This is a genomic window from Roseburia porci (genome assembly GCF_009695765.1).
Taxonomy (GTDB): domain Bacteria; phylum Bacillota; class Clostridia; order Lachnospirales; family Lachnospiraceae; genus Roseburia; species Roseburia porci.
The window spans coordinates 1-57,671 of sequence record NZ_VUNI01000014.1 but is presented as its reverse complement, the minus strand read 5'-3'; the positions used below and the strand labels follow the sequence as shown (position 1 = coordinate 57,671).

60 protein-coding genes and 2 pseudogenes (1 of these 62 running past the window's edge) are annotated in these 57,671 nt (G+C 42.3%); 53 read left to right on the top strand and 9 right to left on the bottom strand.

Annotation, left to right across the window (positions count from 1 at the left end):
* Positions 1–703 carry the 3' portion of a DUF6240 domain-containing protein gene (locus FYJ75_RS09085; RefSeq protein ID WP_154430139.1) on the top strand. The gene continues 2,468 nt to the left of window position 1, outside the view, so the window shows 703 of its 3,171 coding nt (coding positions 2,469–3,171); the start codon falls outside the window, past its left edge; it ends in the stop codon at positions 701–703.
* Here the strand turns inward: FYJ75_RS09085 and FYJ75_RS09080 are convergent.
* The 5 genes from FYJ75_RS09080 to FYJ75_RS09060 all read right to left on the bottom strand — a co-directional run bounded on the left by FYJ75_RS09080 (position 700) and on the right by FYJ75_RS09060 (position 5,620).
* Positions 700–1,461, bottom strand: a complete 762-nt coding sequence (locus tag FYJ75_RS09080) for an N-acetylmuramoyl-L-alanine amidase (protein ID WP_154430138.1) — start codon at positions 1,459–1,461, stop codon at positions 700–702. The genes FYJ75_RS09085 and FYJ75_RS09080 overlap by 4 nt on opposite strands.
* Before the next feature lie 66 nt (positions 1,462–1,527).
* On the bottom strand, positions 1,528–3,270 hold the full coding sequence (locus FYJ75_RS09075; protein WP_154430137.1) for a glycosyl hydrolase family 18 protein: 1,743 nt from the start codon (positions 3,268–3,270) through the stop codon (positions 1,528–1,530).
* Between the two features lie 195 nt (positions 3,271–3,465).
* Positions 3,466–3,672 (bottom strand): hypothetical protein, encoded by a 207-nt coding sequence (locus FYJ75_RS09070; protein WP_154430136.1) that lies wholly within the window; start codon positions 3,670–3,672, stop codon positions 3,466–3,468.
* A 41-nt stretch (positions 3,673–3,713) separates the two neighbouring features.
* Positions 3,714–4,166 carry a hypothetical protein gene (locus FYJ75_RS09065; protein ID WP_154430135.1) on the bottom strand — a complete coding sequence of 151 codons (453 nt, stop codon included), beginning with the start codon at positions 4,164–4,166 and terminating at the stop codon, positions 3,714–3,716.
* A gap of 95 nt (positions 4,167–4,261) precedes the next feature.
* Positions 4,262–5,620, bottom strand: coding sequence for a serine/threonine protein kinase (locus tag FYJ75_RS09060; protein ID WP_154430134.1), 1,359 nt, complete (start codon positions 5,618–5,620; stop codon positions 4,262–4,264).
* Positions 5,621–5,823: 203 nt separating this feature from the next.
* On the opposite strand from FYJ75_RS09060, the gene FYJ75_RS09055 reads away from it, so the two are divergent.
* Positions 5,824–6,615 carry an adaptor protein MecA gene (locus tag FYJ75_RS09055; RefSeq protein ID WP_154430133.1) on the top strand — a complete coding sequence of 264 codons (792 nt, stop codon included), beginning with the start codon at positions 5,824–5,826 and terminating at the stop codon, positions 6,613–6,615.
* Between the two features lie 75 nt (positions 6,616–6,690).
* Here FYJ75_RS09055 and FYJ75_RS09050 read toward each other — a convergent pair whose 3' ends face one another.
* Positions 6,691–6,900 (bottom strand): DUF1858 domain-containing protein, encoded by a 210-nt coding sequence (locus FYJ75_RS09050; RefSeq protein ID WP_154430132.1) that lies wholly within the window; start codon positions 6,898–6,900, stop codon positions 6,691–6,693.
* 245 nt (positions 6,901–7,145) lie between these two features.
* On the opposite strand from FYJ75_RS09050, the gene FYJ75_RS09045 reads away from it, so the two are divergent.
* Complete coding sequence (locus FYJ75_RS09045) at positions 7,146–8,225, top strand: flagellin N-terminal helical domain-containing protein (RefSeq protein WP_154430131.1); 1,080 nt, start codon at positions 7,146–7,148, stop codon at positions 8,223–8,225.
* A gap of 13 nt (positions 8,226–8,238) precedes the next feature.
* Positions 8,239–8,715 (top strand): flagellar export chaperone FliS, encoded by a 477-nt coding sequence (locus FYJ75_RS09040; protein ID WP_154430130.1) that lies wholly within the window; start codon positions 8,239–8,241, stop codon positions 8,713–8,715.
* Here the strand turns inward: FYJ75_RS09040 and FYJ75_RS09035 are convergent.
* Complete coding sequence (locus FYJ75_RS09035) at positions 8,694–8,936, bottom strand: DUF2508 family protein (RefSeq protein ID WP_328596902.1); 243 nt, start codon at positions 8,934–8,936, stop codon at positions 8,694–8,696. The two genes, FYJ75_RS09040 and FYJ75_RS09035, sit on opposite strands and share 22 nt — an antisense overlap.
* 103 nt (positions 8,937–9,039) lie before the next feature.
* Between FYJ75_RS09035 and FYJ75_RS09030 the strand changes: the two genes are divergently transcribed.
* The 14 genes from FYJ75_RS09030 to FYJ75_RS08965 all read left to right on the top strand — a co-directional run bounded on the left by FYJ75_RS09030 (position 9,040) and on the right by FYJ75_RS08965 (position 20,817).
* Positions 9,040–9,243, top strand: a complete 204-nt coding sequence (locus FYJ75_RS09030) for a pro-sigmaK processing inhibitor BofA family protein (protein WP_154430128.1) — start codon at positions 9,040–9,042, stop codon at positions 9,241–9,243.
* 35 nt (positions 9,244–9,278) lie between these two features.
* A complete protein-coding gene (locus tag FYJ75_RS09025; RefSeq protein WP_154430127.1) occupies positions 9,279–9,890 on the top strand; it encodes an A24 family peptidase in 612 nt (203 codons plus the stop codon).
* The gene (locus FYJ75_RS09020) at positions 9,883–10,962 is read left to right on the top strand and encodes a hypothetical protein (protein ID WP_154430126.1); all 1,080 of its coding nucleotides are present in this window, start codon (positions 9,883–9,885) and stop codon (positions 10,960–10,962) included. Before FYJ75_RS09025 ends, FYJ75_RS09020 begins: the two co-directional genes overlap by 8 nt.
* Before the next feature lie 34 nt (positions 10,963–10,996).
* Positions 10,997–12,139, top strand: a complete 1,143-nt coding sequence (locus FYJ75_RS09015) for a CpaF family protein (protein ID WP_154430154.1) — start codon at positions 10,997–10,999, stop codon at positions 12,137–12,139.
* Complete coding sequence (locus FYJ75_RS09010) at positions 12,136–12,927, top strand: type II secretion system F family protein (RefSeq protein WP_154430125.1); 792 nt, start codon at positions 12,136–12,138, stop codon at positions 12,925–12,927. Before FYJ75_RS09015 ends, FYJ75_RS09010 begins: the two co-directional genes overlap by 4 nt.
* A gap of 38 nt (positions 12,928–12,965) precedes the next feature.
* Positions 12,966–14,189, top strand: coding sequence for a type II secretion system F family protein (locus FYJ75_RS09005; protein ID WP_154430124.1), 1,224 nt, complete (start codon positions 12,966–12,968; stop codon positions 14,187–14,189).
* A gap of 12 nt (positions 14,190–14,201) precedes the next feature.
* A complete protein-coding gene (locus FYJ75_RS09000) occupies positions 14,202–14,369 on the top strand; it encodes a Flp1 family type IVb pilin (protein ID WP_154430123.1) in 168 nt (55 codons plus the stop codon).
* On the top strand, positions 14,366–15,877 hold the full coding sequence (locus FYJ75_RS14475) for a DUF5702 domain-containing protein (protein ID WP_154430122.1): 1,512 nt from the start codon (positions 14,366–14,368) through the stop codon (positions 15,875–15,877). The genes FYJ75_RS09000 and FYJ75_RS14475 overlap by 4 nt, the downstream gene beginning before the upstream one ends.
* A gap of 154 nt (positions 15,878–16,031) precedes the next feature.
* Positions 16,032–16,793 carry a TadE/TadG family type IV pilus assembly protein gene (locus FYJ75_RS08990; protein ID WP_154430121.1) on the top strand — a complete coding sequence of 254 codons (762 nt, stop codon included), beginning with the start codon at positions 16,032–16,034 and terminating at the stop codon, positions 16,791–16,793.
* Positions 16,794–16,824: 31 nt separating this feature from the next.
* Positions 16,825–17,256, top strand: coding sequence for a prepilin peptidase (locus FYJ75_RS08985; protein ID WP_195838984.1), 432 nt, complete (start codon positions 16,825–16,827; stop codon positions 17,254–17,256).
* Positions 17,247–17,447 (top strand): hypothetical protein, encoded by a 201-nt coding sequence (locus FYJ75_RS08980; RefSeq protein ID WP_154430119.1) that lies wholly within the window; start codon positions 17,247–17,249, stop codon positions 17,445–17,447. Before FYJ75_RS08985 ends, FYJ75_RS08980 begins: the two co-directional genes overlap by 10 nt.
* The gene (locus tag FYJ75_RS08975; protein ID WP_154430118.1) at positions 17,440–18,693 is read left to right on the top strand and encodes a DUF6382 domain-containing protein; all 1,254 of its coding nucleotides are present in this window, start codon (positions 17,440–17,442) and stop codon (positions 18,691–18,693) included. Before FYJ75_RS08980 ends, FYJ75_RS08975 begins: the two co-directional genes overlap by 8 nt.
* A 54-nt stretch (positions 18,694–18,747) precedes the next feature.
* Positions 18,748–19,767 carry a rhomboid family intramembrane serine protease gene (locus tag FYJ75_RS08970; protein WP_235907052.1) on the top strand — a complete coding sequence of 340 codons (1,020 nt, stop codon included), beginning with the start codon at positions 18,748–18,750 and terminating at the stop codon, positions 19,765–19,767.
* A gap of 57 nt (positions 19,768–19,824) precedes the next feature.
* Complete coding sequence (locus FYJ75_RS08965; protein WP_154430117.1) at positions 19,825–20,817, top strand: SCP2 sterol-binding domain-containing protein; 993 nt, start codon at positions 19,825–19,827, stop codon at positions 20,815–20,817.
* On the opposite strand, the gene FYJ75_RS08960 is transcribed toward FYJ75_RS08965, so the two are convergent.
* A complete protein-coding gene (locus FYJ75_RS08960; RefSeq protein WP_195838983.1) occupies positions 20,814–21,473 on the bottom strand; it encodes a sensor histidine kinase in 660 nt (219 codons plus the stop codon). The two genes, FYJ75_RS08965 and FYJ75_RS08960, sit on opposite strands and share 4 nt — an antisense overlap.
* 103 nt (positions 21,474–21,576) lie before the next feature.
* Here FYJ75_RS08960 and FYJ75_RS08955 point away from each other — a divergent pair, with 103 nt between their 5' ends.
* On the top strand, positions 21,577–21,993 hold the full coding sequence (locus FYJ75_RS08955; RefSeq protein ID WP_154430115.1) for an HIT family protein: 417 nt from the start codon (positions 21,577–21,579) through the stop codon (positions 21,991–21,993).
* A gap of 149 nt (positions 21,994–22,142) precedes the next feature.
* Here the strand turns inward: FYJ75_RS08955 and FYJ75_RS08950 are convergent, their stop codons facing one another.
* Positions 22,143–23,210, bottom strand: a complete 1,068-nt coding sequence (locus FYJ75_RS08950; RefSeq protein ID WP_154430114.1) for an undecaprenyldiphospho-muramoylpentapeptide beta-N-acetylglucosaminyltransferase — start codon at positions 23,208–23,210, stop codon at positions 22,143–22,145.
* A 196-nt stretch (positions 23,211–23,406) separates the two neighbouring features.
* Here FYJ75_RS08950 and FYJ75_RS08945 point away from each other — a divergent pair, with 196 nt between their 5' ends.
* From FYJ75_RS08945 to FYJ75_RS08785, 34 genes and pseudogenes are all read left to right on the top strand, one after another.
* Positions 23,407–24,681, top strand: a complete 1,275-nt coding sequence (locus FYJ75_RS08945; RefSeq protein WP_154430113.1) for a hypothetical protein — start codon at positions 23,407–23,409, stop codon at positions 24,679–24,681.
* 125 nt (positions 24,682–24,806) lie between these two features.
* Positions 24,807–25,100 carry a hypothetical protein gene (locus FYJ75_RS08940; protein ID WP_154430112.1) on the top strand — a complete coding sequence of 98 codons (294 nt, stop codon included), beginning with the start codon at positions 24,807–24,809 and terminating at the stop codon, positions 25,098–25,100.
* Between the two features lie 154 nt (positions 25,101–25,254).
* Complete coding sequence (locus tag FYJ75_RS08935) at positions 25,255–26,535, top strand: cell wall hydrolase (protein WP_154430111.1); 1,281 nt, start codon at positions 25,255–25,257, stop codon at positions 26,533–26,535.
* Between the two features lie 122 nt (positions 26,536–26,657).
* Positions 26,658–27,650: an ornithine carbamoyltransferase gene (argF, locus tag FYJ75_RS08930; RefSeq protein WP_154430110.1), complete on the top strand. Its 993-nt coding sequence runs from the start codon at positions 26,658–26,660 to the stop codon at positions 27,648–27,650.
* Between the two features lie 8 nt (positions 27,651–27,658).
* Positions 27,659–28,636: a biotin--[acetyl-CoA-carboxylase] ligase gene (locus tag FYJ75_RS08925; protein ID WP_154430109.1), complete on the top strand. Its 978-nt coding sequence runs from the start codon at positions 27,659–27,661 to the stop codon at positions 28,634–28,636.
* Positions 28,629–28,970 carry a DUF6145 family protein gene (locus FYJ75_RS08920; protein ID WP_154430152.1) on the top strand — a complete coding sequence of 114 codons (342 nt, stop codon included), beginning with the start codon at positions 28,629–28,631 and terminating at the stop codon, positions 28,968–28,970. Before FYJ75_RS08925 ends, FYJ75_RS08920 begins: the two co-directional genes overlap by 8 nt.
* A gap of 3 nt (positions 28,971–28,973) precedes the next feature.
* Positions 28,974–29,759 carry a type III pantothenate kinase gene (locus FYJ75_RS08915; RefSeq protein ID WP_154430108.1) on the top strand — a complete coding sequence of 262 codons (786 nt, stop codon included), beginning with the start codon at positions 28,974–28,976 and terminating at the stop codon, positions 29,757–29,759.
* Between the two features lie 27 nt (positions 29,760–29,786).
* Complete coding sequence (gene dusB, locus FYJ75_RS08910; protein ID WP_154430107.1) at positions 29,787–30,758, top strand: tRNA dihydrouridine synthase DusB; 972 nt, start codon at positions 29,787–29,789, stop codon at positions 30,756–30,758.
* 136 nt (positions 30,759–30,894) lie between these two features.
* Positions 30,895–31,380 (top strand): transcription elongation factor GreA, encoded by a 486-nt coding sequence (gene greA / locus FYJ75_RS08905; RefSeq protein ID WP_154430106.1) that lies wholly within the window; start codon positions 30,895–30,897, stop codon positions 31,378–31,380.
* 46 nt (positions 31,381–31,426) lie between these two features.
* Positions 31,427–32,923 (top strand): annotated as a pseudogene (gene lysS / locus FYJ75_RS08900) (lysine--tRNA ligase); the annotation flags it as partial.
* A 241-nt stretch (positions 32,924–33,164) separates the two neighbouring features.
* A complete protein-coding gene (locus FYJ75_RS08895; protein WP_154430104.1) occupies positions 33,165–33,389 on the top strand; it encodes a DUF6462 family protein in 225 nt (74 codons plus the stop codon).
* Positions 33,390–33,478: 89 nt separating this feature from the next.
* On the top strand, positions 33,479–33,859 hold the full coding sequence (locus FYJ75_RS08890; RefSeq protein ID WP_235907051.1) for a DUF6462 family protein: 381 nt from the start codon (positions 33,479–33,481) through the stop codon (positions 33,857–33,859).
* 1 nt (position 33,860) lies between these two features.
* A complete protein-coding gene (locus FYJ75_RS08885) occupies positions 33,861–34,145 on the top strand; it encodes a DUF6462 family protein (RefSeq protein ID WP_195838982.1) in 285 nt (94 codons plus the stop codon).
* Positions 34,146–34,707: 562 nt separating this feature from the next.
* Positions 34,708–34,857: a hypothetical protein gene (locus FYJ75_RS14335; RefSeq protein ID WP_195838981.1), complete on the top strand. Its 150-nt coding sequence runs from the start codon at positions 34,708–34,710 to the stop codon at positions 34,855–34,857.
* A gap of 291 nt (positions 34,858–35,148) precedes the next feature.
* Complete coding sequence (locus FYJ75_RS08875) at positions 35,149–36,069, top strand: ParM/StbA family protein (RefSeq protein WP_154430102.1); 921 nt, start codon at positions 35,149–35,151, stop codon at positions 36,067–36,069.
* A 10-nt stretch (positions 36,070–36,079) separates the two neighbouring features.
* The gene (locus FYJ75_RS08870) at positions 36,080–36,523 is read left to right on the top strand and encodes an ATP-binding protein (protein ID WP_154430101.1); all 444 of its coding nucleotides are present in this window, start codon (positions 36,080–36,082) and stop codon (positions 36,521–36,523) included.
* Positions 36,524–36,527: 4 nt separating this feature from the next.
* Positions 36,528–36,701 (top strand): hypothetical protein, encoded by a 174-nt coding sequence (locus tag FYJ75_RS14330; RefSeq protein ID WP_195838980.1) that lies wholly within the window; start codon positions 36,528–36,530, stop codon positions 36,699–36,701.
* Positions 36,702–36,975: 274 nt separating this feature from the next.
* On the top strand, positions 36,976–37,812 hold the full coding sequence (locus FYJ75_RS08865; protein ID WP_154430100.1) for a midas domain-containing protein: 837 nt from the start codon (positions 36,976–36,978) through the stop codon (positions 37,810–37,812).
* A gap of 92 nt (positions 37,813–37,904) precedes the next feature.
* Positions 37,905–43,286 (top strand): SpaA isopeptide-forming pilin-related protein, encoded by a 5,382-nt coding sequence (locus FYJ75_RS08860; RefSeq protein WP_154430099.1) that lies wholly within the window; start codon positions 37,905–37,907, stop codon positions 43,284–43,286.
* 80 nt (positions 43,287–43,366) lie between these two features.
* Positions 43,367–43,546 carry a hypothetical protein gene (locus FYJ75_RS08855; protein ID WP_154430098.1) on the top strand — a complete coding sequence of 60 codons (180 nt, stop codon included), beginning with the start codon at positions 43,367–43,369 and terminating at the stop codon, positions 43,544–43,546.
* A 15-nt stretch (positions 43,547–43,561) separates the two neighbouring features.
* The gene (locus tag FYJ75_RS08850) at positions 43,562–44,557 is read left to right on the top strand and encodes a DUF5688 family protein (protein ID WP_154430097.1); all 996 of its coding nucleotides are present in this window, start codon (positions 43,562–43,564) and stop codon (positions 44,555–44,557) included.
* Between the two features lie 108 nt (positions 44,558–44,665).
* Positions 44,666–45,205 carry a JAB domain-containing protein gene (locus FYJ75_RS08845; RefSeq protein ID WP_154430096.1) on the top strand — a complete coding sequence of 180 codons (540 nt, stop codon included), beginning with the start codon at positions 44,666–44,668 and terminating at the stop codon, positions 45,203–45,205.
* 5 nt (positions 45,206–45,210) lie between these two features.
* Entirely contained in the window at positions 45,211–46,188 is a 978-nt protein-coding gene (locus FYJ75_RS08840) for a DUF3991 and TOPRIM domain-containing protein (protein ID WP_154430095.1), read from the top strand.
* Between the two features lie 394 nt (positions 46,189–46,582).
* Positions 46,583–47,107 carry a multidrug transporter gene (locus FYJ75_RS08835; RefSeq protein ID WP_154430094.1) on the top strand — a complete coding sequence of 175 codons (525 nt, stop codon included), beginning with the start codon at positions 46,583–46,585 and terminating at the stop codon, positions 47,105–47,107.
* Positions 47,108–47,111: 4 nt separating this feature from the next.
* Complete coding sequence (gene mobC / locus FYJ75_RS08830; RefSeq protein WP_154430093.1) at positions 47,112–47,444, top strand: plasmid mobilization relaxosome protein MobC; 333 nt, start codon at positions 47,112–47,114, stop codon at positions 47,442–47,444.
* Positions 47,445–47,454: 10 nt separating this feature from the next.
* On the top strand, positions 47,455–48,882 hold the full coding sequence (locus FYJ75_RS08825; RefSeq protein WP_154430149.1) for a relaxase/mobilization nuclease domain-containing protein: 1,428 nt from the start codon (positions 47,455–47,457) through the stop codon (positions 48,880–48,882).
* Between the two features lie 25 nt (positions 48,883–48,907).
* Positions 48,908–50,080 carry a hypothetical protein gene (locus tag FYJ75_RS08820; RefSeq protein ID WP_154430092.1) on the top strand — a complete coding sequence of 391 codons (1,173 nt, stop codon included), beginning with the start codon at positions 48,908–48,910 and terminating at the stop codon, positions 50,078–50,080.
* A gap of 12 nt (positions 50,081–50,092) precedes the next feature.
* Positions 50,093–50,497: a hypothetical protein gene (locus FYJ75_RS08815; RefSeq protein WP_154430091.1), complete on the top strand. Its 405-nt coding sequence runs from the start codon at positions 50,093–50,095 to the stop codon at positions 50,495–50,497.
* The gene (locus FYJ75_RS08810) at positions 50,498–51,613 is read left to right on the top strand and encodes a PcfB family protein (RefSeq protein ID WP_154430090.1); all 1,116 of its coding nucleotides are present in this window, start codon (positions 50,498–50,500) and stop codon (positions 51,611–51,613) included. It begins immediately after the preceding gene.
* 6 nt (positions 51,614–51,619) lie between these two features.
* On the top strand, positions 51,620–53,785 hold the full coding sequence (locus FYJ75_RS08805; RefSeq protein ID WP_154430089.1) for a VirD4-like conjugal transfer protein, CD1115 family: 2,166 nt from the start codon (positions 51,620–51,622) through the stop codon (positions 53,783–53,785).
* A 189-nt stretch (positions 53,786–53,974) separates the two neighbouring features.
* Positions 53,975–54,358: an electron transporter RnfA gene (locus FYJ75_RS08800; protein WP_154430088.1), complete on the top strand. Its 384-nt coding sequence runs from the start codon at positions 53,975–53,977 to the stop codon at positions 54,356–54,358.
* 63 nt (positions 54,359–54,421) lie between these two features.
* A complete protein-coding gene (locus FYJ75_RS08795; RefSeq protein WP_154430087.1) occupies positions 54,422–55,264 on the top strand; it encodes a hypothetical protein in 843 nt (280 codons plus the stop codon).
* Between the two features lie 16 nt (positions 55,265–55,280).
* On the top strand, positions 55,281–55,793 hold the full coding sequence (locus FYJ75_RS08790) for a PrgI family protein (RefSeq protein WP_154430086.1): 513 nt from the start codon (positions 55,281–55,283) through the stop codon (positions 55,791–55,793).
* A 99-nt stretch (positions 55,794–55,892) separates the two neighbouring features.
* A pseudogene (locus tag FYJ75_RS08785) lies at positions 55,893–57,323 on the top strand (VirB4-like conjugal transfer ATPase, CD1110 family); the annotation flags it as partial.
* Positions 57,324–57,671: the final 348 nt, after the last annotated feature.

The following is a 57,671-nucleotide window of genomic DNA, read 5'->3' as shown; positions in this document are numbered from 1 at the left end:
GATGACCATGGATCAGAATCAGATGTTCCGTGATCTGTTCCGAAGCTCCGGTGACGGAAAAGAAGAAAAAGTCGAAGACCTCAAAGAAAAGGTTCTTGAGAACTTTGCAGAGGCAGTCGAGAATCCGCAGGAACTGGCAGATGCACAGGAGACGCTTGCAGAAGTTGCGGAAAACGTTATGAAGACGATGATTATCGAAAATGATCAGGTTTCCGCACTGGATCTGAAAGAACTCCGTTTAATGAGCACACAGTTTGCACTTTGCGCAAAGCAGGCAAAGGAAGAAAATTATATGATACCGATGCAGACCGGCGATTCGATCACCGGAGTATCCTTAAAGATCGTCCGTGGAACGAAGGATCAGGGATTTGTAGACATTATGTTCCGTGGAGAGATGATGGGAAAAGTCGCAGCATCTTTCCAGGCGAAAGAAAATGGAATCTCCGGAATGATTGCTACGGATGATCCAGACACAAGAGAACTTCTGGCCGATCACATGGGACTGTTCGCAGAAGCTCTTGGTGAAGACAGCAATGAGGCTGTGGACATCTCAGTTGCCTATGTAAAAGATCTGGATCTATCTAATTATCGTCATACGACAGAGACCACGGAGACAAAATCACCGGTTCAGACACGCAGACTCTATCATATTGCAGAAAGCTTTCTGTCGACCGTAAAAGAATTAACGGATGGTGGATTCTAGCGGGTTTCTGAGGATAGAACTTCCTCAGATCCGGCATTTTCATCTGACACGGGATCTTCTTCGGATATAGAATCTGCTTCCGACAGATACGAAATCGCACCAAGATAGATGGCGCGGACCAGTTTATTCTGGTAATCCTCGTCGATCAGGCGGGCAGCTTCATCGGGATTACTTAAAAACCCACACTCTACGATAACCGTAGGTGTGGGTGTTTTTTTCAAAAGATAGTAATTATCATTGGATTTTACAGACCTTGGAGAAGCTGGCGACAGCTGCTCATTCAGACTGTCCTGAATATGGGAGGCAAGCGCCTCGCCATCCGGGGACTGACTGTAGTAGAATACCTGAGGGCCGGAAACTGAGCTGTCAGGGTAACTGTTCTGGTGAAGACTGATGGTAAAGACTGCTTTGGAATCCGCAATCAGCTTTACTCTTTTTTGCATATCGTCTATTTTTTTATTCGTGGCAGAACTGTCTGCAAGTGTCTGGTCGGAATCGCGTGTAAGAATTACCTGGATCTTCTTGTTTTCGAAAAGAGGTTTGAGCTTTAATGCAAGAGAAAGATTGACATCCTTTTCCAGGGCATCATTGACACCGATCTTCCCGGGGTCGTTGTCTCCGTGACCGGCATCAATCACAACGCAAAGCTTTGAAGTTTCCGCTTTTTTGCTCTGGACAAGAGCAGCACCTCTTCGGGCAAGGACAAAAGATGTGACAAAAAGGCAGAAAACCATAAAAAATTCGAATCTTTTTTTCATATTAGAGGTCCTTTTTCACTCTCTGTTTAACATATGAAAAAAAGATTCGATTCAGTACAGTTTTCTTTAATTGATATATTTAATTACCGTATCCCAGATATCGCTGGTCTCAAATCCAAGCTTCCAGAAAGATGCACCTGCGAGGTTGTTATCGGTCACAACGGAGAGCTTTTTCTCGATGGAAGCGGCATCTTCGAGCCAGATCTTATAAATCACACCATCGTTTGTGTATTCGACATAGTTCTGACCGCAGTCATCCAGCCACTGTTTTTCGGCACCGTTGGCGGATACAAGCTTTTCGGCTTCTTTCATGCCACAGGCGTAGGAATCGAGCTGGTAGAGAAGTTCGGTGTCCGTTGCACCATCTCCTTCAGAAACAGCATCACTGTTGGTCGGTGTTTCGCTCCATACACGTGTGTAGAATGGCATGCCGAGGATGAGCTGATCCGCAGGTACTTCTGCAAGCGTATTGGAAACGCCTTCTTTTACCCAGTCAAGGGCAGCGACAGATCCTGCTTCCTCGGAACCGGCATAATGCTGATCATACCCCATCAGTACGACATAATCTGCAAAAGCGGCCTGCTCGGAACGATTGTAAAATGCGTTAAAGGAATATGGTGAGTAGTTATCAACAGAAAGAACAATTCCGTTATTCGCACATTTTAAGGAAAGTTCACGTACAAGCTGGATAAAACCATCACCGACAGAAGCTCCGTCGAGTGCTTCGAAGTCAAGGTTGATTCCGTCCAGATTATACTGGATTGCTGCAGAAACGATCTGGTTGACCAGATTCTGACGGGCGGAAGTGTGTGTCAGCACATAAGTGCTGTCCACATCTTTCTTTTCAAGGTTACTTACCAGAGCCCAGACTTCTACATTATGCTGATGACAATAGGTGACATAAGAAGAACTTGCAAGGTCTTCCAGTCCGCCATTGTTGTCATTCAGGTAGAACCAGGTCGGAGAGATTACGTTTAAGCCTTTGGTACTGCCAAGAACATTGGCAATATCGGAATTGGCGGTGGCATTTGTTACCTGATGCCATGCCATGTTGATCTTGAAATCTTTCCGGATATGAGCATGTGCTTCTTCCGTAAAATCACTCGTTGTTGTTTCGGTAGAAGTCGCGGAAAGAGCTTTGGAACGAATGTATCCGATAATACCGTCGGAAGTCATAACTTCGGTCCATTTTGTATCCGGTGCGATCACGGTCAGTTTGTCGCCTTTTGCAATATCTGCAAGAATCGGGCTTTTGATACCGCCGAGAACACGGATCTCAGTATTCTTTCTGGCATTTGCATAAGTGACTTCCCCATACTGGTTTGTCACGACAAGACGGGAAGGCGATTCAAAATATTCATAGCTGAAATCCGAATACATTTTTACAAAGTCGATGTCAATGTATGCAGAATCTGAAGATGCCTTCACGATTGGTTTTCCATAATCGTTGGAAGATTTTGTGATAAGATAGCTGGTGCTGTCGGCCTGTGCACTGATCAGATCGGTAGCTGTGGTGTATAATAAAATATTTTCATTGGAATCCCAGTAAAAACGCTGGTTGATCATGTCGTGGACGAAATTGTAATCCAGGTAGAGGTTCCCATCGATAATCTTAGCCTGTGGTTCGACAAGTTCATTATTTAATATGATAGCGACCTGGTCATCGGCAGTTACATTGTAGTGCTCGGAAAGATCCTGACGAGTTTTGGTCGGAGTATATTTCTGAATAAGTTGCGAGAGAAACATAATTGCAATGATGATCAGAATCAGACCAAGGACTGCAATTAACGGATATACCTTTTTCTTCATGTGAATTCCTTTCTTTGTCGTTCGATTATTATGTATATTCGATTATACCATGAAAAGGAATAAAAACACAAATAGAGGTCATCTGTTCCCGAAGATGACCTCTACTGATCTTTTTTCTGATTGAATCTGCGGATTATGAAAAGACGTTGAGACTCTTTCCTTTTCCCTACAATTTATAAATTTAATAGTTGATGTTTACAAAATTCCTGCTTTTTGTGGCAGGATATATGGAATTTGAAGACCACCATCCTTTCTATTGGTATGATTGTAATCAGATACCTCCCGTATAAATAAGAAACGGTATCCCGAGGTATCGGTTGGATCATCGCGGAGCCATATCACAGCTCCCTGATGATTTACTGGCTTGTATTCCACAAGCAGCTGATCGTAGATATTGGTCATAAGCAGGTTCCTGTCTGCCGGAAAATGTTGTTCGTGGTATATTATATTTTTCCCAACAGCCTTTTAAAAATTTCCAAATCATCGAAGGTAAGCTGAAACGGATTTGTGAGATAAGGAAATGGGATCACATCGGTATGATACAGGCGTTTCATGGTTTTGGATTCTTTTTTGCTGCCCAGATTATCCAGAAAAATAATAGGTTCCTGATATATTCTCTGTTTTTCAAGTGACATAATGAAAGACCCGTATCGTCTGGTATTCCATTGACTTACCGACCCGACGATCATGCAGGCAGACGAATGCACAGATCCCGACAAAACATCCGGTGTAAAAACCCCAAAGTCAGATATCAGGTAATCATAATGCAGAAGACGGATCTGATCAAGATCGCGAAGAGTGGCATTCGGGAAAAAATCAATCCCCATGTATGTAAAAATACCTGATGTTTTCCCAGAAGTGAGCCCAAGGATCTGATCGGATGCATTTAGTTCCACATATGCGGTTCTAAGATTCTCTTTGCTGCATAAATAATTAGAGAGTGCAAGACTGATTGTAGTCGTACCAACATGATGCTGTATGCCACAGACGGCTATACATTTCGGTGCGGAAATGGATGAAATAGATCTGAAAATGGATAAGCCCTTCCTTTCTCGGACAAAAGCCGGAGTGCAAAGTCTCTTTTTTCCCGGGTTACCTGAAATGGATCGGGATCATAAAAATAGGAGTACACCGGTGCGTGAAACTGTTTTGCATAAAACCGGGAAGAAACCTGACTTCCGGGATTGCAGACAAAACGTACACGATCCTGGTAAAGCTGTAAAAGATCCGCTTTCCGGAGAGCATCATTCCAATGCCAGGGTGCATCTGCACACAGGAGCAGGATCAGATCCGCATCGGACAGAGCCTCTTTGGTATAATCTGCTCCGAAATCATAAATGTGCAGCGCCGGCCCGGTTTTTGGAATCTCGATGCCTGGACCGTAAAATGGAAATCCCATCCAGCTTTTCAAAATGTAATATCCGTCTTTTTCCTTCCAGTTCCGCTGATGGCGGAGCAGCTGGCGCACATGATCCGATGAATTACGTTCGTGATAAAATGTGCATTGTCCGAGCTCGTTTAAAGTGGAAACGAGAGATATTGCAAGATGAGTACATCCGCTGCCTTTGCAGCTTCCGACGATTGCGATAGTTTCGAAGAGATGTGGCTGACGCTTTTGCTGTAATGCTGTCTGAAGTGCCAGAATGAGATCATCCACCGTTTCATATCGATGATCCGGTTCCGGCGAAGTTGCTTTTTGGATAATATGTCGGATATTCCGGGAATTATGAAAGCTTTGAGAACCTGCCAGAAATTGTATAATTTTTCCAAGACTGTAAATATCTGAGGTAATCGAAGGAATTTCACCTGACCGAACTTCCGGTGCGGAAAATTCAGCATTCCCAAAACGTTTGAAGTTATTTCCTGAACTGCCAGTATTCCATGTGACACCAAAGTCAATTAATTTCAGCTGTGTTCCACATACTATAATATGTTCCGGTTTCAGATCCTGATAGAGAATCGGAGTTGGATGTAAAGAATGCAGATATCTGAAAATATCGCAAAGCTGTTCACAAAATGATAAAAATAAATCTGAGGAAATAAACTTGTGATGAAGCAGATAGGCTTCTAATGATTCACCCTGTATATATTCTTCCACGAGATAGTAATTGCTATCGTCTTCTTCAATATCAAATATCATGGGAATTCCTGGGTGATTCAAAGATTTCAGAAGCTGTGCTTCCGTAAGTACGGAAACGGGACTTGCTCCGGTCTTGGGGATAACCTTGATGGCGCGTTCCGCATCCAGTGATAGATGTCTGGCCAGATAAACGGTACTTGTCTGTCCGGTGCCAAGGCTCCGGATGATCTGATATCTGCCAGATAAGATAAATGTGTGATTGTTTGTCATACGCTCCTTTTAAGTCAGCAACGCATCTCTTGTTCCAAGATATAGCACAATTGTTCAAACAATGCAAGAGTTTTTTGAAATTTTTGTTGAAAATTGTTTGGTTTAGAAATATTTAATAAAACCTCATACTTTACATCAACCAGGCATTTTATTATAATAAGTGTACGATTTACAAGAAATTTTCAAGGTAAGGATGTGATTTTATGAAAATTGAAAAAGTAAACGATAATCAGATCCGCTGTACCCTGACAAAGGAAGATTTGGCAGACCGGCAGATCAAGCTGAGTGAGCTTGCGTATGGTTCTGAGAAGGCGAGAAGCCTTTTTCGTGATATGATGCAGCAGGCCAATTATGAATTTGGATTTGAAGCAAACGATATTCCGCTGATGGTAGAGGCAATTCCGCTTTCAGCAGATACGATTATATTAGTTGTTACAAAAGTGGAATACCCGGAGGAACTGGACACAAGATTCTCCAAGTTTTCGGAACCGGATGAAGAGATCCTCTATGATGCTGAGAAGAGTGGAGAGGCACCGCTGCCACAGGGCGCGGATGACATTTTAGACCTTTTCCGCAGAATCAAGGCAGACGGTGAGGCATCGAAGGAAGAGCAGCCGAAGAATGACGCCGCAGAGAAGACGGATGAAGCAGAACCTCAGACAGAGGCGGTTCAGGAGCCGAAGAAGCCGGAAACTCCGATCAATCTGACAAGACTTTTTGAATTCCGTAATATGGATCAGGTTGAGAGACTTTCCCATGTACTTTCCGGTTTTTACCATGGAGAGAACGACTTGTTCAAGAATGCACAGAAACAGCGTTTTTACCTGACTATCCGCAAGAGTGCACATACACCGGAGGAATTTAACAAGGTGTGCAATATTGCTTCGGAATACGGAGTCCAGAAAAATTATACCAATGCCGTAGGCGCATATTTTGCAGAACATAGTGAGATCATCCTCACAAAGGATGCGCTTCAGACATTAGCTCAGCTATAAATGATAAAATAAAAAGGATGTCGTACAGATTATCTTTCGTACGACATCCTTTTTTGTGTTCTATCTACTGAATGATCAGCCTAAATCCTGTGCGATGAATGTGTTGAGTTCTTCAACCAGATCGTCAGCGTCAATACCGTGTACAGCAGCAGCCTCTTCGATGGTCTCCATCTGGGATGATGGACATCCAAGACAGTGCATACCGATATTTAAAAGCATTGGAGCTACATTTGCATCGATCTGAAGAAGTTCGCCGATCATAGTATCCTTTGTTACTCTAGACATAGGTCATATCCTCCTTTGAATCATTGTTCATATAATGTGGTTATTATAATACGATTCCCTGTCAAATGCAAATTATACATGAGAACTTTCGGCGAATAACGGAAAAAAATACAATTTTCCATATCTTCCTGCGGTTAAGAAATGGGCAGATACGGTCGATATATTGAACAAATGTATGTGACACGGAATGTCAGAAAACAGTGCATGGATGCCAGAGGCCTTAAGAAGGCAGGACAGGAGAATATATGAAAATTAATCAGAATATGTCAGCAGTCAGAACGAACAATCAGCTGCTCCGTACCGAAAAGAATCTTGCTGCTTCTATGGAACGCTTATCCAGCGGATATAAGATCAATCACGCATCAGATAATCCGGCAGGAATGGCAATTTCCAACAAAATGAAGGCTCAGATCGATGCGCTGGATCAGGCGGAGAGCAACAGTACCGACGGAGTTTCCGTTCTTCAGATCGCGGACGGCGCATTGAATGAGGTCAGCAGCATGCTTCAGCGAGTGAGAGAACTTTCCGTACAGGCAGCCAACGGAACAAACTCTGAGAGTGAAAGACAGGCAATTCAGGATGAGATCAATCAGCTTACCAAGGAAGTTGACCGTATTTCAAGTGACACCGAATATAACACCAAGACACTTTTAGATGGGTCCAGTGATGTCCGCGTATATACGGAGAATGCAGATCGTGTTTATATTTCAGATGGGGTTGCAAGCGGAAAATATGAACTGAATGTTGACCTTGATGCAGCAAGTGTAACGCTTAATGTTCAGCCGGATCCGAATAAGAAAGACGGATTCAGCCAGACTGCACAGGCAACGATCGATGGAGACCGGGTAAAGATTACCGATATTGATGGATTTTCCATGGATTTTCAGGTAGGCGCAAGCGGAGACGTATCGCTTGAGGTTACGGATATCGGAGCCATGACAATCCAGCTTGGAGCAAATGAGAATCAGACAATGGATATCCGTATTCCGGAGATTTCTTCGCAGTCTCTGTATCTTGACACCGTAAATGTTGTCACAGAAGAGGGCGCAGGAGCGGCTATCACAACATTGGATGGCGCAATTTCAAGACTTTCCGAAGTCCGTTCGAGAATTGGTGCGAGCCAGAACCGTCTGGAGTACGCGACAAACAGCTTAAGTGAGACATCCGAGAATATGACAAGCGCATTTTCCAATCTGGTAGATACGGATATGGCAAAAGAGATGACCGAATATACACAGCAGAATATTCTGGACCAGGCTTCCATTTCCGTTCTTTCGCAGGCAAATGATATTCCACAGCAGATTCTTTCACTGCTTTCCAGATAGTGGGGTGAAATAGATGAACCATGAACAGATCCAGGGCTTTACCAGAAGGCTGAGCCAGTGTAATCGTGGTGAAATGATCATCATTGTGTACGATATACTTTTTACGTATCTGGCAGATGCGAGAAAAGCCCTTGAAGAAAATGATCGCGACAGTTATAAATATGCACTCCGCAAAGCTCAGGATACGTTGTCAGAGCTGATCGGGGCATTGGATTTTCACTATGATTTATCCAAAAATCTGTACAGTTTATATGTTTTTTGCAGAAATGAGCTTGCAAAAGTCATGTATGAGGGAAAAAGTGACCGGCTGGACACGACAGAAGATATTCTGAAGCATCTGTATGCGGGGTTTAAGGAAGCCGCAAAACAGGATACTTCAGAGCCGCTTATGAGCAATGCGCAGCAGGTTTACGCCGGCATGACATACGGGAAGGGACAGCTTACAGAAAATTATATGGAAATCGACACTCACAGAGGATTCTTTGCATAAGAATCCTCTATTTTTTTGACGCATTCCAGCAGAAATTTATAGCGCATCTGAACCGCTTTTGCCTGATAGATATAGTAGTCGATCAGATCCGGCTCAACAACATTCTGCAGATTGGTGTAAGCAATATTCAGTTCTGCGGTTGTCCGCGCAAGGTCATCTTTGAGCAGCGTATACCGGTCATCTGTTTCTTTTGAAGGTTTGAAAAGCTTCAAAATATCCACGTCCTTTCGAGAAATTCTTTTTAGTACAGTATAAGCATAAAAAACCAATTCTATACAAAAATTACCTGCATATATTATAAAAAAGCTGTCCGGGATATCAGACATGAAACTTATTCGAGCATTGATGAATTTTATATTGCGGGTTATTTTTGGTGTGGCGGCACTCATCTGTATTGCAGAATTTTTAAAAAACCAGGGAATCTCTACTATTGTCGGGGTAAACGAACTGAGCCTTGTAACAGTCGGAACTCTTGGTTTCAGCGGGATTTTTCTGCTTTACGGAATCGTGCTGTGGCAGAATTTGTGAGAAATTCACAAACCGGATAATTTTGCAAAAAACATATGGACATTCGGAATCGGACTGGCTATAATTCGGATTACAACACAATTCACACAGCAAATCTGTTACAGAGGGGGGATGCAGAGTTGGATGCGATTGGGGTAGCATCGAATGTAGTGATGTATGGCATCACAATGCTTGCTGTGATACAGGATCTGAGTTTTATGCGGATCAGTAACCGGCTGATTCTTGCAGGGATTATGACAGGACTTGGATTCCGGCTCTGGATGCAAGGTCCGGCAGCAATCGTTCCGTTTCTTGTGAACATATCTTTTCCGGTTATCGTACTATATCTTTTTTTCCTTATGGGCGCTATCGGCGCAGGGGATATCAAATTATTTTCCGTAATAGGCAGTTTTGTTAATTTCAGACAGTTGGTTTGGTGTATGGGTCTATCGTTTGTGATCGGGGCAGTGTTTTCCCTTTGCAGGATGTTAAAAAACAGGAATCTGCAGATCAGCATGTTTCACGCGTTTTCCTACATAGGAATGCTCCTTATGGGGGATTATAAAGCATATGACAGGACCACTTCCGGAGGACACAACCGGATCCATTTTTCACTGGCCATCTGTATTGGAATCGTTTGGGTGAAAGGAGGAGGTTTTTGTGCATAAAATACGCCTTGCGACATTGATCGAGGATGAGGAATATCAGAAGAGATTTGTTCATTGTCTGATGAATTATTACAGAGATCAGTTTGAAATTGCAATATTCAGTGGAATCGACCAATGGGTAGAGAATCAGGACATGTCATATGACGTGCTGATCCTGGCGGATCTGGATACCGATCATGAATTTATCCGGACACAGAGCAAAAGAGGGCATCCGGTCCTGTATCTGGCGGACACAGAGAACGAACAGGATAAAGAATTATTGGGGAATCAGAATCTGAACCCGGTGGAGAATGAAGATGGAGGAATCTGCTTTGTGGACAAATATCAGGATGTAAATGAGATCGTCAGTGAGATATTAAAACATGTCGGTGAGGAGATCCAGGAAGTGCAAAAAACCGGAGTTTTACCGGTCAAAACCAAAGTCACAGCCGTGTATGCACTGACGGAGAACGAATATCAGCTTCCATTTGCAATCACGCTTGCATCCATTCTGGGTGAGAAGGAGAATGTTCTGTTGCTCGATCTTCAGGAAAACAGTGGTTTTCGCCAGCTGACTGGAAACGACGCCGGAATGGGATTAGAAGAGCTTCTCGTTATGGCGGAGGCAGACAGTTTTTCCAATACAAGAATGCGAGACTGCATTGGAAAGATGGACAAAATCGATTATGTATATCCGGTAAGCAATACGGAGTGTCTTTGTGAAGCGAACGCTTCTGCATATCTCAAAATACTTCAGATGCTTCAGCAGGAGATGGAATACGGAGCCATTATTTTGAATCTTGGTTCCCGCTTTCAGGGATTTTTCGAGGTATTAAATCATTGTCAGGATGTCTATCTGATGCAGAGAAGAGGCGGACTGTGCCAGTGGCGGGAGTATGAATTTATGGAGGAACTTCACCGAAAAGGCTATGAACAGCTGGAAAGAAGGCTTCATCGTATGGAACTTCCTATTCTGACGAATGCAGTTGCCTCATGTGAACGTCTGGTGGAGCAGTGGAAATGGAATGAATTCGGTGATCTGATCCGAAGAACCATATCGGGTGCCTCCGGGGTGATGCAGGTTGGAGGATAGAATATACGAGATCCGCCAGAGAGTGCTCGAGCAGATGGATCTGACACGGGAGATGTCGGATGAAGAAATCCGTCATATCATTTCCGATGAGACAGCGAAGGAATTTTACGGGCAGACTTTTTCAATCCGGGAAAGAGTTACCACAGAAAAACAGATTTTTGACTCGCTGCGTAAGCTCGATGTGCTGCAGGAACTTGTGGATGACCCGGATGTGACAGAGATCATGGTGAATGGTCCAAACCGGATTTTTTATGAAAAAGCCGGAAAGGTATATCAATCGGACAAACAGTTCTTATCAGAGGATAAACTGATCGATCTTCTGCAGCAGATCGTGGCAGCACATAACCGTGTTGTGAACCAGGCTTCGCCGATTGTGGATACCAGACTCGCAGATGGCTCCCGCGTACATATTGTTCTGTCACCGATTGCCCTGGATGGATCGGCAATGTCCATCCGGAGGTTCCCGAAAGAGCCGATCAGCATGGAAAAACTGATACAATTGCAATCAATAAATGTCGAGGCGGCAGAATTACTAAAGTCTCTTGTTAAAGCAAGATATAACATATTTATCTCCGGAGGGACCTCTTCCGGAAAGACAACATTTCTCAATGCATTATCGCAGTATATTCCATCCGATGAGCGTGTGATTACAATTGAAGATTCCGCAGAACTGCAGATCCAGGGTGTGGATAACCTGGTGCGATTAGAGACCAGAAATGCCAATATGGAAGGTGTCACAGCAATTTCGATCCGGGATCTGATCCGGACATCTTTGAGGATGCGTCCCGACCGGATCATCGTTGGAGAATGCAGAGGCGCGGAGACGCTGGACATGCTCCAGAGTATGAATTGTGGTCATGACGGGAGTTTTTCAACAGGACATGCCAATTCCTGCCGGGATATGCTTTCCAGACTGGAAACCATGACAATGATGGCGGGGATGGAGCTTCCGCTTCTGGCAATCCGTCAGCAGATTGCATCCGGAATTGATATTCTGGTCCATCTTGCCAGAATGCCGGACAAAAGCCGCAAGGTGACAGACATTGTGGAGATGGATGGAATCGAACAAGGGGAGATCGTTCTTCATCCTTTATTTCAATACCGGGATGGAACATTAAGCGAAGTAGGCAGGATTAAGCACACATATAAGCTGAAAACGGCAGGAATCCACATATGAGTATGAATGATTTAGGAAGCAGAAATACAACAACAAATAAAGAAGTTAAAACAGACTATAAGAATTATAGCTTTACGGTGATGGAAGAATTACAAAATATCGCAATTGCAGTTGCGGTTACAGCAGGAGTTGCGTATCTGTTTTATGAGGATATCCGGGGCATGATTTTATGCCCGGTTGTCTGGAAATTTGTCCGGAAGCTGCAGAGACAAAAGAAACAGAAAGAGCGGCAGAGATTATTGGCAAAACAGTTCCAGGATGGAATGCAGTCAGTGTGCACAGCACTCCTTGCAGGGTTTTCCATGGAGAATGCATGGAAGGAGGCAGAGCGGGAACTGGAAGTACTGTATGGAAAACAGGCATGGATCACGCAGGAGTTCCAATCTATGAATCAGGCGGTTCTGTTTCATATTCCGCTGGAGCAGACTTTACAGGATTTTGCCAGGCGTTCAGGCGTAGAAGATATTCTGAGTTTTTCGGAGGTATTTCTGTTCGCAAAACGCCAGGGTGCCAATTTTGTGCAGATCATTGAAAATACGACATATCATATGAAGGATAAACAGGAGACGGAAGAAGAGATTCAGATTCTTGCGGCATCCAAAAAGCTGGAACAGAAGATCATGAATGTGATACCGGTTCTGATACTTGCCTATCTGAAACTGACATCTGGTGATTATCTCAGTACACTGTATGGAAACTGGTTTGGGATTTTGTTTATGACCGGTTGTCTGGCAGCTTATGGTGCAGCGCTGGTCTTATCAGACCGGATACTGGATATACGGGTCTGAAGGTCTGGATGACCTGAAGGACCGGAAGAGGTGACCGTATGAAGAAAAAAGGAATTTGGTTTGCCCTGCTTGTAGGAACTGCAGTTATTGTGGCTGAAATGGCATTATCCCATGCAAAAGTATTGAAACAGCTGGAGCGGGAGCAGACAGGAAGCGCTGGATATGAGGAAGAACTGTTGTTAAGCGCAGGGCAGCTGCTTGAAGATTATCCGTATTCCATAAATGTACAGCCACAGAAGCTGACAGAGAAAAAAGCGAAAGAATTTCTGAAACAGGCGGAGGCAGAGATCGATGCAACTTTCTATATGGAAGGAGAAACCGCGGATTATGTGACTTTGGATGTTCAGCCTCAAAAGAGTTATCAGAATGGAATGGTGGAAGCAGAGTGGTATTTTGATAATTATGAAGTGATCAATGAAGAAGGCGTTCTGAATGAAGATCAATTAAATGAAGATGCATTGAATAAGAAAGAAGGAGTTCTGCTTTGCGCGACCGTCATGCTTTCCTGTGAGGAATATGAGGAGGAGTATCAGTTTTATTTCCGGGCATATCCAAGACCATTAAACGAAAAAGAGGCATTCTTAAAGCAGATTGCCCTACAAATCAGAGGAGAACAGGAAAACAAGGGGAAAACATATCTGGAATTGCCACAGGAGTGCGAAGGGGTAGCACTGACATGGAAGAGACCAAAGCAATATATTGGGATAAAAATAGTCATTTTTGTCATTCTGGGTGGCGGACTGCTGATGGTGCATAAAAGAGAGAAGAAAAAAGAGGAAGCGAAGCAGCGAAAGGAACTGTTAGAACTCGACTATCCGGAAATTGTGGGAAAACTGACGGTTCTTCTTGGGGCTGGAATGTCTGTAAAACAGGCCTGGAATAAAATTTCCGCGCAATATTGCGATAAAATGCAGGAAAAACAGAAAAATTTGCATCCAGGATATGAAGAAATGGTGAAAACCAACCGGGAAATCTGTGATGGACAGAGCGAGAAGGCTGCATATCAGAAATTTGCGGAGAGAACTGGAATTCCAATGTACCGGAGATTCGTGAGATTGCTGCAGCAAAATCTGAGCAAGGGATCCGCAGGACTTTATTCGCTTTTGGAACAGGAAACAGAAAATGCATACATTCAGCGCAGAAATTTTGCAAAAAAACGTGGGGAAGAGGCCGGAACCAAGATGCTTTTCCCGATGATTCTGATGCTGGCAATCGTTATGGCGATTGTTCTTGTCCCGGCAGTTGTTAGTTTTCAAATATAAGGAGGAAGAATTATGTTAGGATTTAACAAATTTTTATTAGAAGAAGACGCCGTTGGCGTTGTGGAACTGATTTTGATTCTGGTCGTGCTGATCTCACTTGTCATGATCTTTAAAAAGCAGCTGACCAATCTTGTGAACAGCATTTTTAAAACGATCACAAGTGAGGCCGGAAAAGTGTGAGAAAAGAAAAAGGAAGTCTGACTGTTTTTGCAGCACTCAGTATGCTGCTTGTTGCTGCCGTGATTTTTACGCTTCTGGAAGGAGCAAGAAACATTGAGATCCAAAGAATCTCCTGGCTGGAAGCGGAATCGGCAGCGGAATCACTGTTTGCATCCTATGACCGGACACTCTGGCAAAGATATCATCTGCTGGGAGTGAATGGTATGGATACAGAAGGCGAATTCTCAGAAGCAAGATTAGAGGATGCAGTTGAAGATTATGCCGAAAGAGTGATGAATCCGGATCTATTTGAGGGAGAAGGAAGTGCAATGCTCTGCCTTTCTCCAACGGAAATCGAGCTTTTGCGCTATGGCCTGCTTACCGATCAGAAGGGAGAGGCATTTGAAGCAGCGACGTCTGCTTATATGAAAGAAAAGGTGCTTCTGGATGTCGTAGAAGAGACCTATCATCGCTGTCGGGCTTCGGAAGCAATGGAAGAGTCTTATCGGGAGTCGGAAGAGTCAATTGAGAATGCACAGGATGAACTGAAGAAAGCGAAAGAGGCAGCTGCATTGGAAGATGGAGAGTCCGATTCCGGGGCACATTCTGAAACGGATTCTGATTCCCACCCGGAGGTGAGTCCGGATAATCCTATGGACCAGACGGACAAGCTAAAGAAAACAGGAATTCTTGCGCTTGTACTCCGACCCGATGCGACAGTATCTGGAAATGCGATTGCGGATTCTAAGGTGCTTCTTTCGAACCGAGAGTGCCTTGTTGGAAACAGTCCTGAGGAATATAAAAATACACTATATGACCGGGTACTGATGGATAAATATCTGTCAGAAACATTCCAAAGTTACCGGAATCCACATGCAGATGGATTGCTTCAATATGAAGTCGAATATATTCTGTGCGGTAAGGATAATGATGCAGATAATCTTAAAACGACATTAAACAAACTGATTGCTGCCAGAGAAACAGCTAACTTTGCATATCTGCTTTCAGACCCGGATAAGGTGAGTAAAGCAACCGAACTGGCAACTGCGCTTGCTGGAGCGACCGCCAATCCACTCATTATTGCAACTGTGGAAGCGGGAATTCTTGGGTCATGGGCATATGCAGAAAGTATTCTGGATGTAAGGGCATTGCTGGAGGGGCGTAAGATTGCCCTTTTGAAAAATGCAGAACAGTGGAGCACAGATCTGGATGCAATTGGAAATATTGGGAGTGAATTTCTGGTAGCAAAGGAGTGTTCCAATGGACTTAGCTATGCGCAGTATCTGGAGCTGCTTCTTGCCACACAGTCCACAGAAAAAATTGCATTCCGGAGTATGGATCTGATAGAAGTCGATCTGCAAAACAGACCCGGGTGTGAAATGCTCCGACTGGATCATATGGTGATATCAGCGGAATTTGAGATTGGCGGAGAATGGGACAGCATTTTCTTAAGCCCGGTCTCTTTGGGAACAGTACATGACCAGGTATTTCAGGTGCAATGCAACAGTAAATATTCATATTATAAATGATCGGGTGTATCAGGGTGTCTCTTTGTATTTTTAATATCCTACGAACAGAAATCTCTCCCAGACCATGTGCGGAAATACAAATCATCTATATAAAATCAGACAATATCAATGAGACACCCTGATGCACCTGATCCTTATAAAAGGAGACACTTGTGTGGAGCGTCAGATAAAAATTAAATTACAAAAGGCTTCCTTCACGTTAGAGGCGGCTGTTGTGATACCGCTTGTTACCGGATTTTTTGTTGTGCTTCTTATGTTTTTCAGGATCCTTCAGATTCAGACACAGGTGCAGGAGGCACTTGTGATGGCTGGAAGAAAGACGGCTGTCATGGCAACAGATTGTGGTGGAACATGGGAGTTTGTAAATGCACAGCTGCAGTTTCGAAAGTGTATGGAGGATACGGACCTTATTTCACAATATGTGCAGGGAGGAAGCAGTGGAATCGTGCTGGAATCGATTGGAACAGAAGATGAGTTTATCACATTAAGAGCCAGTTACCGGGTGCAGATGCCGGTGAGTTTCTTCTATATAAAAGGGATTTTGATCAGACAGGCCGGAAGTATTCGGAAATGGACGGGGAGTGCGACAGGGAGCGGACTTTCAGACGGTGACTGGGTATATATTACCCCGGATGGAGAGGCTTATCATAATACAAAAAGCTGCAGATATCTCGATTTATCGATCAAATCTTTTAAAATGGCAGAAATAAAGGATTTGCGCAATAAAGATGGAGAGAAATACCGAATATGTGACGGGTGCGTGGCAGAAATTTCTGATGATTTCTGGTGTTATGTTACGGATTATGGGGAATGTTATCATGCAGATCTAAGATGTAGTGGATTGAAACGAACCGTTTACCGGATACGAAAATCCGATACCGGCGGAAGAAAAGGCTGCACTAAATGTGTAAAGTAGAGAAGACAGACGGAGAAAGACGGGAATGGATATGGAACAATTACGTTGGGGGATAGCAATTGCTGTTACCGGGATAAACAGTATAAAGGATATTCGATGCCGGAGAATCTATACATGGTTAACGATCGGAGCAGCTTTGGCAGGGCTTTTTTGTGTATGTGTGGAATGGACAGGGGCGTCAACAGAGCTGCTGACGGGAGTTCTGATCGGATTCGCAGTGCTATTTCTGGCATGGGTTACACGGGAAGCAATCGGTTATGGGGATGGCATGGTACTTCTTACGCTTGGAATCCTGCTTGGTGGAAGCAATTGCTTTGCTGTAGCAATGGCAGCGATCATAGCTTCTGGAATCTGGGCGCTTGGGCTGATCGTGTTTTTCCACAAGAACAGAAAATATGAAATTCCGTTTATTCCTTTTCTTTTTGGTGGGCTGATCTGGGTGAGGTGTATTACATGGCTTTGAAAGGAAATTATACGGTGGAGGCAGCTGTGATCGTACCACTCTATCTGTTCGTGCTTGTACTTGCAATTCGTATATCCATATATCTTTATTGTGAAATAAGGGAGGATGCAAAGGCTGCAGAGAGAGAGGAGATATGGCTTGTGGACGAATTCTATAAGTATCAGATCTGGAAAGGAGTAATCGATGATTAATCGGGAGGTAATTTATGACCGGAATCTGACTGGAAGTTATATGAAAATACCGGTCAGCATCGGGCATGAGTTTGATGAGAGGATGATGTTAAGGCGAAAGCTGCCAGGGCTTTTGCCGGTTGAACGGTGTTATATCGACGGGGTAGGACAGTATTGGTATAACATTTCCGGAAAGCAGTCGTTAGATACATATTGCAGAATACAAAAAATTGGCATTGATTTTGTGGAACGGATGATCATCAGTATCTGTAGTGAGATTGAGATATTAGAATGTAATCTTTTAGATCAGAATTGTCTTTTGCTTGATCCGGAGCAGGTGTTTGTGACCAATCAGAATCAGGAGATCATTTTTGCAATCTATCCGGGACATCATGAGCAGCTTTCTAGAGAATTCCAACAGCTTATGGAGTATCTTCTGACAAAGATCGACCATATGGATCAGGAAGCAGTCCGCATCGGATATGCAATCTATGAGAAAACATTGGACGAAGCATATAGCATTATGGATATCCGGGATGAGATCATCGCAAGAAGAAGTGAAAGAACTTCAGCAGTTGAAGATACAACACAGGAACAATGGAAGTCTCGGGAGCCCGTTCGTTCTTTTGATAATGATGTGTTAGCTGAAAAAGATGTATCCTTTGAAAATGATATGTCAGGCAGAAAGCGGTATGAGGGATTGAAAACAGATAACATCTGGAAGCAGGAAGAGGATGAGAGTCAGAATCATGTTTTAGATCAGTTATTTGGTGAGATCCGAAGAATTTATCAGGAATGGAAGCAGAATCTGGCGGAATTGCTTGGAAAAGATAAGAAACCACAAGATTCAGAAAGAAAAGAAGTAAAAAGAGCTCCAAAACAGCAGGATTCCTGGATTGCTTACCCCGATGATCCTATTCCGGAGGAAAAGATCCAGGTTCATCCAACAGTCTGTCTGGGAGAATATGCTGTTCATCCTGAAGGAATTTTAATGTATGAGGGAACGGAGCAGCTGCAGAATTTAAGAATTTCCAGCCAGGCGGTGCGGATTGGAAAAGCAGAAGATGCAGAACTTCACATTGAAAAGGACACGATCAGCAGATATCATGCCAGAATCGATGCAAAGAATAAAGAATACTATATCGAGGATCTCAATTCCACAAACGGAACCTATATTAACGATGAGCTGCTTCCCTACAAAGAAGTGCGACAGCTAAAAAGCAATGACATCATCCGGTTTGCAGATGTAAAATACAGGTTTCTCTAGAAGAAACACCGGTCATATATTATAATACCCTTATCGACGCAGGGGGTGACTGGCATGATGCAACAGATACAGGAGATCCTAAAAGAACAGGGATATCACAGGCTGCAGGGACAATATGGACCGACAGAGATCTTTTATCAATATGTGCAGGGAATATGCAGAACAATTCTCGTTCTTGATGGAACGACTGTCAGACCGATCACAGTATCGGAATTGCAAAGGCTGAAAGAGCAGATCCGGTTCATGATGAAAAAGACTGCAGCGGCTTCTCAGGGGGGATTGGTCTTAGAAGACCAGGTTTCGGTGGATATTCTGACCATATTGATCGGATATGACGAGCAGGATGTTCGTATTTTGTGTGCAAATGTGGAAAACGTCTGGGTATATAATAAGACCAGTGGAAAAGTCATGATATATGAGGATCAGCCGGCAGATTTTTATGGATTGATAACGGCTTTGGAGAAAAATAAGAAAAAGCTGCCTTTTTTGTCCTATATAGTCACTGTGATATTAATCGCGATCAATGTATTGGTATTTATTCATCTTGCGGTGAACGGCAATCCGGAAAAGGCATCCTATATGCTTTCAAAAGGTGCAATGTATCCGGTTCGGATATTTCAGAACGGAGAATATTGGAGGTTCATTACAGCGGCATTTTTACATTTTGGAATGCGGCATCTGGTCAATAATATGTTTATGCTGGGGTATATGGGATCCTGGCTGGAAAAGGCAATAGGACATGTCCGTTTTCTGATCCTGTATCTGATGTCAGGAATCGGAGGAAATCTGTTATCTTATCTCATTATGTGTAAAACCGGAGATTATGCGGTGGCGGCTGGTGCTTCCGGAGCAATCTTTGGAGTGGTAGGAGGCACGCTATGGGTTGTCATCTGTCATCGTGGGAGATATGAGTCTCTTACGACACCTGGAGTTATATTTATGATCGCTTTCAGCCTGTATTATGGAGTTGTCACAGCGGGCACGGATAACTGGGGGCATATAGGTGGACTGTTTACAGGAATTCTTATGGGAATGCTGTTGTACAGAAGAAAACGATCCGACAGTAATAGTTGATTTTCTGCCTGAAAATCAATATACTGAAAAGAGATCATGTGATGGGAGATACAGCAGATGAAAATCAATATTTACTATGGTGGAAGAGGTCTGTTAGACGATCCTACCTTATATGTATTAAATAAAATGGAAGAGGTTTTAAATGAACTTCGGGTAACGGTACAGCGCTACAATATTTATGAGCACAAGAATGAGATCGCGACACTTCCGCAGACCATTGGAGACGCAGATGGAATTATCCTTGCGACGACCATCGAATGGCTTGGAATTGGCGGATTTATGCAGCAGTTTCTGGATGCATGCTGGCTTTATGGCGATAAAGACAAGATCAGCAATACCTATATGCAGCCAATCGTAATGTCAACGACATATGGAGAGCGTGAGGGCGAGCTTACACTTGCCAATGCATGGGAGATTCTCGGTGGACGTCCGTGTGCTGGATTATGCGGTTACGTAGATGATCTTGTTGCTTTTCAGATGAACACGGATTATACGCTCATTATTGAGAAAAAGGCAGAGAATCTGTATCGAACAATATCGCAGAAGGTGAAGAGTCTGCCAAACAGCAATCAGGCAGTAAAACAGAAGGTACTGCGCACACAGCAGCTGAACCTTACACCGCAGGAGAGTGAGCAGCTTTCAAAGTATGTGTCCGATGATACGTATGTGAAGAAACAGAAGGAAGACATTGAAGAGCTTGCTTCCATGTTCAAGGATATGCTTGGAATGGCCAAAAATGAGAATGATAATCCTTATATTGCAGAGTTAAAAGCTCATTTTGTTCCAAGAGCAGATTTCGCAGCAAGTTATCTGTTTACATTTGATGGATTTAAAAAGCCGTTATTTGTATCGGTGAATAATGAGGAACTGTCGATCTATTACGGAGAGGAGACCGCAGATATTCTGGTTCGTATGACACCGGAAGTAATGCAGTCGATCCTGGATGGAAGAATGACCTTCCAGAGAGCATTTATGACAGGAGAAATGACGGCAAAAGGCGATTTTAAGACACTTCGCATGTTAGATCAGCTGTTCCCGATCGCAGGTTAAGGGGACGTCGGAAGTTCAAACGGTAAAGAAATGGTAAAAGTTGTGCCTTTTTGCGGCATGGACTGACAGGTAAGACTTCCGCCGTGTGCTTCGACAATGCTTTTGGTAATAACAAGACCGAGACCGTTTCCTTTATCTTTGGAAGTGAAAAATGGGGTATAGAGCTGAGCCAGAGTCTGTGGATCCATGCCACAGCCGGAATCTTTGATATCCAGACAAAGCGAATCAGAGGTCTCATAAGCATAGATATTGATTGTTCCTGAAGTGCCGACAGCTTCGTAGGAATTTTTGAGAAGATTGACGATGGCTTCCCTTAAGCGCATCTGATCAATGGGAACAGGTTTCAGATTGTCCTGTGCATGGAATGTGCAGAGAATGTCAGTATCTTCGAAGCAGACCTTTGTGGAATTCATGATCTGCTCCATAAATTCGGTAATATCGGTTGGAGTTTTGTTCAGATCACTGCCAAGCCTGGCAGTAGATAATTCGATGATGATGTTCCGCAGAGCGTGGACGTCAGAAATCGTATCGTTCCAGTAAGCAAAACCAGACACCTCCGGATGCTGTTTTTCGATCAGCTGAAGTGAACTGTTTATAATTGTGATCATGTTTTTGATTTCATGAAATATATGTTGATAATCCTCGTTGCGTAGCATAACCATCCCTCCCATAGGGTAGAGTTTAGCATTTTCAATATACGAATGCAACGATTTACATTCTACACAATTCGACAAATCAAGGTAAAGGAGATAGAGAAATATGAAAGACAATAACTGTATTTTCTGCAAACTGGCAAACGGAGAAATTCCTACCAACGCCATTTATGAGGATGAGGATTTTAAGGTGATCCTGGATGCAAGTCCTGCATCAAAGGGTCATGCACTGATCCTTCCGAAAGAGCATTATGCCAATATTTATGAGATTGATGATGAAGTCCTGGCAAAGGCATCCAAACTTGCCAAAAAGATCATAACTCATGAGAAAGATGTACTGAAATGTGATGGATATAATGTGGTCCAGAATAACGGAGAAGTTGCAGGACAGACCGTGTTCCACTATCATATGCATCTGATCCCGCGTTATGCATCCGATGATAACACCAATGTGATCGAATGGAAGCATAAAGAATTCACAGATGATGAGATGGCACAGATCTGCAAAGAGATGAAACTGTAAGATCTGCAAAACAGTAAGAACCACAAACGATAAGAACTACAAAATATAAGAATTACAAACGATAAGAACCAGAAAACTCCCGGAATAACTGCTTAACTCTATAAGAATCAAACCGTTATTTCCGGGAGTTTGTTATTCTGCAAACAATATTATTTTGAAACATCTTCAATCAGTTTCATAATAGTTCCAATGGAATCCATCTGTCCACTCTGGGACATCGCCTGGATGTACTGCTCACGGGAGTCATATACTTTCCGGATTGTATCTAAAAGAAGCTGGTCAGTCAGGGATTCCTCTTCTAAGACACAGGAGAAGCCCTGTTTCTCAAAGGATCTGGCATTTAAGATCTGATCGCCACGGCTTGCAGCAGCAGACAGCGGAATCAGAATGTTTGGTTTATGCAGAGCCAGGAGCTCACAGATGGAGTTGGCGCCGGCACGCGAGATCACAAGGTCGGCAAGTGCGAACATATCGGTAAGTTCCGCATTGGCATATTCAAACTGGGAATAACCAAGAACGCCCTTTAACTGCTCATCCAGATTCCCTTTTCCACATAAATGAATGACATAGAAATGCTCCAGAAGCTCTGGAAGGATCTTGCGGACCGCTTCATTGATAGCTTTGGAACCAAGACTTCCGCCAATGATCAGAAGAACCGGCTTATTATGATCCGGGAAATTGCAGTAACTGATCGCCTTGGACGGATCACCGCCAAATAATTCACGTCGGATTGGTGAACCGGTAAGAACTGCTTTATCTGCAGGTAAATATTTTAATGTCTCCGGGAAGTTGCAGCATACCTTGCGGGCGCCTGGAATCGCCAGTTTATTCGCAAGACCCGGGGTGATATCGGATTCATGGATGATGGCCGGAACATTGCAGAGCTTTGCTGCAAGAACGACAGGTACAGAAACGAATCCTCCCTTGGAGAATACAACATCTGGTTTTATTTTGCGCATGAGATGTACTGCCTGACCGTATCCTTTTATGATGCGGAATGGATCGGAGAAATTCTTCCAGGCAAAATATCTGCGGAGTTTTCCGGAAGAGATTCCGTAGTATGGGATACCACGGTCCTCAATCAGTTTTTTCTCGATCCCGTTATAAGAACCGATATAAGAGATCTCATATCCGGCCTCCTTAAGAGAAGGCATCAGCGCAATGTTTGGTGTAACATGGCCGGCAGTGCCGCCACCGGTCATAATGATCTTTTTCATGTTCATGTCCTTTCTTGATTCAGGATTATGTAACTCGGGTGAGTTATGCTTTTTATATATTATACTCTAAAAATGAAAAGTCAACAAAAACACTTGTAAAAAAAACTGGATAGATTAAAATGAAATTACATTTTTGTGTATATTTTTACACGGACAGGCATGGCACGTTATGTAGAGGGCAAGGAAGGGCAGAAGGTTGGGATCACGATATTATCGGCATCTTTTTCAGTGTCAGAAGGACGTAATCATTCAAAGTGGAAGCATTTTGAACAGCGTGGACGATCAGCGGACAACGTATGTGTATCTGACGGGATTTTATCACCGGGAATCCGCGCAGACAGACCGGTTCCAGCGGGAACAGCAATTATGGGAAGATAAATTTCCGTTGGAAGATGGGGCGGTTCTTGACCTTTGTGTTTTGGGTGTATACACGTATGCCACAATCATTGCACTTCTTCATATTCTAAAGAAATATCCGACCTGCACAGTACTTTTACCTTATATCACACCGCTTCAGCGGCTGCACCTGGCGGGCAATATACCGATCGATCATCCACATCGGCGGGAACTGATCTATTTTCTTGATTATCCATATGAAAGTCTCCGGAAAACAGGAGCAGAAAATATATATTTTTTATGTGGAAACGGGGATCCAATCCGCGGTAATCTCGATTACCTGGAGGAAGGCTATCATTTTACAATGGAAAATGATGAACTTACGAAATTGATCTGTGGAATGGAAGGACAGACGATTCCAGTGTTGAAATCGGGATATATACGGGAAAATGACTGGCTTTTTTACTTCGGGACATTTGGTACGAATGTGCTTCGTATTAAGGCATTTGCGAGACAGTATGCGGAGCAGAACAAAGACCGGCCCGGCTCTGATTACCAGAAACTTCAGGAAATGTTAAAGCTGTTTGAACGGCAATTCGGCAGCAGCCCGTATCCTTCCATTCTTCTGTATCATGGTCCGGTCTGGGATTCGCCACGCGAATACACATCCCTTATGACAGGGAGGAATTTCCCGGCGGATCGGGGATGTCTGGCAGGAATATCTCCGAATGGGGTCGACTGCGCAATAAAATGCCAGCACGACAACGATTATGAGTGCATGCAGTATCACCGGGATAAAAAACGCAATCAGTCCCGTATGGGCATCTGGCATCTTGGCAATATCAGCTTGAAGGAATATCTTCCACAGATTTTACTGTATTTTGAGGATATTATCGACAAAACAAGGGGGCTGACAGTCCCGGAATGTGGCAGCCGGGAGTTGTGGAATCCGCAGATTTTGAAACAATTTCTTGGAGAGGAAACGATTTACTGGATCACATCGGCAGAAAACTGTCAAGATCCCGGGCAGCTGATCGAGATCCTTACCAAACAGGGCTATAACAGGCTGATCAACATTAATGATGCATTCAGCTATTGTTTTTCCGGTTATCTGATATCCAATGACAGATTATAGCGAAACTTGCGATGAAAAGACGGGCGCGGGCTCTTTTTTGAAATGCAGATATCGTATACAATAGAGTCAGCCGGAGGACAGATCTCTGTCACAGAAGGTGATCAATTGAAAAAGGAGTGAAATATATGGATCAGTTCATTGTATGGATGCATGAATATGCGATGCCGGTCATGGCTGGAGGACAGGCACTGCTGTTTATCGGAATGCTTGTACTGATACATAAGATAAACGGAATGAGAAGAAAAGCAGATCGGATCATTTCCGGAGTAGAAAAATACCTTACGATCGTCATGGAAGAGGAATCCAGTCAGAGCGTCCAGGCATCAGAAAAGACACTTTCAGGAAGCACAAAAGAGCCAATGGATGAAGAAGCGCAAAACCGCCTGATATCAACGGTTTTACAGGAAATCTTCCCCTGAATAACTGGATAAAAATGGGTGAAATTTGACAAATAGCGGTCTTTCTGCTATACTATCCATCGTAACAAATTCGTAACATTTGCAATATAATGTTTAAAAACGAAACATTAGTGTAATACTTTTGCTTAAGGATTACACCATATGGAGGTTATGTATGAAGCTTAACAAAAAGGTGATTGAGAGCATTGTTGTCCTTTGTTCACTTTGCGTTATGACAATCACAGCGGTAACTGACGGAGGAATCGTTGAGGCGCAGACAACTGCGGCAGACGAAAGCACCAAAGTAGGAAACACTGGTTTTGAGCTGAAAGGCATAGCTGGCGTAACTGCAGTTTTAACAAACTATCAGTTAATGACAGCAGAGAGATTAGATGACATCGTTGATATCCAGAAGACGGATGTCGATGTGGTGACTGCGGCGAATGACGCAGAAACCGAAGCTGCAGCGGATCCGGATGTACAGACAGAAGGAACGGCAGAGCCACAACTGACTCCGGAGGAGCAGGAATGGCAGAATTATCTGATGGCGAATATCGAGGACAGCAGCCTGAATGTCCGCGAGGATGCAAATTCAGATGCACAGATCGTTGGTAAACTTTACAAGGGAGACCGAGCTACGATCGTAGAAGCGGGACCTGAGTGGACCAAGATCACATCAGGCAATCTTACCGGATATGTAAACAATGCTTACTGTGTAATGGGAACAGATGCTTTGAATTATGCAAAAGCACATTGTGAGACAGTTGCAAGAGCATTGACTGGAGGACTTAGAGTACGAAAGGATCAGAACACAGAAGCAGAGGTCGTTACGACACTGGCGGAAGGAGATCTGATCTCCGTAGATACTTCAGCAGAAGTACAGGATGGATGGGTAGCAGTTAAATATGGTTCCCTGACCTGTTATGTAAGTGCTGAATATGTTGAGACATCAATGAACGTAGGAACAGGAGTCACACTGGAGGAAGAAGAGGCTGCGAGAAAAGAAGCAGCAGAGAAGGCAGCCGCTGAAGCAGCTAAGAAAGAAGCGGAAGCAGCGCAGAAGAGCATCAGTTCTGCAAGTGCCACAGAGACACAGCAGGGATCTGCAGTTGCAGCATCGGTCGATGACGCAACACTCCTTGCAGCGATCATCCAGTGCGAAGCTGGCGGAGAATCTTATGAATGCCAGTTAGCAGTAGGAGCAGTTGTTGTAAACCGTGTGAAGAGTGGTTCATTCCCATATAGCGTATACGAAGTCGTTTATCAGAGAGGCCAGTTCACACCGGCATCTTCCGGTAGACTGGCAAGTGTACTTGCAAGCGGACCAAGTTCCACAGCAACGCAGGCTGCAAACGCAGCATTGTCCGGACAGGACAATACCGGAGGTGCACATTACTTTAAAACCACCTCATCCGGTCACGCAGGACTTGCGATTGGATCTATGGTATTCTATTAATTTTATATAACCAGTGATGAGCCGGAACCATGACATGAGGTCAGGGGCCGGCTCTTTTTCTATTGTATTCCAATTTCAAATGCGGTAAAATAACATCATTGTAGAAACAGGAGGAAAGAGCTATGACATTAAAAGGACGGAACTTTTTGAAACTTATGGATTACACTCCAGAGGAGATCATTTATCTGATTGATCTTGCCGCAGAGTTGAAGCAGAAAAAGCATCAGGGCGTGATGCATGACAGCCTGATCGGCAAAAACATCGCACTGATTTTTGAGAAAACAAGTACCCGTACCAGATGCTCTTTCGAAGTGGCTGCACATGACCTCGGTATGCATGTAACCTATCTGGATCCAAGCGGTTCACAGATCGGCAAAAAGGAAAGCATTGCGGACACTGCAAGGGTGCTTGGCCGCATGTTTGATGGAATCGAATACCGTGGTTATGGACAGGACATTGTAGAAGAACTTGCCAAATATGCAGGAGTTCCAGTATGGAACGGACTGACCAATGAATTCCATCCGACACAGATGTTAGCAGATATGCTGACCGTTCGCGAGAAATTCGGACATCTGAAAGGAATCAAGTTTGTATACATGGGTGATGCGCGTTACAACATGGGCAATTCTCTCATGGTAACCTGTGCAAAGCTTGGCATGGATTTTGTGGCATGCACCAATAAGAAATACTTCCCGGCAGAAGACCTCGTTGCATACTGCAAAAAGACGGCAGCAGAGACCGGAGCATCCATCACACTGACTGAAAACGTAGCGGAAGCAACAAAAGATGCAGATGTCATCTACACAGATGTGTGGGTATCCATGGGCGAACCAGAGGAAGTATGGGCAGAGCGAATCAAAGATCTTTTGCCATATCAGGTCAATGCAAAAGCATTTGAAAATGCCAAAGATACCGCAATTTTCATGCATTGTCTTCCAGCCTTCCACGATTTAAAGACCGGAGTTGGACGTCAGATTCATGAGAAATTCGGCCTGAGTGAGATGGAAGTAACCGATGAGGTATTTGAAGGACCTCGTTCTGTTGTATTTGACGAGGCAGAGAACCGTATGCATACGATCAAAGCCGTAATGAAAGCTACACTTTCTGACGAATAAGGAGAATTATGAAATCAGAGATTCTTGAGGCCCTGAGGGAGACCGATGGATATGTTTCCGGCCAGGACCTGTGCAATAAATTCGGAGTATCCAGAACCGCAGTCTGGAAAGCAATTAAACAGCTAAAAGAAGCCGGATATGAGATCGAGGCAGTACCGAATAAAGGGTATCACATCGTATCTGCGCCGGATCTTATGAATAAAGTAGAACTGGAAAGCATCCGCAATACAACGTGGGCAGGACAGGAGATCTATTATTATGATGTGACCGATTCCACGAACATAAGAGCCAAAGAGCTCGCAGAGGAAGGACATCCAAGCGGCACACTTGTCGTTGCGGACCATCAGGAATCAGGACGCGGACGAAGAGGCAGAAGCTGGGATTCACCGTCTGGAACGGGAATTTTTATGACACTTCTGTTGAAACCGGAGATGAACCCGAATCATGCATCCATGCTTACACTTGTCGCAGCAATGGCTGTTGCAAGAGCAATCTCCAAATGTGCCGACACAGAAGCGCTTATTAAATGGCCGAATGACATTGTCATCGGAGGTAAGAAAATCTGTGGAATACTGACAGAAATGAGTGCGCAGTTCGATTTTATCAACCATATCGTGATCGGAATCGGAATCAACGTACATAATGAGCATTTTCCGGAGGAGATTGCTGAGACCGCAAGCTCCATACTTTTACAGACCGGAAAACGAATCCGCAGAGCGGAACTGATCGAGCAGATACTGGAGCAGTTTGAACATTATTATGCAATTTTCATGGAGACCGAGGATCTGAGCGGACTGGTAAAGGAATATAACTCCATACTTGTCAACATGAACAAAAGCGTAAGAGTCTTAGACCCGAAGGAGCCCTTCGAGGGAAAAGCAATGGGAATCACAAAGAAAGGCGAACTGATCGTGGATACCTGGGAATCCCGCAAAATGGTATCCAGCGGAGAAGTATCGGTAAGAGGATTATATGGCTATGTCTAATGAGGAAATCGTGCTCTGTGGAGCCAGTGCATACAATAAAAAATATTATCTCAATGAGAATTTTACCGGTTTACCGGATACGATCAAGGATGAACTCCGCATTATGTGCGTACTTTTTACCGAAGATGTCGGAGGAATCCTGCAGCTGGTATTCAATGAGGACGGGGAACTGGAATTCCGTACCTCCTGCGATGAAAATGACCTTCTGTACGATGAGATCGGAAGCGTTTTAAAGATCAAGCAGTATCAGAACACAAAACGTGAACTTCTGGAATCCGTGGAAACATATTACCGGATCATGTTTCTTGGAGAAGGTTTTGACGAGGAGGAGTAAATTATGGTATTAACGATAGATGTAGGAAATACAAATATAACAGTAGGTGTATTTGACCAGGAAAAAGACCAGATGGCGGCAAGCTTCCGCATTACTACGAAAATGCCGAGAACATCGGATGAATATGCAATGATTCTTACAACATTGATCCAGAACAACAACATTGAACCGGGTTCGATCAATGATGCAATCATCTGCTCAGTCGTACCAAATATCATGCATTCTTTAGAAGGTGCAATGATCAAATATTTTGACATCAAACCAATCATCGTAGAATCCGGAATCAAGACCGGAATCCGTATCGTAACACAGAATCCACAGCAGATCGGTGCAGACCGAATCGTGGACGCAGTTGCTGCATATGAGATCTACGGCGGACCAGTCATCGTCATTGACTACGGTACAGCAACAACCTACGATCTCGTAGATGCAAACGGCTCATTTTTATACGGAGTTACAGCACCTGGAATCCGCATTTCCGCAAAAGCACTGTGGCAGGACGCAGCAAAACTTCCGGAGATCGAGATCAAAAAACCACAGAGCATCCTTGCAAAAGAGACGATCAGCAGTATGCAGGCAGGACTGATGTATGGACAGATCGGTCAGACCGAGTATATCATCCGCAAAATGCAGGAAGAAGCACAGCTTGGCAAGATCAAAGTCGTAGCAACCGGTGGACTTGGCCGTATCATCGCAAATGAGACAGAAAGCATCGATATCTACGATTCCAACCTGACACTGCAGGGTATTTACCGCGTGTATAAGAAACAGAACCGCAAGACAAAATAAACAACAACGGAATGCAGCCAAAACAAAATGAAACAAAATAAGATCACGCCGCTTCAGATCGGCAACGTAACCTTAGAAAATAACTTAATATTGGCTCCTATGGCAGGTGTGACGGACCTGCCATTTCGCTTACTATGCAAGGAAAAAGGCGCAGGACTTCTCTGTATGGAGATGGTATCTGCCAAAGCAATCCTGTATAAAAACAAGAATACACAGGCGCTTTTAGAGATCGATCCTCGGGAAAATCCCGTATCTTTGCAGCTGTTTGGTTCAGACCCGGATATCATCTCACAGATTGCCCATGAGATCGAGGAACGCCCGTTTGATATCTTAGACATCAACATGGGCTGCCCGGTGCCAAAGATCGTCAACAACGGAGAGGGCTCCGCGCTTATGAAAAATCCCGTTCTTGCGGGAAAAATCATAGAAAAAACCGTCAAAGCGATCCAGAAACCGGTCACAGTCAAGATCCGCAAAGGATTTGACGATGAGCATGTCAATGCAGTAGAGATGGCAAGGGTCGCACAGGAATCCGGTGCAGCAGCAGTTGCGGTACACGGAAGGACCAGAGAGCAGTATTATTCCGGAAAAGCAGACTGGGACATCATCCGTCAGGTAAAAGAAGCAGTATCCATACCGGTGATCGGAAATGGCGACCTGCTTACCGCAGAGGATGTCATCGCGATGAAAGAGCAGACCGGCTGCGACGGCTTTATGATCGGCCGTGGCGCACAGGGCAATCCATGGATTTTTGAACAGATCCTTCATTATTTCAGGACAGGCGAAAAACTCCCGAAACCATCGGCGGAGGAAGTGACAGACATGATTCTGCGCCATGCAAAAATGATGCTCGAATTCAAAGGAGAATACACTGGAATTCGCGAAATCCGCAAACATGCGGCATGGTATACGGCAGGATATCCAAATTCAGCAAAACTTCGTGTAGCGATCAATGCAGTAGAGAGCTATGAAGAACTGGAAAGATTGTTAAAAAAATAACAGATAGTATGTCTGGAAAGCACCGCAAGCCTTGACAGTTCCGGGGCTTTCAGATATAATACATTGGTTAAATTAGGCGAATTACCCCATTCTGGAGTATCGAATGCGGGAATTAATAAAAAAGAAGGGTAAAAGAATGGACAAAAAAAACATTTTGACCTACGAAGGTCTTAGAAAACTTGAAGATGAGTTGGAAGACTTAAAAGTTGTAAAACGTAAAGAGATCTCTCAGAAGATCAAAGAAGCCCGTGAGCAGGGAGACTTATCCGAGAACGCAGAGTATGATGCAGCAAAAGATGAGCAGCGCGATATCGAAGCCCGTATCGAGCAGATCGAGAAAATCTTAAAAAATGCAGAAGTCGTTGTAGAGGAAGAAGTGAACCTCGATGCGATCAGCATTGGATGTAAAGTACGTATCTTAGACTGCGAATTTGACGAAGAGTTAGAGTACAAAATCGTAGGATCTACAGAGGCAAACAGCTTAAAAGGCAAGATTTCAAATGAGTCTCCAGTAGGAAAAGCATTACTTGGCAAGAAAGTAGGAGACGTAGTAACAGTTGAGACACAGGCTGGAGAATTAGAGTACAAAGTACTTGAGATCCAGCGTTCAAATGTAGAATAATACGGCCGGCGCAAAACAGCGTCCCGCTGTAAGAACGGAGGAAACAATGGCAGAGCAGAAAAATGGACAGAACAATGCACAGCAGGATGTAAACCAGCTGTTAAAGGTTCGTCGTGAAAAATTACAGGAATTACAGGAGAATGGAAAAGACCCATTCCAGATCACAAAATATGATGTGACCGCGCACAGCGCTGATATCAAAGATAACTTTGAGGAAATGGACGGAAAAGAAGTATCAGTTGCAGGTCGTATGATGTTCAAACGTGTCATGGGTAAAGCATCCTTCTGCAATATCCAGGATTTAAAGGGCAGCATTCAGGCCTATGTTGCAAGAGACAACATCGGAGAGGATTCCTACAAGGATTTCAAAAAATACGATGTTGGTGATATCTTAGGAATCAAAGGAACCGTTTTCAAGACCAAAACAGGTGAGATTTCCATCCATGCAACAGAGGTAACTCTTTTATCCAAGAGCTTACAGATTCTTCCGGAAAAATATCATGGTCTTACAGATACAGACACCAGATATCGTCAGAGATATGTGGATCTGATCATGAACTCTGATGTAAAGGATACTTTCGTAAAACGTTCCCAGATCATCAGTGCAATCCGCCGTTACCTTGACGGACAGAACTTCATGGAAGTTGAGACACCAATGCTTGTTGCCAATGCAGGTGGTGCAGCAGCAAGACCATTTGAGACACACTTTAACGCACTTGACGAGGACGTAAAATTACGTATTTCCCTTGAGCTTTACTTAAAGAGACTGATCGTCGGCGGATTAGAGCGTGTATATGAGATCGGACGTGTATTCCGTAATGAAGGAACCGACACAAGACATAACCCGGAATTCACACTGATGGAGTTATATCAGGCATATACCGATTACTATGGAATGATGGATCTTACAGAGAACATGTTCCGTTATGTTGCCCAGGAAGTATGTGGAACAACACTGATCCCATACGCAGAAGAAATGATCGACCTCGGCAAACCATTCGAGCGAATCACCATGCTTGACGCAGTTAAAAAATATGCAGGTGTTGATTTCAATGAGATCCACTCTACAGAAGAAGCGAAAAAAGTCGCTGACGAACACCATGTAGAGTACGAAGAGAGACATGAAAAAGGCGATATCTTAAACCTGTTCTTCGAGGAATTCGTAGAAGAGAAACTGATCCAGCCTACTTTCGTAATGGATCATCCGGTAGAAATCTCTCCACTTACCAAGAGAAAACCGGAAAATCCGGATTATGTAGAGCGTTTTGAGTTATTCATCTATGGACGTGAAATGTGTAACGCATACTCAGAGTTAAATGATCCAATCGATCAGAGAACACGTTTTGCTGCTCAGGAAGCTGCATTTGCTGCAGGAGATGAGGAAGCAAACCACACCGACGAAGACTTCTTAAACGCACTTGATATCGGAATGCCGCCAACAGGTGGAATCGGATACGGAATTGACCGTCTGGTTATGTTACTGACAAACTCACCGGCAATCCGCGATGTATTACTGTTCCCGACGATGAAGTCATTAGATAAATAAAGCCTTTATTTACACGGGTTTGAGGCATCTGGATGTGTCAAAGGACGCATTAAAGGACGCATTTTGGTATAGTCATTTACAACAGTATGAAAGAGTACACAATCTGACTAGAGTTAAATTCAATCAAATATGAACTACTTAGAGGACATTTTCTAAAGAAATTTAGAAGATGTCCTCTTTTTTGCGTTATGGAGAAAATACGTCATTTTTGTTTGAAGCAAAGAGAAAGGTGGTACACATGAGTGAAGTAAACGAGAGCACTGGACGAGTTCAGGAAATGAAGAAGTTTGTCAGATATGCGGACGGAGCAAGAATGTATAGCATGGGCTTAACGAAATTTCAACAGCTAGCAAAGGACGCAAATGCCTGTTATAAGATAGGTCAGCTTGTGCTTGTGAATACAGAGATATTAGACAAGTATCTGGAAGCTTATCATATAACAGATTCAAGTTTTTATAGGTAGGTGATTGCATGGTTAGCAAGTTAAGTGGTTCAGTCAGTTCATATCGTACCGAAGATGTCAATAAGCGATATATTCACATAGAAGATGTCATGGATATGTTTGGATTGGAAAGAGAAGAAGCACTCGCTGTAGCACTTGCAGCAGGAGCAAGGTATCAGCTAGCGAGGATTACATTGGTACATAAAGAAAGGTTGATGAAAAATATGAGACATTTCACGAGAGTGCCGAGCTCTAACAAGATAGTTGAAAAGAAGTTCGTTAGGATCGGTGAAGGCTCAATGACATATAGCATTGGTCATCATAGATTTATTGAAATGGCAAGAGCAGCAGGAGCTGTATATAAGATAGGAACAGCACAAGGAAATACAATCCTTATCAATTTAGAGCTGCTTGATGAATATATGGAGCAATTTAGAGAACCACCTACTGAAATGAAGCACCCACTACCAAATAGGAAAGGAGGCGATTGATATGGGATACTCCTATAAAACCTACTCAGACACAAAAGACTTTATGAAGAAGTATGTTAATGCAGAAGAAGGGGCAATTATCTATGGTATTAGCAAGTCTCGTATCATTGTAATTGCGAGAGAGGCTGGTGCAGTTTATAAGGTAGGAAATTCGGCTTTAATAAATACAGAATTGTTTGAAGAGTATTTAGAACAGTTTAGAGAGCCAGCAAGGACATTACCTAAGCATGTGTGGAATAAATTAAAGGATAAAGAACAAACACCAAAAACTGGTGGAAATCCGTAAAAATACACCAGTGGTGTCACTTCCGCATATCAGGGGTGCATAGTAGAATATCAAGTGTCCAAAAGATATTGGACATTACAACTGAATAGTCAGTTACAGATTTGCAATAGTATTTGCACTGTGGAGAAATCCATAGGTAGTAAAATTACGGGGCATGTACCTGGAAGATGAAAGTCACAGCTATCACATTAGTAGTCTGATGGATTGAAAGATGAAGGACGAGAAGCTGGATGGAAATCCGGTAAAAGGATTCGGCATGTTGCGTAAGGATAATTAACCACAGAGGGCGAGAAAGTCGTCCTTATCCTCACAAGGCTAAGAGAGGAGATAGTGCTTCATATATTATGAAGGGCGTCGTGAAACACGTTGAGTGGCTCGTCTGTAACTCCCAGAGGTGAGTACACCTTTTTGTATACGGGGCGATATAGGGGTCTAGAAGACCGGCGTATACCTACATGCTTTATCAGTTAAGAGATTAGAAGATAAAGCATAGCCATGTAGACTATATCACATCCGAACTCTGACTTTGTCTATATGGCATGAATCAGAAGGAGGAAAAGTGATGGTAGTAATAATGATAACAGTAACACTTATAGCGTTGGTTGGTTTATATGCATTAGCTAAGACGGCAGGTGATTCCGACAGAATAATGGAAGAAATCAGAGAAATGCAACTCCTTGGAAGGGAGGATTGCTCTGGTGGGGACATTTGAAAAGAAGGATAGCCATAAGAAACGAACGCCGATGTCAGCTGAGGACAAGCTGGAACGAGACTTAAAAGATTGTATGCATTGCAAATTCTTTTGGGGACACAACAACCGATGTGCGAATGGAATATGTGTTAAGCCTACGAAAAAGAAAGAGATATCAATTCCTGACGAATGCGTTGGGTGTCCATATTATCAGGGAAACGGTTATTGCTTCCCTTGTATGAGAAAGTTGCTTGGAAAGTAGGTGATAAATTGTTCTGGCGATTATTTAAGAAGAAAGGAAGTGCAGATAACATGAATAACAAATTAGAAGTCATCGGAATTGATCATGGCTGGTCAATGATGAAAACAGTAAGTCAGGTATTTGTTACCGGTGTAAAAGAGATTACAACTACTCCGGCATTGTATGGAGATGTGCTTGAATATGAAGGCAGGTTTTACAAGATAGGAACCGCAAGGCAGGAAGTAAAGGATACAAAGGTTTTAGATGATAGCTTTTATCTTCTTACACTTGCAGCAGTTGCAAAGGAACTTAAGAGAAGAGGTCTTAATGAGGCAAAGGTATTTTTAGCAGTTGGACTTCCGCTTACAAGGTTTGGTGCTGAGAGAAATGATTTCATTAAATATCTGACAAAGAATAAGCGAGTGGATTTCAAGTACGAAAATGAATCTTATCACATCGAAATTGATGATGTGGCGGTGTTCCCGCAGTGTTACGCGGCAGTGGTTGATAAAATTCCTACAATGGCAAAGAAAACACTGATTGTAGATATCGGAAGCTGGACCATAGACATCATGCCAGTGGTTAATAAGTCTCCTGATGAATCAAAATGCGTGACGATTCCAAAAGGTCTTATTACTTGTATGCGTTCCATCAATGAGCAGTGTGTAAGACAGCTGAATGGAGAGCTTGATGAATCAGAAATACAGAATGTTATGAGATATGGCAGGTCAGATATTGATGATGAGTATTACCAGATTATCAAGGCAGAGATTGAGGACTTTGTAGAAAAGGTTTACAACTCCATTCGAGAGTTTGGATATAACCTAAAGACCACACCGATTGTATTTGTTGGAGGAGGAGCGGTGGTTATGAAGAACTTTGGCAATCTTGGAGCCAAGAACATCTCTTACAACCTTGATATCAAGTCAAATGCCAGAGGTTATGAGCAGTTGGCAACGATGGGACTTAAGAGTGCAAAGAGACTTGCATAGGAGGTGTGACATGGGAAGAAGACTCGAATATGAAGTAAAGACTTCGGTCAGATTGAACATGAACAATCCGCAACATGTCCGTATCAATAATGTGATACAGAATCTTGATCCCAAGATTTTTAAGTCCAAGAACCAGTTCATCATAGATGCATGCAAGTTTTATATTGACCATTACGGTGAAGAAGAGTTCATGGACAAAAAGGAAAAGAAGAGAGCAGCATATATTTCCATAGATGACTTAGACGAACTTAAGGCAGAGATGATTGAAGCTGCCACGACGGAAGCCAGAAATGAAGTGATTAAGCTTCTGGGTGGCGTAATATCCGGAATGAATGTTCCACAGATTCTTTTGCAGAAAAGTATTGTAGAAGAGGAAGAAGAACAAACAGAAGATGTTATGGATGATGAAGATGTTGCAGGACTTGCAATGGGATGGATGGCGAAAGGAGATTGATGTTATGGGAAGAATTATGGAAGGCATTGGAACAGTGATAATTACGATACTCAAATGGATAGGGAAAATCATTCTTGGGGCATTGCAGCTCGTTCTTTATGCAGCCAAGATAATTCTTCTTCTATTCGGTTTGGTGGCAAGATTATTCTTATCAATTGTTAAGATGGGAACTTTTTGAAAGGAGGTAGCAGGTATGGATGTTAAGGGATTATTCTTAAACTACAGAAAGAACCGCAGGTTCGCAAAATACTTTTTCGCATTTCAGTAATTGAAGAGCTCTAAGCTATTCAAAAATGAAAACGACATTTATAATTAAAGGAGATTCAGATGCACAGAATACGGGACAGACCTAATGTGTCCCGTGCATAACAATAGAAAATGTTCACTGTGAGAGTGGACAGGCACGGTACACGAAGCCTATCCCTCTTACGGAGGAAGGATAGGTGATCATTATGAAAAAGATAAGTTATATCTTATTATCCGTAGTATTTGTTCTGGTGATTGCAGGATGCAGTAATAATCAGAAGAATGCGAATATCAAGACAGAAAAACAGACGGAAAGTCAGAAGCAGACCGAAGCTGAGAAAGAATCGGTAACAAATGCAGTTAAAGAGGCGGCAACAGAAGCAACAAGTGAAGCAGTAACTGAAGCTTCAACGGAAGTCACAAATCCAAAAGAGGATAGTGATTCAGAGCATGCAGTAGAGAAGAAATCTGATAATGCACAGAAGGCAGAGACAAACGAAAATTTACCGAAAGAGAAAGAGGCTGCCAAGCAGTCAGATAAAAACGCAGAGTCACAGAATGAGGGTAAGGAGCCAGCTCCTCAGCACAACTCATCGAATGGAAATGAATCTGATGTTAATAAGCAAGATAACAGCAATAATGGTGAGGATACCAATAAAGTGGCTGATACACCACCAAGCATTGTTTCCTATGATCCAAATGCAGTTGTGTCTCTTGCAACAGCAAAATGTCAGGCAGGAGGAATGATTACTACTCAGCAGAATCTGCAAAATGCATTAAGCGAGGGAAGAATCACTCAGGAGGAATACAATGAGTATTACCCATACGATGGAATGGAAAGCTCTTATTACAGTGTGTTTGTAGAAACAGATTTGAATAAAGCAGGTACTGTATCAGGAAGGAGCCTTCCATCAGTAGAAGCCATTGCACAATATATTGCTGATATGCTCCTCTTAGAAGATGATCCATTATTCTATATCAGCTATGATGGAATAACGACTACTGGAGGAACAGATTTTTACGAGTTTAGATGTCACAGATAACAAAAAAGAATAGAAGCAGAAGGAAGAAAGATGTAAGCCAATAACTTATGTCTTTCTTTTTTTATGCGTAAATTTAAGGAGGTAAAGAGCACATGAAACAGAAACTTAAGCGTTTTATGGCAAGTTTTATGGCTATGCTCACAGTGTTTACAACACTTTTGTCAAATGGAACTACGGCATTTGCTGCAAGTCCGCAGGCAAATATGGCATTCTGGAATGCGTCAGTGTGTAACTCAGGCGAAGTAAGTGAGTTAAAGCCAGGATATAATCATGGCAAGATACTGTATTCCGTTTTGGATGGAAATGCAGCGTATTGTATGAACTTTGGACTTCGTGCAGACGGAGGACAGCTTATGAACAGCTATGACAATCCAAGCACTTCCATGTCAGCAAGCCAGGAGAAGTTGCTTAGCTATTGTCTTTATTATGGATATGGAACTCATGAAAAAGCAGCTCCAAGCAATGGACAGTGTGACGAATATATTGCAACACAGGCTATGGTTTGGATTATTGTAGCAAATATTTTTGGAACAGGAAGCGGAGACTCGGCTGCAAGAAAGCTCTGTAACACAGCACCTAATCCAGATTCATCTTATGCTTATTATGAAAGCTTAAGAAATAACATCAACAATTCATATAATGCATCATTACCAAGCTTTGCAAAGAAGAATAAGAGTGATGCACCAACTTATGAATTAAAGTGGAATGAAGCAAATCAGAGATTCGAGACAACATTACAGGATGGAAATGGTGTCTTAGGTGAGTTTAATTTTAGTATTTCTGGATACTCTGTAGACAAGAGTGGTAACAATCTTACAATCTCATCAAAGAATGTAAATACTACGGCAACTTTGGGTGAATTTGATTCCAATGCTGGTAAAGTAGAGACCACATCAAGCTGTGTATTCTGGCTTACCGGTAAAAACGGTTATCAGGAATTTATTTCAGAGAGACCATCTGCTGATCCAGTCAAAGCTTATATCAAAGTTAAGACAGAGAACATCGGTTATGGAGACATCACAAAGACTGATGAATCCAGCGGAGTAAAACTTCCTGGTGCTGTTTATGGCATTTATTCTGACAGCGGATGCAGTAATAAGGTGGATACCATGACGACAGACTCAAATGGTTATGCCAAATCAGGAGCACTTGTTGCAGGCACTTACTATGTGAAAGAGATTAAGGCACCAAAAGGCTATGTGCTTTCCGGTAAGGTTCACACATTAACAGTAAAAGCAGGTCAGACAACAGGAATCAGAGCAACTGATAAGGAACAGCTTGGAGCAATCACCATCTATAAAGAGGGTGAAGTTCTTTCAGGCTGGAACGGAAGCAATTTCACTTATGAGAAAAAGAAGCTTCCTGGAGCAGTATTTAAGGTGACAGCAGGAGCAGACATCTACAAGGCAGATGGCACAAAGGTGTATAACGCTGGCGATGTTGTTGCAGAAAATCTTACGACAGGAACAGATGGACAGGTAGTTTTAACAGACCTTCATCTTGGAACTTATGTAGTAACTGAAACAAAGAGTATTGATGGTTTTACTATCAATAATGCACCACAGACCGTAGCAATCCAGTATAAGGACCAGACAGTAACAGTCCAGTACGAATCTACTACGATCGAGAATACCAGACAGAAGGCAGAAGTATCTGTTATGAAAAAGGATTCTGATACAGAAAATCCTTTGGACGGAGGCAAATATACAATCTATGCCGGCAATGATATCAGAAACTATGCTGGTCAGGTTATTGTGACAAAGGGAACAGCACTTGAAACTGTAACAACAGGTGAAGATGGAAGTGCTCATTACAGTGTAGACCTTCCAATCTCTAACAGCTACTATATCTCAGAATCACAGGCACCATACGCTTATGTGAGAAATGAGAAGGATGTGTACAGTTTCAACTTCAATGTATTACCTGAAACACAGGCAAAAGCAACATTTAGTCATATTTTTAAGAATGACAGAACAACAGCCAAGATTCGCATTTACAAGGTGGACAAGGAAACTGGAAAGGCAGTTCCACAGGGAGATGCTAAGCTTTCCGGTGCAGTTTATGGTCTTTATGCAAGAGATATTATCTCACATCCAGACGGAGCAACAGGAGTTATCTTTAATGCAGGAGACCTGGTAGCAACACTTACTACTGATGACAATGGCGAGGCAGAGGTTAAGAATCTTTATCTTGGCAATTATTATGTGAAAGAAATCACACCATCGGAAGGATATCTTTTAGATGAGGACGAGCATGATATTGTCTGCGATTATGAGGGAGACCTTGTGGCAGAGGTATCAAGAAGCACCAAGTCCAAGGAACAGGTAATTAAGCAGCCATTCCAGCTTATCAAGGTATCAGACAATGGCGATGACACAGAAGCACCGCTTTTAAAGGGAGCAGGATTTACAGCATATTTGAAATCTGCTTTACCTGTAAAGGAAGATGGAAGTTATGACTTTGGAAATGCACAGCCAGTTGTTATCGGAGCTGATGGAGCAACATCTATCTTCTCTGATGAAAAAGGTCATGCAGTTTCCATTCCAATTCCTTATGGAACTTATGTGGTAATCGAGAGTGTAACACCTCACAACATGACTCCAATTAAGCCGTTTGAAGTAAAGATTACGGAGAACCATCCGGATAAGCCTCAGACATGGAGAGTGTTCCTTGACAGAGAGTTTTCAGCAAAGCTTCGTGTGGTAAAGAAAGACGCAGATACTAAGAAGACTGTTCTTTTACCAAATGCAGCATTTAAGATTTATAACTTAGACAAGAAGGAATATGTTGTCCAGTACACAACTTATCCGTCTAAGGTGAAACATGAGATTTTCAAGACAGACGAAGATGGAGATTTAATCCTTCCAGAGAAGCTTAAGCTTGGAAATTATCAGATTGAAGAAATCTCAGCACCATTTGGCTATGTGGTAAACAAAGAGCCAATTAAGTTTGCAGTGGATTCAGACACACCTTATGAAACTGATTCAGACACATACGATGTGATTATCACAGAGGACTGCTTTGATGCTCCTGCTGTGGGTGAGCTTACAGTAGAGAAGCGTGGCGAAGTGTTAGTTGATTATAAGGGAAGTCTTTTTGCAGATGAAGAAAAGAAAGAATTTATCTACAAAGAAGCAGGACTTGCCGGAGCTAAGTTCGAGGTTTATGCAGCGGAAGACATTTTCACAGCAGATAACCAGAAGGATGAGAACGGTAATCGTACCAAGTATTACAGCAATGGCGACCTTGTGACAACACTTACTACCGATAAAGAAGGAAAAGCAGTTGCAAAGAATCTTCCTCTTGGTAAATACAAGGTAGTAGAAGTTCAGGCTCCAGACGGATTTGTATTAAACAGCGAGGAGCAGTTTGTGACATTCACTTATGTGGATGATCAGACACCAGTTATCAAAGAAAGCCTCACATTTAAGAATGAGAGACAGAAAGTTGATTTATCAGTTGATAAGATTGATAAGGAAACAGAAAAGCCAATTGCAGGCGCTGAGTTTGGTCTTTATGCGGCTAATGATATTGTAAATGCAGATGGTAAAATCGTTGTAGAAAAAGATACCATGCTTGAAAGAGCAGTATCAGAAACAGATGGTAAGGTAGCATTTGTAAAGGATTATCCTCTTGGCTCTTACTATGCAAAAGAGTTAAAGGCACCAGCTGGATTCGTTTCAAGTGATGAAATTATCACATTTGATGCGAAGTATCAGGGACAGGATGTGAAATGCGTAACACTTTCATCAGTATTTAAGAATACCCCTACAACATTTGAGTTTACCAAGACAGATATCACAAGTGGTGCGGAACTTACAGGAGCAACACTTACTGTTCTTGATAAGGATGGAAATGTAGTAGACACATGGACATCTGATGCAAAAGAAGCTCATGTGATTAAAAGACTGATTGTTGGAGAGACTTACACACTTCGTGAGGAGTTTGCTCCATACGGATATTTAAAGGCAACAGATATTCAGTTTACAGTAGAAGACACTGAAAAAGTGCAGCATGTGGAAATGAAGGATGAAGTTCCAACAGGTTCTATTGTGATTAACAAAGACGGTGAATTTGTAACAGATATCAATCTCATGAAGGGACACTGGTATGATTTCATCTTCAATTATTTCAAGGAAAGCCTTGCAGGAGTAACCTTTGATGTATATGCAAAAGAGGATATAGTAAGTGCTGACGGACTTGGAAACATTTATCACAAAGCTGGTGAGAAAATTGCAACCATCGTAACTGATGATAAGGGTATTGCAAAGATTGAGAATCTTCCATGTGGCAAGTATTATCTTGTAGAAACAAAAACACTTGATGGATTTGTACTTGATGAGACACCGATTGATGCAGACCTTTCTTATGTGGATCAGAACACAAGAGTAGTATATGCCGGAATGGATGTTACTAACGAGAGACAGAAGGTAAAGATTACTGTAACAAAGACTGATTCAGAGACAAAGAAAGCTCTTGAGGGTGCGGTATTTGGACTTTTTGCTAAGGAAGATATCGTAAACAAGGAGGGCAAAGTCATTGTTAAGGCTGATACTCAGATTGAGCGTGCAGTCAGCGGCAAGGATGGAAAACTTACCTTTGTATCAGACCTTCCGCTTGGCAAATATTATGTCAAGGAACTTGAAGCACCAAAGGGTTATGTAAAATCAGATAAGGTATTCGATGTGGATGCCACATATCAGGGAGATAAGATAAAAGTTATTGAGCTTGAAGCTGCATTTGAGAATACACCAATTAAGGTGAAATTTTCTAAGACTGACATTACAGGAGAAAAAGAGCTTCCGGGAGCTAAGCTTTCTGTGATTGATGAAAAAGGGAATGTTGTTGAAAGCTGGACTTCTGAGGCAGGAAAGACTTATCTGATCGAGAGACTTCCAGTTGGCAAGTACACACTTCGTGAAGAATCTGCTCCATACGGCTATAAGGTAGCTAAGGATGTTACTTTTGAAGTAAAGGAAACAGCAGAAATCCAGAAAGTAGCCATGAAGGATGAGCAGGTAGTCGGTAAGATTGTAATTGAGAAAACTGACAAAGTGACAGGCAAGCCAATCGAAGGCGTTGTATTTGAAATCAGAGATAAGGACGGAAAGGTAGTTGATACGCTTACTACTGATAAGAAAGGTCATGCAGAAAGCAAGGAACTTCCAATCTGTACTTACAATGAGGATGGTTCATTCAAGGAAGATATTCATTACACAGTTGTTGAGACAAAAGCAGCCAACGGTTATATCTTAGACGAAACACCACATGATGTGGTTCTTCGATATGATGATAACGCTCCTGAAGTAGTGATAACTACTCTTGAGCTTACCAATGTTCCAACAGAACCAAACCTTCCACAGACAGGCGATAATGCTAATCCACTTCTCTATCTTGGAATCGGTGCACTTGCACTTATTACGGGACTTGGAGTAGGTCTTCGTGGAAAGAAGAAAAAGAAAGACAACCAGTAGAATAGCATATTAAAACAAACCAGACAGGGAATGTAAGCCAGTGACTTATGTTCCCTGTCATTTTTTAAGGAGGAAATGCGATGGCAGGTACAGTAAGAATTAACATTAGTGTTAGAAGTTATGGAGAGGTAGTGGTAAGTATTGAAGCACCACAGGAAACAAACCTTCATGTCAGCGATTTCGATGATTATGAGGATGACATAGAAGATGACGATTTTGACGACGAAGACGAAGGTCTTTTGTATGACAACTTAGATTAAGGAGGAACAGAAAATATGATGAATTATGAAATTTTTAAGGAAGTAGTAGCAGAGAAGATTATGTCTTATATGCCGGATAAGTATAAGGATATGGAGCCAAGAATTACACCGGTAAGCAAGGTCAATATGACACTTGATGGCTTGAATCTTTCAGGAGGAAATACAAACATTTCCCCAACAATATATATCAATGACATGTACAAGAAGTATGAGCAGAGTGGAGATTTGAATGAGACACTTCAGGCTGCATCGGAGCTTATGGTACACGCTTTTGAGCAGATTCCGGAAGTAAAACCACAGATTGATTTTAGTGATGCAAAGGATAAGATTGTGTTCCAGCTTATTAACACACAGCAGAATGAGCAGTTGCTTTCCCAGGTACCACACAGAGAATTCCAGGACCTTTCCATTATCTACAAGATGGTAATTAAGGTAGAAGCAGAGGGTGTGCAGAGCACAAAGGTTACAAATGAATTAGCAGCACACATTGGCATGGATGAAGAGCAGTTATTTAAAGCTGCGGTAGAAAATACCAAGAGAATCTTTCCACCTACTGTAAGAAGTATGAATGAGGTTATGAAAGAAATGTTCTTGAGGGACGGAATGCCTGCGGAGATGGCTGAGATGATGATTGGAGAGATTCCACCGGAACAGACCATGTGGGTTATTTCAAACAAGGAAGGAATCAACGGAGCCGTGTCTATGCTTTATGAAAATGAGCTTCATGAACTGGCTGAAAACTTAGGCTCTGACCTTTATATCTTACCATCAAGTGTGCATGAGGTGCTGGCAGTAAGTTCTGACCTTGGAGATCCGGAAGAACTTGCACAGATGGTTGTGGAAGTAAATATGCAGGAGGTTTCTTTGGATGAGAGATTGTCAAATCAGGTATATCACTATGATAAAGATTTGAGAAAACTCACACTTGCTACTGACACACCAAATAAGCGCTTGGATGGTATTGTGGCAGAGCCTAATCTTATCTACGAGAAGACAGGTCCATCCAGATAGGAGGCACTATGGAACAGGAACTTACGATGGAAGAACTGATTGCTCTTATCAATGAGCAGGAGGGTGACTTTGTTATCCGTATTGACTGCGAAAAGGAGGCGGATGACGATGCCAAAGAAAAATGATTTCAAGCTGGATGTAGTTTCTGTAAGGCTTGTAAAGGATGCTCCGATTTATTCGGAGCACCCTTTCAGCAATCCGGCAGATGTAGCTGCAGTGATGGGAGAATGTATGTGCCAGCTTGACAGGGAAGTGGTGTGTGTTGTGAATCTTCGGACAGATTTAAAACCAATCAATGTGCATTTTGCAAGTATCGGTTCTTTAAATGAAGCGATGGCACATCCAAGAGAACTCTTTAAGACAAGTATCTTAAGCAATGCTGCAAGCATGATGCTCATCCATTGTCATCCATCCGGGAACCTGCTTCCAAGTAAAGCAGATACTATGATGACAGACCGCATGAATAAGTTGTGCGAACTGATGGGGATACCACTTATCGACCATATCATAGTGGGTGGAGATAACAGGACATTCTTCAGCTTTAAGGAGAAAGGTTTGATTGATAATCCAAGAATCATGCTAAGTACAGATTATAAGACTCTGGATATCAACTCGCCGATGGTGGCAGAACAAGGAAAGGCAAGGTGATTGTTATGGATGGAAGATTCACAGAGGAAGAGCTTGCCATAGCAAAGAGCGTAGATTTATGTGCTGTAGCTGAAAGCCTTGGTTATACCGTAAAGAGAATTGGAAAATACCACACTTTAAAAGAGATGGATTCCATAAGAATCTATAACAGAAGCCATTGGTATCGCTGGTCAAGACAATATGACAAGGGCAATAATGGTGGTTCTCAGATAGATTTCCTTCGTGTCTTTTGTGGTATGAATGTAAGAGATGCGGTTTTCTGGTTACTTGATTTTGCTGGGTATCGAAGAATCGAAAGTGCGAATCCAAAGCCGTTAGTCCATCAGGTAGAAAAGCCACGAGAGGAAGAAAGAAAAGAATTTATCCTGCCACAACCGGCGGGGGATAATTCGTATCTGATATCTTATCTTAATCAGGAGAGAGGAATCAGTAAAACAGTGATTGAGTGGTTTCTTCGAACTGGTCTTATCTATGAGAGCAGGCATTATCACAATGTTGTGTTCAAGGGAAATGACAAAGATGGTGTTACAAGGTTTGCAAGTATGCGAGGCGTGTTTGATAAGCAGGGAAAACCTTTTAAATGTGATGTGGCAGGCAATGACAAGAACTATGGATTCAATGTAGTGAATGAAGATAGCACAGAACTGGTTGTATTTGAAGCTGCCATTGATCTTATGAGCTATATGGATATCTTTACTGATTTTGAATCTAATAAGTTAGCCCTTGGCATGTTAGCGGATGCACCACTAGAGACTTTCTTGGGTGAGCATCCTCAGATTACTTCCATAAGGTTTTGCCTTGATGGAGACGAGCCTGGAAGAAAAGCTGCATTAGAACTTATGGCAAAGTACTACGAACTTGGATATGAAGTAGAAGATTGTCCGCCACCGGCAGGATATAAGGATTATAATGAGTGGCTTGTAGCTACCAGACTTAATTGTATGGATAAGAAAATATCAGTTTCTGATAGAAGTCATATCTGAAAAATGATGGGAAACAAAAGTGGGGGCAAAAAGCGCCCCCAAAACAGAGAAGTGGGGGCAGAAAGCGCCTCCACAATGACAAAATGGGGGCGAAAAGCGCCCCCGCAATTTCAAATGATTTTAATTCGTTTTTCAGGATGATAAAAAGTGGGGGCAAAAAGTGCCCCCAAAACAGAGAAGTGAGGGCAGAAAGCGCCTCCACAATCGTAAAATGGGGGCAAAAAGCGCCCCCACTTATAATATAACAAGGGGTTTTAGGGGATTTGCCCCTAACTAGATGGCATCAGGACAGAGATGTCTCTGATGCGTATCTAGCCGTAAACCCCTAATGAGACAGAAGGCGTGTCGGTGGTAGAGATTTACGAAACACAGATAAGGGAGGTGTACGAAAGCAATGGATAAAGAAGTTGCACTATTTACAGAACCAGAAGAACTTATTACCTGGGCAGACCAGTTTGATATCCTACTAAACATTACAAGAGAAGAAGCAGAACTCCTACTTAACTATATGGAAGGGCATGATTATGCAATCGGGCATAATGATGAAGGAAAACTGTACCAGGTGGATATAGCAGAAGAAAATGGTGAAGTCATGGAATTAAAGATTGATGACATTATTGATACGGTTTGTAATTGGAACTATGATTTGATTCTTTGCACCAATGCAATTAAAGAAGAAACAGATAGCTTTGAAGAATTGGTTCAGGCAGATGAAAAGATAAAAGCACTAACAGCAGATGAGAGTGTCCTTGAAAAGTTATTCGACAGAACCTTTTATGGAAAGCATGAGTCAGAAGAAGCAAAAAAGATTTCAGATGGAATTGCCATTACGGTATTCAATGAGAGTCTTGCTGCTATAAAACCAGCGGTTGTTATGGATGAAAAGCCTATTTATCAGACGGGTAAGAGAGGAAGGTGATGTCATGGCAGATTGTATTCACTGCGTCAGAAAGACTCTTCGCCTTATGCCGGAAGAGGCAAAGGAACTGGCTGAAAAATCAAAGTCAGTCCATATGAATGAGGCAGAGTATATTCGTTTTCTTATTCGTCAAAAACCAAGTGATTATCCTGAAATAAGAAAGCTTATAAAGGAGCTAATCAACGAGGTAAATCGTATTGGAATCAATATCAATCAGATTGCATTTCACAATAATGCAGAGCTGTATTCAAAGAAGGATAAGGAGCAGCTAATGGCATATATGCAGAAACTCAATCATTCAGTTAATGAGGTGGTGGTTAAGATTGGCAATCAGTAAGATATTGCACATGAAGGACTGTGGTACTTCTTTTCATGCCAGACACTTAAAGAGGTCTTTAGATTATGTTATGAATCCAGAAAAGACACAGAATGGGAGGCTGGTTGGTGCAATTAACTGTCAGGTTGATAATGCCTTTGAGCAGATGATGGCAACGAAGAAACTATTTGGTAAGACGGATAAGAGACAAGGATATCACATCATTCTGTCTTTTAAGGAAGATGAAGTAAATCCTGATACGGCATTTGAAATTACCAGTAAGTTTGTAGAAGAGTATCTTGGCAAAGCATACGAGGCAGTATACGTGGTTCATGATAATACGGATCATATCCATTCTCATATCGTTTTTAATAGTGTCAGTTTCTTAGATGGTAAGAAGTATCGCTATGAAAAAGGAGACTGGGCTAAGTATATTCAGCCTATTACCAATAAACTTTGTGAAGAATATGGTCTCTCCATTATTGATGTTGACGACGGAATCAAGGAGAAGAAACACGAGAATTACAAAGACTGGAATGAATATCGGGAAGGCAGCTTTGTATGGTCAGATATGATTAAACGAGATTTAGATGCCTGCATATTACAGGCAACAGACTTTAATGATTTCAAGGAGCTTTTATCGGAGAAAGGATATGAGATGAAGCAGGGCAAATATTTGGCAGTGAAGCCGCCTGGTATGACTAGGTTTCGCCGATGCAAAACGCTTGGTCAGGATTACGAGGAAGAAAGAATCATACAAAGAATTGCTAGTGAAGACATTTCCTATTATCAGGGTAAACAAAATTCTAAAAAAGCTGTGATTGTAAAATGCAAGGTCAAGAGATATCGCAGGGCAAAAATGTCAGGACTTCAAAAGAAATATTATGCGAAGCTATATCGTGTAGGAAAACTTAAGAAACGCCCGTATAGTCAGGTGTGGAAGTATAAAGACGATATCCGTAAGATGGAGAAGCTACAGGCACAATATTTGTTCCTTGCAAGGCATGAGGTTCATTCAGCTGAAGAACTGGTGGCAGTAGTCAGTAATCTTACAGATAAGAAAAAAGAGGCTTCAAGAGAAAAGAGCAGAACCTATAAAGCGAAAGCCAGGTTTCAGCCAATATTTGAGATTGCAGATAAGATAAAAGAACTCGATGCAGCTAAGGAGTGTTACCAGAATGGAGATGATTTCTTTGAAGCAGAATATAATCAATGGAATCAGTTGTGCGAAGAGCTAAAAAATCAAGGGTATAGCATAGATGAAGTCGAGGCGTTAAGAAAAAAATATGCAGACAAATATTCTGTGGATTGTGCGATGGAAAGAGCGGCATCTAAGGAACTTAAGATTGGTCAGTCCATATGGAATGAACTGGTATCCGTTACGGAAGCAAATGTTAGAGAAGAACAAATCAAAGAGAATACTAGAAATAAAGACAGAAAAGAGCAGCCACGCAGATAGGCTGTTTTTTTAGTTAGGAGGCAAAATGGAAGAAAGTAAACAGTCATTAAATAAGATGGAGATTGAAAGACGAATCCAGCTTCTTCGTTCTAAAAATGTATCAGAAGAGGTTATCAAGCTGGTAAGAAGTGACCTGGAGGACGGACTGACAGAAGAGCAGACAGATATCTACATGAATAAGAATCTGAACATCGATCAGATGAAAGCTCTCTCGTCCTGTCTGCATAAAGGCATCCCAGATGAAATGATTGCACTTCTTAAGGAGAATAATCTGTCTGGGAATCAGATGTGTGTATCCTTGGAGTTTTATGAAAAGGGAGTGCCTATTGATGCAATCAAAGAGATTATCGTGCGTGGTGATAATACCATAGCGATGAGAAGTGCTTACAGTAAGATTCTTGAAAATATGGAACAGATGAAGAAGGAATCAGAGAAAGCACCGGAGTATGTAGAGGAGCTTGTGGAGCAGATTCGTGATATGGTAGGCAAAATCCATCACCAGGAGGAGCGTTATGATGCCCTCAATAAGAAACTTGCTCTTATAGAGACAAACAAGGGTGATGAGGAAGTCATGAACAGACTTGTTAAGGAAAATTCAGATAAGGATGCCATGATTGAGTCACAGCAGAATGAACTTAACAAGGCAAATGGTACAATCGCAAGACTGCGTGATGATATTGAGAAAAAGGATAAGGAGATGGTGCGTATGAGCAATCGAATTGAGTCATTGGAGGATAAGATAATGAGTGTGGCAACACAGACAGAAGCTGCAAAGGAGTCAAAGATAGTAGAAGAGCCAGTTAAATCAGAATCGGCAAAGACTGCGGAAGATGTAGCAGCTAATCAGAAATTAGCAGAGGATAAGAAAATAGTTCCTATCTATTATCAGATTCCAGTTGTGGATGCTTCCGGGCATATGATACAGAGAGCCTTTATTGATAGAAATGTAAGAAAAGGCGGTAACGGAGTGGCAGGTCTGTTTTCGAAGCTTTCATTTAAGAAGAAATCAAGAGCAGACATTGTAAAGCTTCTCGCCAGTGGTGAGTTGGTTCCGGCACAGCTTTGTCAGATTAAGAGTGCCATAGAAAAGGGTCTGACAGAAAGCCAGCTTATAGAGCTTATCAACAACAATGTATCAGCGGAGAAGATGAAAGAGATTATTGAGATTGCTGTGTTAGAAAACAGCATTGCTTACTAGAAGGAGGAACCTATGAATTTAGCAGCAGTAAATGAAGCAACAAAGGAAATGAATAATACTGACCATGTATTTACGGAAAATGAGAAAAACTTTGTGGTGCATTTTGCATTTGCCTGTGGAGATATGGATGAAACAGTAGCGTTAATAGGTGCATTATCCCGTGCAAAGAACGAGGATGAGACCAAGCAGCTTATGAAGGATTACGGAGATAAGCTTGAAAAGAAGCCTTCCTGGGTGGAACAGGTAGAGAACCTTTTAATTGCTCTTGAAATGTATCGAACTGAGGAAGAGCGAGCGGTCAATCGTCTTGCTGAAATCCTAAATGCTTATGGTATTGATGTATCGGAAGATGAAATCAGAACCACAGAGACAGAAGTCCTTAAAACAACGGTCAGGGAAAAAGTGGAGGTGCGATAGATGGCAGAAGAAATACAGGAAGCGGTGCAGATTATCCGTGTCGCATATGATGGGATTGAGATTGCAATGAAAGTAGGAAGTGGCGGTATCGCTGCCATGCAAAAGGCAATTGACTTCTTAAAGGGAATGCTTGATTATGAAAAATCGCTTGGTAAGACATCCATGAGAAAACTGCTCTTAAAGGGCGGAGACCTGCAGGTATTCCAGTTTAAGACAGAAGATATGAAGAAAGTTGAGAAGATGGCTAAAAAGTATGGCGTTCTTTATTCGGTATTGCCGGATTGCAATAGAAGCGATGGACTAAGCGAGATCATTTTTCATACGGAGGCAGTGCCAAGAGTAAATATGATGGCGCAGAAGTTACAGTATGGTAAGCTTGCCACCTTTGACGATTATCTTAAGAATGGAGATGAAAAACAGCTTGGCAAGCTGATGGAGTTTCTAAAAAAGCAGGGAAACGAGAAAAGCCACACGATAGAGGATGAGCGTGTCAACAGTGCCATTGATGGTCTGATTGAAAAGGTTGGACTGTTTGCTATGGAAAAGCAGGCTATCAGTGTGGATCAGGTCAAGGAAAACTTCAGTATCAATGGAGAACAGGCAGAAAATGTCATTAAGCAGCTTGAAACTATCGGTGTGCTTGGTAAAAAGGATGCCGATGGAACTCATAAGGTTATGATGGATAAGGATGCCTTTATTAACAGGGTAAGAGGATATCAGGACCTCGCAGAGAGAATGAGGGCAGTAGCATCATATAAGAACACAAACCTTTCAGATGTTACGATTAGCAGGAAGCTGATTGTGGATGAAAATGACCATGCAGTTAAGACAAGAATCCCTGGGACATGGGGAGAGAGTGCCAGATATGTATGGCTTCGTAAGGAAAATATTATGGATATCCATAATGGAAAGACCATGCTTACCTTCCTTGATTCCGGTAAAGACTACAAGCTTTATGATGACCAGAATCGTGTGGTAGAGACACAGAAAGGTGATGAACTCTACACGCATTATGACAAGGTGGAATCCTCCGTCAGAGAGCGTTACGAGAAGTCACAGAAAACAGAGAGAACCACAACCAAGACACAAACGACCACTACCAAGAAAGCGAGGTAGCAGCCTATGCAGACAACAAAGAAGAAACCTTCGGTAATATTCATTCTTCTTGGTGCAGTATTAGCAGGTTTTCTTGGTTATCTGATTGGTGGTGCCTGGCATCAAGGAATCGATATCAATGAGTTTTTACAGAACTTCAATGTTGTGTGTGCGAAGCCTTTTGCTAATTATTACAATGAGAATACGATAAAGATGATAGCCATTGCCATAGGTGTCTATGGGATGGCTATTATCATGTATTACACCAGTCAGAGAAACTATATGCCCGGTAAGGAATTTGGTACGGCGAAGTTTGAGAATCCAAAGCAGGTAAATAAAATTCTTGAAGATAAGGATGAGAATTTCAATCGAATCCTAAGTCAGAATGTAAAGATGTCACTGGACTTTCGGCGACTTAAGCTAAATGGTAATATTCTCATATGTGGCGGTTCTGGTGCAGGTAAGACATTTTATGAGGTAAAACCGAATCTTATGCAGATGCCGCATAACTGTTCTTTTATCTGCACCGATCCAAAGGGAGAAATTCTTAGAAGCTGCGGCACAATGCTAAAAAACAATGGCTACAATGTGAAAGTTATCAATCTATTGGAAATGGATAAGTCGGATTGTTATAATCCATTTTCCTATATCCGTGAAGAAACGGATGTTGTTAAGCTAATTACAAATCTTATAAGTAATACCACTCCGAAGGGTGCAACTCCTTCCGATCCGTTCTGGGAGAAGGCTGAAGGTCTGTTTTTACAGGCGATATTCTATTATGTATGGCTGGAAGTAAAGCCTGCACAGAGAAACTTTGAGACTGTGTTGAAGCTGCTTGGAGAAGCAGAAGTGACAGAGCCTGGAAAACCATCAAAGCTTGATTTTCGAATGAAATTCTTGGAGGAAAGCTCACCGCTTGGAGCAAATCATCCGGCAGTAAAGCAGTACAACAAATGTATGCGTGGTGCAGGAGATACGGTTCGTTCCATTATTATCAGTGCTAACTCAAGACTTGCATTTTTGGAAAACAAGCAAGTACTTAGATTACTTTCAAAGGATGAGTTAAATCTTGCAGAGATTGGCATCGGAGTAAATGGTGATGGAGAGACAAAGACAGCACTATTCTGTGTCATACCGGATAGTGATAAATCTTATAACTTCATTATCGGTATGCTTTACACACAGATATTCCAGGAGCTTTATTATCAGGCAGACTTTAACTGTGGTGGCAGACTCCCGATTCATGTGACCTTTATGTTAGATGAGTTTGCAAATGTGGCATTGCCGGATGACTATTGTTCTTTGTTATCGACAATGCGAAGCCGTGAGATATCAAGTATTATCATCATTCAAAACTTTGCACAGCTAAAGGCATTATTTAAAGATACCTGGGAGACAATTCCCGGCAATTGCGATACCTTTATCTATCTTGGTGGCAATGAGCAGAGTACCCATAAATATGTATCTGAGCTTCTTGGTAAGGGTACGATTGATAAAAAATCAAGTGGAGAGACGAAAGGCAGGCAGGGCAGTTCATCGAGAAATTATGATGTATTAGGTCGTGAGTTGTTTACACCAGATGAAGTAAGAAAGCTGGATAACAAGAAATGTATTATCTTTATCCGAGGATTTGATCCGATTATGGATAATAAGTATATTCCATTTGCACATCCAATGTTTAACCAGACAGCAGATGGTAAGGGTGAGCCTTATGTTCATCATAGCAGAGGCAGTAATAATCTGATTGGTCCACCATTTGAATTGTTATCTGATAAGGCAGTTAAGCATTATGAGAAGCTGAAAGAACAGGGAGAAAATGTCTTTATTGACACACTTACTTATGAGCAATTCATGCTGCTTGGAGATGCAGAGCTAAGCCGTCGATTCTCATTACAGGATGAAGCGGAGCAGAAGGACAAGCTTAATAGAGAGCAGGGAAATGAACTTGAGTATGTAGACGAATCGGAAAAAGAGGACGACAGTTCTACAGGAAATAAGCCAGTAAGAAATCAGGTAAGAGAAAAGCCTTCCTGGGAAGATACCATAATGAACCGTATGCTTCACTGGTCATATAGCAGTGAGCAAAAAGAAGAGGTCAAGATGGCACTTGCAGCAGGCGTTCCAAAAGAAACGATACTGACGTATTTCTATCCAGAGACACCAGTGGAGAAGATGAGAGAATATAGAAAGTAAATGCACTTTGCCAATTAGGTAGAGTGCTTATTTTTTGCCCCAAAGGAGGTGATCGCAGCAACACACATCGGGGAAAGCCCGATTAATCTTTACAACAGGCATTGCCTGATCATATAGAGTAACTTTTAACAGCCAGTATGAGGAAAATCATGCTGGCAATTTTTATTGCAAAGAAAAGGAGAGTTCAACATGAGAAATGAACAGATTATTTCAACAAATCAGAATGAAAAGAAGGAGGAAAGCAGAGTGAAGGGAAGATTTAAGACTTTTAAGAATAAGGTGATTCCTGCTATTTCAGGAGCAATTACAAGTGTGATGCTTATGAGTACAACATGTTTTGCTGCTCAGAATGGTGGCACATCAGCGGTAACACAGCCACTTGAGAACTTAAAGACACTGATTATCGCTGTTATTGGTGCGGTAGGTGTCATTATCCTTGCAAAGAATGTCATGGAATTTGCGCAGGCTTATCAGCAGCAGGATTCATCCACTATGAACTCAGCACTTAAGGGTATCGTTGCCGGTGTTATGATGGCTGGTATTTCTACGGTGCTCACATTCTTAGGTTTCTAAGAGATGATGGCAAGAGGACGGGGAGATAATCTCTCCAAAAGAAAGTAGAGGTGAATTACAAGTATGGATATTTTTAAGCTTGGAGACAAAATTCTGGCACTTCTTGAGATGGTCTTTGGATTTTGGAACAATCAGATATCCCTGGTATTTTCAATGCTTGGACAGTCACCGGTCAGTTTCAAGGGCGGAGGTCCGTGGGCAGTTATCGAGGGAATCGAGCCAATCTTTGTAGCGGTTGGCTCATCCCTTGTGGTTCTGTTCTTTGTGATAGGCTTCTGTTCGGAAAGTATAGATGTAAAAGAAGAAATACGATTTGAATCCATTCTTCGTATGCTCATCCGATTAGGTCTTGCAGAATGGTTTGTGGCAAATAATGTCACGATTATGAAAGCGTTCTTTACCTCAATCGGAAATCTAGTGTCGCTGATATCAGCGGGCAATACTACAACGCTTGCGATTGACAGCACCCAGGCAGACGTTATTAAGAATCTTGGATTCGGAGAAAGTCTTGTGATGTTGATTCTAACGGCATTACTGGCAATTATCATAATCATCTGCGGCTTCTTTATCATCTATACCGTGTATTTTAGATTCCTTAAGATTCTTGTTGTAGTGCCACTGGGAGCAATCGCATGTTCAACCATGGCAGGCAACAGAATGGTAAGCCACACCATGATGACGTATTGCAAATATTTCCTATCATGTGTGTTTGAGGCTGTAACTATGGCACTGGCAATCGTGGTATGTAATGCCTTTATCAACGCAGGACTTCCATCCTTTACAGGAAGTTATGCAGATTGGGCACAGACGCTAATTTATCTGTGTGAAATGACATTTACGATTGCAATGACTGTCGGAAGTGTAAAGGGTGCGCAGACACTGACAAGCAAAGCATTTGGATTATAGAAGGGAGCGATAAAACATGGTAATCGAGATTAACAAAGATATTGACCGTTATCAGGAATCCGTGGCAATGGGACTTACGGCAAAGCAGCTGATATTTTCTGTTGCAAGCGTGGCAGTTGGTGGCGGTATTGTCCTTCTTCTTTACAAATATATCGGTCTTACCGGTTCAGCTTATGTGGCAATCCCATGTGTGGCACCGATTGCTTTGGGAGGCTTTTATTCCTTTAATGGAATGAGCTTCTATGAGTATATGGGTAAAAAGCTGCACTTTATGTTTGGAAATAAGGCACTGACCTATATTTCCACGGAGGGAGAGCCGGCAATTAAGCAGCTTGAACTGGAACAGACTGAACAGGTAAAGAAAAAGGGTAAGCAAAAAGACAATGAGATTCAGACCACAGAGTCTGTGATTAAGAAGCAGGAGGAATTTGAAGCAATGAAGAAAAAGACGAGAAACTTATTGCTTGGACTTGTTGCAGCGATTGTAGCCGCAGTTGCAGGTATTGCAGCATATAAGTCCATGCATTAAAAAAGTAATCTGACCGGATGGTCGGGACTGGCCCGTTAGGGATAGTACCCGACGGGCTTTATTCAACTATTGACATTGAAGAAAGCGAGGTTAGAAACAATGGGTTTATTTACAGACGGATTTAAGCTTCTTAAGAAGGCAAGTGAGCCTTTATATAAGACGCCGAAGTCCATTCAGGAAACCATAGAAATTATGGCGGTAGCTGAAAACGGCATTTTTGAAGTAAGCAAAAACAAGTATTCCAAGTGCTACCGCTTTCAGGACATTAATTATACCACAGCGACAGAGGATGAGCAGATTGGTATTTTTGAGAGATACTGCAAATTCTTAAATTCGTTGGACTGTAATTATAAGATTACAATTAATAACAAAAATAAGAACATGGATGATCTTCGAGATAAGGTGCTGATTAGTAAGAAAGATGATGGATTCAATAACTATCGTGACATTTACAATGACATTATCGAGGAGAAGATTATCGAAGGCAGACAGGGAATTGAACAGGAGAGATACCTGACAATTACCATCGAGAGAAAGAACTTTGAGGAAGCAAAGGCACAGTTTGCAACCTTAGAAGCTACGATTCACAAGGCATTTATTGAGCTTGGTGCAGAGATTGTACCACTGAATGGCAATGAGAGATTGAAGGTTCTTTACGATTATTATCACTTAGGTGATGAAGGCAGCTTTGATTTTGATATTAAGGAAGCAAAGAAAGTAGGAGCTGATTTTAAGAATGATTTGTGCAATGGCATGGTGAAGTATTTCCCAGACCATTTCGAGGATGAGAACAAATACTGCAAGGCACTTTTTATCAAAAAGTATCCAAGCAGTTTATCTGACAGATTTATCAATGAAATCACATCCCTTCCGGTGCATTCCATCACAAGTATTGATGTGGTGCCTGTGCCAAAGGATTTGACTACGAAAGTTCTTCAGAAGAAATACCTTGGTATTGAATCAGACATTATCAAGCAGCAGAGAATCCGTAATAAGAACAATGACTTTTCTACTGAAATCTCTTATGCAAAGAGAACAGAGAAAAAGGAAATTGAGGCGATTATGGATGATGTCAGGGAAAATGACCAGTGTCTTTTCTTTGTGGCTGTGACGATTATTCTTATGGCAGAAAGTAAGAAAGAGTTAGAGAGTGTGTGCGAGACAGTGGAGACAATTGGAAAGCGTAACAGCTGTACCATTGATACGCATTATCTGAAACAGAGGGAAGCACTTAATACAGCACTTCCTATCGGAGTAAGACAGGTAGAGACCATGCGTACTCTACTTACACAGTCCCTTGCAGTGCTCATGCCATTTAATGTGCAGGAGCTTAACGACAGTACAGGTAATTATTATGGAATCAATCAGATTTCCAAAAATGTGAACATCGGTAATCGTAAGAAGTTGATTAATGGTAATGGCTTCGTATTCGGTGTTCCTGGTTCGGGTAAATCATTCTTCTGTAAGATGGAGATGGGAAGCGTATTCTTATCCGGGGAAGATGAGATAATCGTAATCGATCCCATGAATGGTGCGACACGTTGGCAACTGAAAAGGTTGTCCACTTATGCGTCGCGTTTATATAAAAACAATTAGCATAAGGAGAACTAAATATGCGAAAAGTCAAATGAGAGGGTAACGCCTCGAAGGGCTTCCTTGATACTCCGACTGGCACGGATTAGGTAAATATGAAGTGTCAGAAGCTCGGTGAAGTCGGCAGAAGCATACCGAAACATTAGGTTGTCGAAAGATTCCCAGAGGTGGGAGTTGTATGTGATATGCCGGAGGTCTATAAAATACCTATGGTTAGAATGGAATAAAAGCTGACGAGTACAGCTAAAAACTGACGAATCCTCGAATGTACAGGTCTATATCGGG

Excerpts from the sequence above, each read along its gene's own strand:
- FYJ75_RS09080 (WP_154430138.1), bottom strand. The coding sequence starts at position 1,461 with ATGAAAAAAAGATTCGAATTTTTTATGGTTTTCTGCCTTTTTGTCACA.
- FYJ75_RS09075 (WP_154430137.1), bottom strand. The coding sequence starts at position 3,270 with ATGAAGAAAAAGGTATATCCGTTAATTGCAGTCCTTGGTCTGATTCTG.
- FYJ75_RS09070 (WP_154430136.1), bottom strand. The coding sequence starts at position 3,672 with ATGACCAATATCTACGATCAGCTGCTTGTGGAATACAAGCCAGTAAAT.
- FYJ75_RS09060 (WP_154430134.1), bottom strand. The coding sequence starts at position 5,620 with ATGACAAACAATCACACATTTATCTTATCTGGCAGATATCAGATCATC.
- FYJ75_RS09055 (WP_154430133.1), top strand. The coding sequence starts at position 5,824 with ATGAAAATTGAAAAAGTAAACGATAATCAGATCCGCTGTACCCTGACA.
- FYJ75_RS09050 (WP_154430132.1), bottom strand. The coding sequence starts at position 6,900 with ATGTCTAGAGTAACAAAGGATACTATGATCGGCGAACTTCTTCAGATC.
- FYJ75_RS09045 (WP_154430131.1), top strand. The coding sequence starts at position 7,146 with ATGAAAATTAATCAGAATATGTCAGCAGTCAGAACGAACAATCAGCTG.
- FYJ75_RS09040 (WP_154430130.1), top strand. The coding sequence starts at position 8,239 with ATGAACCATGAACAGATCCAGGGCTTTACCAGAAGGCTGAGCCAGTGT.
- FYJ75_RS09030 (WP_154430128.1), top strand. The coding sequence starts at position 9,040 with ATGAAACTTATTCGAGCATTGATGAATTTTATATTGCGGGTTATTTTT.
- FYJ75_RS09025 (WP_154430127.1), top strand. The coding sequence starts at position 9,279 with ATGGACATTCGGAATCGGACTGGCTATAATTCGGATTACAACACAATT.
- FYJ75_RS09015 (WP_154430154.1), top strand. The coding sequence starts at position 10,997 with ATGGATCTGACACGGGAGATGTCGGATGAAGAAATCCGTCATATCATT.
- FYJ75_RS09010 (WP_154430125.1), top strand. The coding sequence starts at position 12,136 with ATGAGTATGAATGATTTAGGAAGCAGAAATACAACAACAAATAAAGAA.
- FYJ75_RS09005 (WP_154430124.1), top strand. The coding sequence starts at position 12,966 with ATGAAGAAAAAAGGAATTTGGTTTGCCCTGCTTGTAGGAACTGCAGTT.
- FYJ75_RS09000 (WP_154430123.1), top strand. The coding sequence starts at position 14,202 with ATGTTAGGATTTAACAAATTTTTATTAGAAGAAGACGCCGTTGGCGTT.
- FYJ75_RS08985 (WP_195838984.1), top strand. The coding sequence starts at position 16,825 with ATGGAACAATTACGTTGGGGGATAGCAATTGCTGTTACCGGGATAAAC.
- FYJ75_RS08980 (WP_154430119.1), top strand. The coding sequence starts at position 17,247 with ATGGCTTTGAAAGGAAATTATACGGTGGAGGCAGCTGTGATCGTACCA.
- FYJ75_RS08975 (WP_154430118.1), top strand. The coding sequence starts at position 17,440 with ATGATTAATCGGGAGGTAATTTATGACCGGAATCTGACTGGAAGTTAT.
- FYJ75_RS08970 (WP_235907052.1), top strand. The coding sequence starts at position 18,748 with ATGATGCAACAGATACAGGAGATCCTAAAAGAACAGGGATATCACAGG.
- FYJ75_RS08965 (WP_154430117.1), top strand. The coding sequence starts at position 19,825 with ATGAAAATCAATATTTACTATGGTGGAAGAGGTCTGTTAGACGATCCT.
- FYJ75_RS08960 (WP_195838983.1), bottom strand. The coding sequence starts at position 21,473 with ATGCTACGCAACGAGGATTATCAACATATATTTCATGAAATCAAAAAC.
- FYJ75_RS08955 (WP_154430115.1), top strand. The coding sequence starts at position 21,577 with ATGAAAGACAATAACTGTATTTTCTGCAAACTGGCAAACGGAGAAATT.
- FYJ75_RS08950 (WP_154430114.1), bottom strand. The coding sequence starts at position 23,210 with ATGAAAAAGATCATTATGACCGGTGGCGGCACTGCCGGCCATGTTACA.
- FYJ75_RS08940 (WP_154430112.1), top strand. The coding sequence starts at position 24,807 with ATGGATCAGTTCATTGTATGGATGCATGAATATGCGATGCCGGTCATG.
- FYJ75_RS08935 (WP_154430111.1), top strand. The coding sequence starts at position 25,255 with ATGAAGCTTAACAAAAAGGTGATTGAGAGCATTGTTGTCCTTTGTTCA.
- argF (WP_154430110.1), top strand. The coding sequence starts at position 26,658 with ATGACATTAAAAGGACGGAACTTTTTGAAACTTATGGATTACACTCCA.
- FYJ75_RS08925 (WP_154430109.1), top strand. The coding sequence starts at position 27,659 with ATGAAATCAGAGATTCTTGAGGCCCTGAGGGAGACCGATGGATATGTT.
- FYJ75_RS08920 (WP_154430152.1), top strand. The coding sequence starts at position 28,629 with ATGTCTAATGAGGAAATCGTGCTCTGTGGAGCCAGTGCATACAATAAA.
- FYJ75_RS08915 (WP_154430108.1), top strand. The coding sequence starts at position 28,974 with ATGGTATTAACGATAGATGTAGGAAATACAAATATAACAGTAGGTGTA.
- dusB (WP_154430107.1), top strand. The coding sequence starts at position 29,787 with ATGAAACAAAATAAGATCACGCCGCTTCAGATCGGCAACGTAACCTTA.
- greA (WP_154430106.1), top strand. The coding sequence starts at position 30,895 with ATGGACAAAAAAAACATTTTGACCTACGAAGGTCTTAGAAAACTTGAA.
- FYJ75_RS08895 (WP_154430104.1), top strand. The coding sequence starts at position 33,165 with ATGAGTGAAGTAAACGAGAGCACTGGACGAGTTCAGGAAATGAAGAAG.
- FYJ75_RS08890 (WP_235907051.1), top strand. The coding sequence starts at position 33,479 with ATGGATATGTTTGGATTGGAAAGAGAAGAAGCACTCGCTGTAGCACTT.
- FYJ75_RS08885 (WP_195838982.1), top strand. The coding sequence starts at position 33,861 with ATGGGATACTCCTATAAAACCTACTCAGACACAAAAGACTTTATGAAG.
- FYJ75_RS14335 (WP_195838981.1), top strand. The coding sequence starts at position 34,708 with ATGGTAGTAATAATGATAACAGTAACACTTATAGCGTTGGTTGGTTTA.
- FYJ75_RS08875 (WP_154430102.1), top strand. The coding sequence starts at position 35,149 with ATGAATAACAAATTAGAAGTCATCGGAATTGATCATGGCTGGTCAATG.
- FYJ75_RS08870 (WP_154430101.1), top strand. The coding sequence starts at position 36,080 with ATGGGAAGAAGACTCGAATATGAAGTAAAGACTTCGGTCAGATTGAAC.
- FYJ75_RS14330 (WP_195838980.1), top strand. The coding sequence starts at position 36,528 with ATGGGAAGAATTATGGAAGGCATTGGAACAGTGATAATTACGATACTC.
- FYJ75_RS08865 (WP_154430100.1), top strand. The coding sequence starts at position 36,976 with ATGAAAAAGATAAGTTATATCTTATTATCCGTAGTATTTGTTCTGGTG.
- FYJ75_RS08860 (WP_154430099.1), top strand. The coding sequence starts at position 37,905 with ATGAAACAGAAACTTAAGCGTTTTATGGCAAGTTTTATGGCTATGCTC.
- FYJ75_RS08855 (WP_154430098.1), top strand. The coding sequence starts at position 43,367 with ATGGCAGGTACAGTAAGAATTAACATTAGTGTTAGAAGTTATGGAGAG.
- FYJ75_RS08850 (WP_154430097.1), top strand. The coding sequence starts at position 43,562 with ATGATGAATTATGAAATTTTTAAGGAAGTAGTAGCAGAGAAGATTATG.
- FYJ75_RS08845 (WP_154430096.1), top strand. The coding sequence starts at position 44,666 with ATGCCAAAGAAAAATGATTTCAAGCTGGATGTAGTTTCTGTAAGGCTT.
- FYJ75_RS08840 (WP_154430095.1), top strand. The coding sequence starts at position 45,211 with ATGGATGGAAGATTCACAGAGGAAGAGCTTGCCATAGCAAAGAGCGTA.
- FYJ75_RS08835 (WP_154430094.1), top strand. The coding sequence starts at position 46,583 with ATGGATAAAGAAGTTGCACTATTTACAGAACCAGAAGAACTTATTACC.
- mobC (WP_154430093.1), top strand. The coding sequence starts at position 47,112 with ATGGCAGATTGTATTCACTGCGTCAGAAAGACTCTTCGCCTTATGCCG.
- FYJ75_RS08825 (WP_154430149.1), top strand. The coding sequence starts at position 47,455 with ATGAAGGACTGTGGTACTTCTTTTCATGCCAGACACTTAAAGAGGTCT.
- FYJ75_RS08820 (WP_154430092.1), top strand. The coding sequence starts at position 48,908 with ATGGAAGAAAGTAAACAGTCATTAAATAAGATGGAGATTGAAAGACGA.
- FYJ75_RS08815 (WP_154430091.1), top strand. The coding sequence starts at position 50,093 with ATGAATTTAGCAGCAGTAAATGAAGCAACAAAGGAAATGAATAATACT.
- FYJ75_RS08810 (WP_154430090.1), top strand. The coding sequence starts at position 50,498 with ATGGCAGAAGAAATACAGGAAGCGGTGCAGATTATCCGTGTCGCATAT.
- FYJ75_RS08805 (WP_154430089.1), top strand. The coding sequence starts at position 51,620 with ATGCAGACAACAAAGAAGAAACCTTCGGTAATATTCATTCTTCTTGGT.
- FYJ75_RS08800 (WP_154430088.1), top strand. The coding sequence starts at position 53,975 with ATGAGAAATGAACAGATTATTTCAACAAATCAGAATGAAAAGAAGGAG.
- FYJ75_RS08795 (WP_154430087.1), top strand. The coding sequence starts at position 54,422 with ATGGATATTTTTAAGCTTGGAGACAAAATTCTGGCACTTCTTGAGATG.
- FYJ75_RS08790 (WP_154430086.1), top strand. The coding sequence starts at position 55,281 with ATGGTAATCGAGATTAACAAAGATATTGACCGTTATCAGGAATCCGTG.